Below are 53,405 nucleotides of genomic sequence, written 5' to 3'. Positions count from 1 at the left end.
CTATATAATATTGAATTGGCTGATGAACAGTCGCATCGCTATCATTACAATCGGTATTGTTGGTAGCATAACCTTCAGTGGCAACTGATGAACACAACATTGCTGTTGCAGTCGATCCAAATCCATCTTTGTCGGCATCTACATAATATTGAATTGGCTGATGAACAGTCGCATCGCTATCATTACAATCGGTATTGTTGGTAGCATAACCTTCAGTGGCAACTGATGAACACAACATTGCTGTTGTAGTCGATCCAAATCCATCTTTGTCGGCATCAACATAATATTGAATTGGCTGATGAACAGTCGCATCGCTATCATTACAATCAGTATTGTTGATAGCATAACCTTCAGGAGCAATATTTACTGAAAATAAAGCACTGGTAGTTGAACCAAAACCATCATGATCGGTATCTAAATAATACGTCTTATTAACGGTTAACGGTTTTGCAACTGAAGTTGCAGCATTGTAGCTGTCATTACCCGCTTGAGATGCTGTGATTATAGCAGTACCTGCGGCTATAATATGAATTTTGTTATCCACAATTGTTGCTACAGCCGTGTTTGAGCTGCTATAGGTTACAGCAAGCCCTGAAGAGGCAACAGCTCCAGCATCAAAATCAGCATCGCTAATCAATTTAGCTGTAATTGCAGCAAAATCAATAGTCTGTCCTTTTTTCACCACTGTCAAAACTTGTGTTAGCGTTTGTGCAGCATTGTAATCTGTATTTCCTGCCTGCGAAGCGGTAATAGTTGAGGTTCCAGGAGCAACAATATGCACTTTTCCATCTACTATAGTGGCTACAGCGTTATTTGAACTGGTATAACTAACAGCCAGTCCTGAAGTTGCTGTTGCAGGAGAAAAATCAGCATCACCCATTTCTTTTTGTAAAGTTGATGCAAGGGTAATGGACTGATTTGACTTAGCAGTTTCAGCAATTTCTGAAGCACTTAACGCTTTACTATAAATCTTAAAATCATCAATTGAACCTTTGTACATATTGTCATTAAACTGTGATTTACCCAAATAGTTTTGATTGGTACTACCTATTGTAGACGGTTTAATTGTTACACCAGTATTGGTAGCAACCAAAGTCCCATTAATGTACATACGACAGGTGCTTCCTGACTGGGTAATTGCAAAATGAGTCCAGGTGTTTAGCGGTAGCGTATAGGTAGCAGTTACTTGTTGTTCTGAACCACCGTTTCTAATAGCATAACGCATAAGGTTAGTCCCTGCCTGAATTGTCAAAAACATATACTTGACAGGTGATGTAGCGCTGACACCAAAATCAAATACACGCATCCAGGCTGCTTTAGCATCCATTCTTACCCATGTTGATATGGTAAAATCATTTAGTGTACTGACAATTCCAGTTGGCAACGTAGCATAAGCATTGGCTGTTCCATCCAGTTTAAGTGACTGACTGTATTTACCAGTATCTCGAGTCGCTGTGGCTGCCAATGTTCCATGGTTTGCTCCCCAGTTGTCAATAGCGCGTGTTCCACTTGCCTCATCAAATTTTAGGTAGCTAACTCGACCACTAGTAGGGGATGCTATTACTTCTGTACTATTTGCAGTTTCATTCTGTCCATTCATTGAAGATACTACATAGTAATAGGTATTTCCATTTGTAACATTAGTATCAGTGAACTTGGTAGTACTCACATTTCCGATAGTTGTATAAGGTCCTCCTGATACTGTCGAACGTTTAACATTGTAGGTGTAATCGGCAATAGGATCCCATTCTATAATGTTTTTACCGTCACCATCTGCTACTATAACATTACTTGGTACAATATTTTGTACATTTAAAATGATAGTTTGTGAACCTGTATTGCTACCGTTAGTAGCAGTTAAGGTTACTGAAAAAGTACCGAATTGTGTTGGAGTTCCAGATATTATTCCTGTAACACTGTCAACGCTTAAACCGGCAGGTAAACCAGTTGCAGTAAAATTGCTTAGTGCTTTGTTGCTAATGGTATAAGTAAATGGTTTACCAATTAAAGTATTAAGTTGCGTATCATTTGTAATAACAACCGTTAAAACTTTTGATTGTGATGCTGCCGGCCAGTATACGCTGTTTCCTGCTTGAGAAGCAGTAATAGTTGCAGTTCCGGTAGAAACAACATGGACTTTACCATTTACAATGGTTGCCACAGATTCGTTTGAGCTGCTGTAGGTTACCGGAAGACTTGAAGTAGCGGTTGCTGCTGGATCAAAATCGTCATCACCCATTACTTTTTGAGCAATTGAATTTAGCGTTATAGTTTGACTTACAGAACTTCCAGCAATTTCAGATGCAGTTAAGGCTCTGCTATAGATCTTAAATTCATCAATAGCACCTTTAAACATAGAGTCTCCTCCCCATTGAGATTTGCCCAAATAGTTCAAATTAGTGCTTCCTAAATCAGAAGGTTTAATAGTTACAGCAGTATTAGTTGCAACTAAAGCTCCGTTAATGTACATACTACAAGTACTTCCAGATTGGGTAATTGCAAAGTGAGTCCAGGTTTTAAGAGGAGTAGTGTAATTATACGTCATACCTTGTTCTGATCCACCATTTTTAATTGCAAAACGTACCTGACCCGATGCTCCAGCCTGAGAGGATAAAAACATATACTTAGATGTTCCAGTTCCAAAGTCAAAAACGCGCATCCAGTTAGCCAATTCATCCATATTTACCCATGCTGTTATCGAATAGTCAGATAATGTGCTCACAATTCCAGTAGGTAAGGTAGCATAAGAGCTAGCTGTTCCGTCTAGTTTAAGGGCTTGTCCGTTTCTACCCTCACTGCGACTTGCAGTAGTGTTTAATGTACCGTGATTAGCGCCCCAACTATCAATGCTACGTGTTCCAGTTAATTCGTCAAATTTCAGGTAAGTAACTTGCCCGATATTTGGAGTTGCTTTTACTTCTGCACTGTTAGGATTTTCTCCCGTACTGTCAATAGAAGACACTACGTAATAATAAGCAGTTCCGTTAGTGATATTTGTATCGGTAAATTTTGATCCCGTAACAGTCCCAATGGTAGTATAAGGTCCACCAGAAGTTGTCGAACGTTTTACATTATAGCTAAAATCTAGAATTGGATTCCATTCGATGATATTTTTAGCATCACCAGCCGCTACTATTAAACCATCAACTACAGTATTTAATACTTTTAATGATAAAATTTTAGTATTAGATGCGGTTTCATTTGAAGCAGTAAGTGTTACAGAGAAAATCCCTTGCACAGTTGGAGTTCCTGAAATTATACCGGAAGCAGTATCTATGGTTAAACCAGCAGGCAGTCCAGTAGCATTAAAGCTAGTTGGTGATTTGATGGCTGTAATAGTATAAGAGAAAGGTCTTCCAATAAGTGTAGTTTGCTCTAATACACTTGTAATTGCAACAGTTACAGTACGGTCATCTAATAGTACCACATCGTTACCCGTGCCTCCTATGTAAGTAATACGAAAATCATAACCACCTATGTTTACAAGAGACATTTCAGGTAAATTCTTAAAAGTACCATTAATAGCAAGTGTTCCTGTATTGTCTATTATTGTATAATTTGTTCCTGTATTCAATGTACCCGCAATGCTGATTGGAGCTAAAACAGGACTGTTAAGCAAGTTTACACTAGTGGCTTTAATTTGATCGCCAATAGCTGTACCCAGGTTAATTTCCGGAGTATAGGTAGCATCCGCTTTTAAAGTAAGAGCACCAACAGTTAAGGTACCAACTTTTAAAAATCCAGGTTCTAATATAGCACCTGCTCCGCTACCAGTTCCAAGAGTTGCCGATGACTGAGTTTGTCCGAAGCCGCCCAATGCTCCTTCTTCTATAGTGATAGGACTAACAAACACCCCGGTTGTTCCATTGTTGTTTATCAATAATTTTCCTTTTTTTACAGTAGTAGTTCCGGTGTAGGCCTGGTTTCCCCACATTTCTAAAATGCCTGTACCTACCTTTTCAACGCTTAGATTAGTGCCATTACCGTTAATGGTTCCGCCATAACTGGAATACGTATTAAGGGCACCAATACTGATAACTGGCGCACCGCCCCCATCGGCACGGATATAACCACGACCGTTAAGAGCACCAAAGTTTAGCGTTCCGGTTGCAAAACCGATGCCCTGACAATCAATCCCATTGGCATCTAATAACCAGGTTGCGTTTGCACTTCCTGACTGCGGAATTCCGAAACGTATCCTTTGTTTACCACTTCTCAGTTTAGAGATAAAAGTTCCTGTAAATTGACTATTATCGCCTAAGAGATTAAGTCCGGCATAATCATTTCCGTCATGTTCCAGTGTTCCACTACCTAATAGTTTTCCTCGAAGTGTTATAGAATAAATATCTTCATACATATAACTTCTATTTTGAGGAAGAACCTCTATATCATTATATAATTCAAGATTACCGCCGGCTGTAGCCTGTAATGCTCCTCCGTTCATGATTATCTTAGCTGAACCTAAAGGCCCGGCTGTAGGACTGCTAGGAGTCCCGGTTCCTATTCCCGATACTGATAGAATACCCAGATTAGCAGTTGTATTTCCAGAATAAGTATTGTTACTTCCTCTGACATATAAAATACCTGATCCGGATTTCATTAAGGAACCGCTACCACTAATCATACCCTCTAAAGCTGTATTACCAACTGTATTAACATTAAGTTGATCCGTTAATAGTAATGGAGTAGTTAAAGTTTGAGTACTTGATGAATTGTTTACAAGATCATTTTTTAGTGTTAATGAATTACCTGAAATAGTATAGGCATCAGCTCCAGATTCGAATTGAAGTCTTGAGACTATCAGGTCATTTATATCGTTGTTTACAATTGAATCAGTAGTTGCCTTGAAGGTTAATATGGCAGGGTTTACTGGAAGAGTATTTTCAACCCAGTTAGTTGCCAGATTAAATGAATTGCTAAGAGGCGTTGGACTCCATACCGAAGAATTTGCGCCCGGTACACCAAAGGCTTCTGCAGAATTGCCACTTTCCTGTGTAGCTCCTAAAGAAGAAACCACATAGTAATAGGGATTACCGCTGGTAACATTTGTGTCCACATAGCTGTTAGTGCTAACAGTTGCAATCGTTGTATAAGGACCACCACTTACGATACCACGTTTTACTTTGTATGAAGAAGCGCCTAAAGCAGTATCCCATGTAAGGTTAACACGGTCACTTTGATTAGTTGTTACAGGACGTCCCGGAATTGCAGGAGGAACCGACTCAAAAACTTCATTAGAAATTCCGCTTTCTTGATCTCCTGTAAGAGCCGTAATTACATAATAGTTATTCACTTCAGGTGTAGGACTTACATCTGTAAAAGAGGTTCCCGTAATACCTGTCTGGATAGTTGTATAGGGACCACCCAGTGTTAGCGAACGTTTCACGGAATAACTGATAGCATTAGCTGAAGCTGTCCAGTTAAGTTTAATTTGTGTAGTATTAACAATCGATGCTATTGCTGAAGTTGGAGCTGCAGGTGCTTCACTATTAATCACTTTAAGGATTAAAGTGGCTGCGCCTGTTCCATTGGCATTGGTAGCTGTTATGGTAACTTCGCTTTGTCCTAACTCCGTAGCTGTACCTGAAATAATTCCGGTAGCTGTATCAATACTAAGTCCTGCTGGCAATCCGCTGGCACTGTAAGATGATGGGTTAGCATCAGCAATTATGTTATAGTTAAAAGGCGTACCAATGGTAGCTGTAGTCGTGGTAGCACTGCTAATCTCTGGAGATCCGGTTGGTGCGGTTTGACTATAGGCTACATTGCTGAATGTAGCAGTATTTTGTGCCGATGTATTATTAGAAAGGGTATAAAATCCCGCATACAAATTAGTTGGGAAACCAGTAGGTGAATACCAGCAACCATCATTAGTCCAGTGAACACCATCCTGCGAATGATATACAAATATACGGGTGTTAACACGTTCAATTTTTAACCACCAAGGAGCTTTGGGTTGCCAATGTCTTCCGGCACCGCCGGTAGCGTTAAGAAAAAGATCCCAGTAAGGGGAACCTGGTGCAAGTGATTCGCGTAACATCACACCGCAGCCTCCTGTAGTGAGCGACATATTGTCCACTTTTACTACCAGACCGGCATCACCACTAACTTTTTTGAAATTGAAACTAAAGGCAGTACTGGTGGAAGTTCCGGCGGCTTTAAGCGTCCATATTCCATTATTGAATGAAGCACTGCTTGCTAATCCTGTATTACCGATATCTATATTAGTTAAATTGCTTACCGGCTGCACGTGATCGGCAGGATAATACACAGGAGGCAAACTAACTGCTGTAGAAGTATCCGAAGATTTCAAATATAAGAAATTACCACCGGCACCACCCACTGCAGCACGCATTCTGTCGGTATCCGGAGTTGGAATTCCTTTACGCACATTATAAGCACTATAAATAAGGTTTGTCATATCACCGGTTACTGCTCCGGGCTGAATTCCCCAGCTGGTCCAATAACTGGCATAACCTCCAAAAGGAACATAGGTCATAGAAGCTCCGTCAAAGGCATATTTATGATACAATTCACCGATAGCCAATACTCGATTGTCTAACTCGGAAAACATGTCTATATTTTGTTTATAGGCAACTTCTGCGCCCCAAGCTAAAGCTGCAGCCTGTACACGCCAGTGATCATCACGACCTGTATCTCCAACTTCTCCATTAGGGAGTGAGTTACGCATACCGCCGCCGGCATCCATTCTGTAAACTTCAATCGCCTGATTAAATTTGGTAGCATCATTACAGAAAATTGATGCTCCCAGAGCAATTTTAAGTTGAAGAGCTCCTTTGTTCTGGTCGCGTAAAGGATAAGGTACCCATGAAGTAGGAAATAATACTTCAGAAAAATACTTTTCTACGTGATCCGTATTGGCCTGCGTCCATCCTGGATAAGTATAACGAAGTATTTCGGCACCTACAGCCCAGTGCTGGGCATAGTCACCTATATCTAACATTGATTCGTTACCACCCCAGGAGGTATTAGTTACTGCCCAGCCATCAAGTATGCTGGTAGCTTTTTGGGCGTAAGCCACATCACCGGTAAACCACCACATAAATGCCAGATTGTGCACCGCAATCATATCATTGATCCATGTGGTGTTATTTAAGTTTGGGGCACGGCTTACTGTTGCCTGCGGTGATCCAACATAACTTAATTGTGAATGACTATCATTCTTAAAAGTATTGTAAGCTGAAAGCCAGGGTTCTTTTGTAATGTTAACCTTTAGCTGATCCAGATCTGCCTGATTAAAGGCAATACCCGGATGTACAAACGTTTGTTGTGCTGAAATCTGCTGGGTAAAACAGAGAATCAGAAACAAAATTCCATACATGAAAAGGGAGTAAAATTTTTTCATTGATTTGTTTTTAGATATAATTTTTTTGTGGTATTTAATACAACTTAACCTTGGAATCTTTTTTCTATATAAAGAAAAAAGATAGGAGGGCTGTATTTTAGGATCGTTTAGAGAAATACAAAATAGTAGTGTTGGATTCAATTGTATTCTTTTAAGTATGCTTGCTCTTGATGTGGTATTGATATAATGGCAAGTTTGTTTAGGTTTTGAATTCCTTATTCTGTCATAGGCAATTTTTTTTATGTTTTTATTTTTAAAAGACTATGTGTCAATCTTGTCTTTAGTAATCAAACAAAATTATTGCTTTAAAACCATTTAACTGTTCTGAACCATGCTGATGTAATTGTGTTTTTTGTTGTTTTTTAATAATAAAAAAATATTTAATGTAATTTTAGATGTAATTGATTGTTAATTTGAAAAATGTTATTGTGTTTGGAAATGGTTTTTAATATGTTTTTTGTAATAGAGAAGCTGTAGTTAAGAAAGAGGATAATTATTGGGATCAGAATTTTTCAAGAAGATATTTAAATTAAATAAATAAGCCGTTTCAAGAATATGATGCTCTTGAAACGGCTTTTGTTTAAGGTAATGCTGAGGTTTATTATTTTATAAAAACTTTAGCAGAATATTGATTATTTAAAATTAAGATATAAATACCATCAAGCAAAGTCTGATTTAAAACCACATCGATAGTACCAGTATTGTTTTTAATTGATTTTAAGTAAACAGTTCGTCCTGCAAAATCAACTAATTTTACTTGTACTTCTTTTCCAATTAACTCAGTATTGGTAGCGATAGTAAATCTATTATTCACTACAGGGTTAGGATAAATAACAGTATTTTTTATTATCACATCATTGTTTGTTGATAAGTCATATTTAAGAGTGTTATTATCATTTTTTTGAGTAAGCTGATTTTGTTCTGCAACTATTTCTTCAGCGCTCAAAGCTCTGCTAAATATCTTAAATTTATCAATGGAGCCTTTAAACATATTGTCATTAAACTGTGATTTACCCAGATAATTTAAGGTAGTGCTACCAATAGTTGATGGTTTAATAGTAACACCAGTATTAGAGGCAACAGCTGTTCCATTGATATACAAAGTACAGGTGTTTCCAGATTGGGTAATAGTAAAAAGTGTCCAAGTATTAAGCGGAAGAGTATAAGTAAAACTAACCTGCTGCTCCGATCCTCCATTCTTAATGGCATAACGCATAATATTAGCAGTTCCGGCCTGAATTGTTAAAAACATATATTTACTCGTTCCTGTACCAAAGTCAAATACCCTCATCCAGTTAGACTTAACATCCATTCTTACCCATGTGGATATGGTAAAATCATTTAATGTGCTTACAATACTGGTTGGCAAAGTAGCATAAGAGGTAGAAGTCCCGTCCAGCTTAAGCGCAGTGCCTAAAAGGCCGGCATCACGCGTTGCGGTTGCCTGCAAAGTTGCATGGGTCGCACCCCAGCTATCAATGCCACGCGTTCCACTTGCCTCATCAAATTTCAGGTAAGTAATTTGCCCGGTATTTGGTGTTGCTGTCACTTCGGCACTATTAGGATTTTCTCCAAGCGAATTAGTAACAGAAATTACATAGTAATACGTACTTCCATTACTCATATTGGCATCCGTAAATGTGGTACCGGAAGTGGTTCCTATGCTTGTATAAGACCCACCTGAAGTAGTTGAACGTTTAACGTTGTAACTTAAATTCTGGATAGCATCCCACTCGATGATATTTTTAGCATCACCTGATGCAACGATAACATTGTTTACAACGGTATATACTGTCACAGTAATACTTTGTGAACCTGAAATGCTGCCGTTGGAAGCGGTTAAAGCCACAGAAAAAGCACCATATTCAGTAGGAGTACCTGATATTACACCAGTACTGGTATTTAAACTTAAACCGGCAGGCAGACCAGTTGCCGTAAAACTGGTTAATGCTGCGTTATTGGTAATGGTATAGGTAAATGCTGTGCCCATTACAGCAGATGGTGTAGTATTATTGGTAATGACAACCGTTAAAACCTGTGTTTGTGATGGAGCTGCTGCATAAACATTATTCCCGGCCTGAGAAGCCGTAATTGTTGCAGTTCCGGTACCAAGAATATGAACTTTACCGTTAACTATACTGGCAACTGATGCATTCGAACTGCTGTAAGTTACTGCAAGACCTGAAGAAGCTGTAGCAGAAGGATCCAAATCGGCATCTCCAAGTAGTTTTGTTCCAATTGCGGCAAAACTGATTGTTTGGGCTTGTTTGATAACCGTTAAAACTTGCGTTTGCGATTGGGCTGCTGCGTAAATGTTATTTCCAGCCTGCGCAGCAGTAATAGTTGAAGTTCCGGCAGCAAGGATATGAACGTTACCATTAACGATGCTTGCAACGGATGTATCCGAACTGCTGTAAGTTACTGCAAGACCTGAAGAAGCAGTAGCAGAAGGATCAAAATCTGCGTCGCCCATTGTTTTCGTTCCAATCGCTGTAAAATTAATTGTTTGTGCTTGTTTAACAACCGTTAAAACTTGCGTTTGCGATGGGGCTGCTGCGTAAACATTATCTCCTGCCTGCGAAGCAGTAATCGTTGCAGTTCCGGCAGCAAGAATATGAATTTTACCATTAACGATGCTTGCAATGGATTCATCCGAACTGCTGTAAGTTACCGCAAGACCTGAAGAAGCGGTAGCAGAAGGATCAAAATCTAGGTCTCCAATTGTTTTCGTTCCAATTGCGGCAAAACTAATAGTCTGATCTTTCTTGACAATCGTTAAAGCTTGTGTTTGTGATGGGGCTTGCCAGTAAATTTCATTTCCATCCTGTATAGCAGTAATGGTTGCAGTTCCGGCAGCTAGAATATGAACCTTACCATTCACTATGCTTGCAACCGATTCATTCGAACTGGTATAAGTTACCGTAAGTCCTGAAGAAACGGTAGCTGGTTCAAAATCATCATCGCCCATTACTTTTTGTGCAGTAGCATTCAGTGTTATAGTTTGACTTAAATGACTAGCGGCAATCTCAGCTGCACTTAAAGCCCTGTTGAATATTTTAAACTCATCAATTGAACCTTTAAACAAAGGATCGCTAAACTGTGATTTACCCAGATAATTCAGGGTAGTACTCCCTATGGTAGAAGGCTTGATAGTTACACCGGTATTGGTGGCAACTAAAGCCCCATTAATATACATACTACAGGTACTTCCAGATTGGGTGATAGCAAAATGCGTCCAGGTATTCAACGGAAGGGTATAAGTAAAGTTTACTTGCTGCTCCGTACCACCATTTTTAATTGCATAACGCATAACATTAGCGCTTCCGGCCTGGATAGATAAAAATAGATACTTGCTTGTTCCAGTACCGAAGTCAAATATCCTCATCCATGTGGTTTTTACATCCATTTTCACCCAGGTAGATATGGTAAAGTCGGTTAGCGTACTTACAACACCAGTTGGCAAAGTAGCATAAGAGGTAGAAGTTCCGTCCAGCTTAAGCGCAGATCCTCCACGGCCAGTATCACGTATTGCAGTTGCCTGCAAAGTACCGTGATTAGTTCCCCAGGTATCCGTTGCCTGGGTTCCGCTTGCCTCATTAAATTTATAGTACGTTTGGCCTATGGCACGTGCGTCCATTAAAACTACATCGTTTCCATCGCCTCCTACGTATGTAATAATGAAACTATAACCGCCTACTGTAATTGAAGCCCATTCTGGTAAGCTGTTAAATGTCCCTGTTATTGCCCCCGTTCCTGTATTGTTAATTATGGTATAATAGGTTCCAAAAGCTAAGGTTCCGGCAATACTAATTGGAGTTAAAAGAGGACTGTTTGTTAGATTTACACTCGTAGCTTTAATTTGATCTCCAATAGCTGTGCCTAGGTTAATTTCAGGAGTGTAAGTAGCATCAGCTTTTAAAGTAAGAGCACCAACACTTAAAGTACCAACAGTTAAAAATCCAGGTTCCAAGATCGCACCTGCTCCGCTACCAGTTCCGAGTGTAGCCGAGGACTGACTTGCTCCGAAACCTCCCAAAGCGCCTTCTTCTATAATAATCGGACTAACAAAAACGCCTGTGGTGGCACTATTATTTATTAATAATTTCCCTTTTTTTACAGTAGTAGTTCCGCCGTAGGCTTGGTTTCCCCACATTTCTAAAGTACCTGTACCTACCTTTTCAACGGTCAGATTACTGCCATTAGCTCCAATGGTTCCACCATAACTGGAATAGGTATTCAGGGCACCAATACTGATAACAGGCGCACCACCCGCATCGGCACGGATATAACCGCGACCATTAAGGGCACCAAAGTTTAACGTTCCGCTTGCAAAACCGATACCATGGCAATCAACGGCATTCGCGTCTAATGTCCAGGTTGCATTTGCACTTCCTGATTGGGGAATTCCGAAACGTATTCTTTGTTTACCACTTCTCAGTTTTGAGATAAAGGTGCCCGTAAATTGGCTGTTGTCGCCCAAAAGATTAAGGCCGGCATAATCATTTCCATCATGCTGCACGGTACCAGAGCCTAATAGTTTTCCGTAAAGAGTTATGGAATAAACATCTTCATACATATAACTTCTGTTTCCGGGCAATACTTCGACGTCGTTATACAATTTGAGGTTAGCACCCGCTGTAGCCTGCAGCGCCCCTCCGTTCAGTTGAATCTTGCCTGTTCCCAAAGGCCCTGCTGTGGGATTGCTTGCAGTTCCAGTTCCATCGCCTGCTGCTGCCAGAATACCACTGACAATGGTTGTGTTTCCTGAATAAGTATTACTACTTCCTTTAACGTATAAAACAGCTGCCCCGGATTTCATTAAAGAACCGGTACCGCTTATGCCTCCATTCAAAACAACGTCGCCTGTGGTATTCACATTTAACTGATCCGTAAGCACTAATGGTGTACTTAAGGTTTGCGCACTGGATGAATTGTTCACCAGGTCATTTTTCAGCGTTAAGGAGTTGCCGGAGATGGTATAGGCATTTGCATCTGATGCAAATTGAATCCTTGAGGCTACCAGGCCAGTTATATCATTGGTTAAAAGCGTATCGCTAGCAGCGCCTAAAGTCAAAATTGCTGGATTCACAGGAAGGGCATTTTCAACCCAATTAGATGCCAGGTTCAGATTCGTAGTAACCGGTGTAGGCTTCCAGATGCGGGTACTTGCTCCCGGCACGCCGAATGCTTCGGCTGAATTAGCACTTTCCAGGGTATTACCCATAGAAGATACTACATAATAATAAGGACTTCCACTGCTAACGTTGGTATCTGTATAACTGGTAGTTGAAACAGTGGCTAAAGTAGTATACGGGCCTCCACTTACGGTACCTCTTTTTACTTTATAGGTAACTGCCCCAGAAGCTGTGTTCCAGCTCAAACCAATGGAGCTGCTGTTATTAAGAACTACAGGCATGGACGGCACCGCCGGTGGTACCGAGGCAGAAACTACATTGGAGTTTCCACTTTCCAAAGTTCCTGCTAAAGCCGTTACCACATAGTAATTGCTAACCTCCGGCTGCGGACTTGCATCAATAAACGATGTTCCGATGATGCCTGTTTGTATAGCAGTAAAAGGACCGCTGGATGAAAGGGATCTCTTCACAGTGTAGCTGCTGGCATTAGTTACCGCAGGCCATGAAACACTAATACGGGTAACATTATTTACAGCCGCAGTTGCTCCTGAAGGAGCAGCAGGAGCTACATTACTGTTTACATTTAGGATTAAAGTGGCTGTGCCTGTTCCGCTGGTATTAGCAGCTCCCAAAGTAACCACCGATTGTCCTATTGCCGTTGGTGTACCGGAAATAACACCAGTAGATGTGTTAATACTTAATCCTGCCGGCAATCCGCTGGCACTGTAAGAAGATGGACTGGCACTTGCAATGATGCTATAACTGAAAGACGCACCTAGGGTAGCTGTGGCTGTGGTAGCACTGCTTATCTCTGGTGATCCCGTTGGGGCAGTTTGACTATAGGCTACATTACTAAATGTTGCGGTATTCTGCGCCGATGTATTATTGGAGAGGGTATAAAATCCCGCATACAAATTAGTGGGGAAACCAGTAGCTGAATAGGTACAGCCATCGTTAGTCCAGTTAACACCATCCTGAGAATGGTACACAAATATGCGGGTGCCTACACGTTCAATTTTTAACCACCAGGGAGCTTTGGGTTGCCAATGTCTTCCGGCACCGCCGGTAGCGTTAAGATAAAGGTCCCAGAAAGCGGAACCGGGCGCTAATGACTCGCGTAACATCACGCCGCAGCCTCCTGTATTGAGGGATATATTATCTACTTTTACTACCAGGCCGGCATCACCACTCACTTTTTTGAAATTGAAGTTGAATGCGGTACTGGTAGACGTTCCGGCTCCTTTAAGGGTCCAGATACCGTTATTGTACGAGGCACTGCCTGCCAGTCCGGTATTACCTATATCTATATTGGTGAGGTTGTTAACCGCCTGCACATGATCGGCAGGGTAATACTTAGGAGTCAAACTAACTGCCGTAGAAGTATCGGATGATTTCAGGAATAAGAAATCGCCGCCAGCCGGAGAATAATTGGTGCTACCTGACTGCATTAATGCAGCTCGCATCCTGTCGGTTTGAGGGGTTGCTATTCCCTTGCGTACATTATAAGCGCTGTAAATTAGATTTGTCATATCGCCGGACCTTGATCCGGGCAGGATTCCCCAGCTAGTCCAATAGCTGGCATACCCACCAAAAGGGATATAAGTCATTGTAGCTCCGTCAAAGGCATATTTATGATACAATTCCCCAATAGCCAATATTCGATTGTCTAACTCGGAGAACATATCTACATTCTGTTTGTAGGCAACTTCTGCGCCCCAGGCCAGAGCTGCAGCCTGTACACGCCAGTGGTCGTCACGGCCTGTATCTCCAACTTCGCCATTGGGTAATGAGTTACGCATACCTCCGCCGGCGTCCATTCTGTAGACTTCTATCGCCTGATTGAATTTTGTGACATCATTACAAAAAACCGATGCGCCCAGGGCTATTTTCAGCTGAAGAGCACCTTTGTTTTGGTCGCGTAATGGATTAGGTACCCAGGAATTCGGATACAACACTTGAGAAAAATAATTTTCTACATGTTGGGTATTGGCTGCAGTCCAGCCAGGATAAGTATAGCGGAGTATTTCGGCACCAGTTGCCCAGTATTGGGCATAGTCTCCAATATCCAGCATAGATTCATTACCACCCCAGCTGGTGTTGGTTACTGCCCAGGCATCGAGCATATCAGTGGCTTTTTGGGCATAAGCCGCATCACCGGTAAACCACCACATAAATGCCAGATTGTGTATGGCAAGCATGTCGTTCTTCCATTGAACGTTATTCAAGTCTGGAGCACGGCTTACGGTTGCCTGAGGTGCACCAGGAGTGTAGCTTAGTTTGGAATGACTGTCATTCTTAAATGTGTTGTAAGCCGAAAGCCAGGGTTCCTGGGTAATATTGACTTTCAATTGATCTAAATCGGACTGGGTAAAAGGGATACCCGGATGTACGAATGTTTGTTGTGCTAAAATCCGCTGGGTAAATCCGAGAATCAGCAACAAAGTTCCAAAAATAAAAATGGAGTAGGTTTTTTTCATTTAAATATGGTTTTGAGGTTAAATACAATTTGTCGTTATAGTATGTCTTTTTTTAAAATTGGTTCTTTTTTTTATTTTAAGAAACTATATATCAATACTATATTGAATTCAAACAAAAATATTGCATTAAAATGACCTAACTGTTCTGAACCATACTGATGTAATTGTGTTTTTTATTGTTTTTTAATAATAAAAAAAACGCTTAATGTAATTTTAAGTGTAATTTATTGTTAATTTTTCAAGTGAACATAAAAATAAGAGCTATTGTTTTAATACTGATTTGGCCAAAGGAAAAGACAATCTTCAAAAAAAGTTACCTGATTTGAAGTCTTATTTTATGAAAATTAGAATCATTACAAAAAAAACAGGAAATCATCTCGATTTCCTGTTTTTTAACTAACGATTAGTTACTCCTTATTAGGTTGTTTATAAATTTTATTTAATAGTTTTAGTTGGTATGTTCCTGACGGATTATTTTTCCGTTTTTTGATTCTTTTACTGAAAACCTGTGCAGTTCGTTTTTTACATTCCAGATTTTGAATAACAATTCTCAATTTCACAAAGAGCTCACTAAACCTAAACCTAAAACTAAGAATCAGATTAAATTACATGTTTTTCTGGTTTATCTAATTGTGTAACTGTTTGTTAAATAGCGGATTGTGTGTTTTTGTCTATTTAAAGTGTGTTTTTAACAAACAGTTCAGAACAGTTGTGCTGAAATAAAATTATAATTTGCTAACAGTTTAAAAATCCTGTTAAATTTTAATCATAACAAGCAAATTGAAAATAATGTTTAAAACAACAATTTGAATTATTTCCTTTTAGCTTTTATTCAGATTTTATAACTAAAAATTGAAAAGTTAAACAACCCAATTAGTTTGTATTTCTAAATATTTAAAAAGCAAAAATGAAAAAAATCATGTCATTTAAAATTAGAAAAGTTTATTTGATCTTAAGTATTATATTGTTTTCTATTCAGGCTAAAGCACAAAAAACAGAAAAGTTCTATAATTATAAATGGAAAGAATGTAAAATTGCAGAAGCACATTATTACAGCATAACTCAAAAAATAGATTCAGGATATTTACATAAAGATTATTTTGTAAGAGGAGGAAAACTACTTAATTCATTAGTTTGTCAAGATTCCTTATGTAAAATAAAGAATGGAGAGGTAATTCGATTTTATCCTAACGGTAAATTAGAAACAACCGGAAAATATAAATTGGATAAAAAAGAAGGGATTTGGCTAAGTTATCATTACAATGGTATAAAGAAAGATTCAGCATTTTATAAAAATGGGTATCCTATTGGTAACAGTCTATCTTGGTATCCTAATGGTTTTCTTCAAGATTCTATTTGCAATTATCCTAATAAAGGAGGAGTTAGAGTAAGTTGGTTTGATAACGGGAATCCAGACTCTTTAGGAAGATTTGGCACGAATAATAAAAAATCAGGAAAATGGGAATATTTTCATAAAAATGGAAAAATAAGTGCTATAGAACTATACAGTGATTCAAAATTGATTGATTCGAAATTCTACGATGAAAATGGTATTGTAATGAGTAGCAGTACCAAAGATGTTGCTGCAGCGTTTCCAAAAGGAGATCAGGCTTGGATAAACTACTTAAACAATAATATCAATCGGTTTCTTCCAAATGGATTTGATGTTGTAAATGCAGAAAAGGTGACTATAGTCGCTAACTTTACTATTGATGAAAATGGCAAAATCGAGAATATTTACATTGTCACTCCTATTGATGATAAAATAGATTCACTGGTGATAAAAGCAATTCAAAGGTCACCCCAATGGATTCCTGCAACCAATCATAATCGAAAAATAAAACAGAATAATAGACAGTCATTAACTTTTGGTAATGAAAATTAAAGTAAAGAAGGGCTGAAAACTAAAAATATAAGAGATAAGTTTTATAAATATATAACAGCAAGTATAGTTCTTCAGATCCGAATTTTATTGACGGGAGAGTAGTAGTAGAATTTGTAGTTCAAACCGACGGTTCACTTCGTGTTGATAGAATAAATAATGATCTTGGTTTTGGAATATCAGAGCAGTTAAGAAAGATATTTGAAAATTGTAAAGGATGGACTCCAGGAATTAAAGATGGAAAAGCAGTAGAAGTAAAATATAGTATGCCTCTAAATATTCAAGGAAACCAGAATTAGGAATACGCTTCTTAAAAATATAAATCCATTACAAATTCAAAGCAGAGGTTTGAGATATAAATAGTAAAAAACATATTCTGAGACCTAGAATAAAAACAGCTACATCAGTAAAAATGTGTAGCTGTTTTTTCTGAAAAATGATTTAGGATTTATGCTATCTAATATAGGATGAACGAATTATAGGTTATTTGCCAATCTTTAATTGAACACTACTCAATATGAAAAAAATAAACAAATTACTATTTAAATTATTAATAGTCTTGCCAATGTTTGCTATTGGGCAATCATCACCTAATTCTAAAACAAGAAAATCCTATGATAAATTGGATAATATCAAAATAGACAAAGTAGTATACTATGAAAGTCCTTATACTATGATTGCGCATAAACCTGTAGAAACTGCCTACTTACCTTCTTGGTATTGGGGGTATTGTGCAAAAAATTATCCTTTAGCTTTCAAAAATTATGTTGCAGAAGCCAATTCATTTATGCTTCTTCCTAAATCTTTTTCGGAAACGAAATTAAAGGAGTATGAAACAAAATTTAAAAGTTTAAAACTGGAAGATTTCCCTATGCCTTACGTCTATTGTTATGGAGAGATTTATTTTACAGATAAAAAGACACAAAAACAGTATCTTGCGTTATTAGCCTATAAATTTGAAAAGCAAAGCCCTAATATGGAATTTAATAAAATTGATATACAAAAATTTAAAGTTCCAAAAGACTGGAGATATAAAAACAGTAAAGTTGAATCAGATACTTTTGTACAAGTATATGATGCCCCAACCGTTATCAACTACTTTGTTCTAGACAAGGATGGTTTTTACAAAGAAGGTGATAATGTAGAAATTGATGAAAATATTGTAAAAAATGGTAATAGTAATATCATTATTGGAGAAAATCGATTTGATCACTTCTTAGATATGTTAAAACGCTCACCAAATTATATTCGTAGTTATATTATAAATGGAGAACGTATTTTCGAAACCAATAAACAAACTCCAAAGGGAGTTATTTCCATAGGTAGCAAAAGAAAACAACCATAATAAAAAGTACAATTTACGAGAAACTTAAGTCGTAACTAAGCAAGAGCTTAAAAACAGAAAACTACATCAAATAAACGATGTAGTTTTTTGTTTTTAAAGAAAAAAATAGGAACCTTCCTATTGAAAGTGTTCTTTAAAAAAGGAGCATTCTTAAAAGTTAGGTGTTGCTGGTGATGTCTCCCGACTTCGCACAGCATCTTACTAATACTATTCTCATTTCTGAGAAGACTTCGAGGAGCGGGTTATTTACAAAAAAACAGGAAATCTTCTCGATTTCCTGTTTTTGAATTAAGGATTAACGAATCCTCATCGAGTTATTTTATAAAATTATTTCACACCTTCGTTTAGTGATTTGTAAACAAGTCCCTCTACATACAAACCTTCGTAGAATCGGGCAAAATCAGAGAGTTGCATATGTTTTTTATTGATGACTTTGTCTGAGATTTCAGTTCCGTTGATTTTCAAACCTTCGAATACAATGTTTTTAATACCGCGCTCCGGGGAATAGCCTTCAATAATTGAAAGATTGGCATTTTTACCGTTATAGCTCACATTTTTAAAAAACAAGTTTTCAATTCCACGACCGGGAGCTTTAGCATATTTTTTATTGTAAGTAACACGTAAGTTGATCAATTGTCCTTGTTCAAAATCTTCCACACGGATATTTTCAAAATAGATGTTTCGGGCTAAATTTTCATCCGATACATTAATAGACATACAACCTTGGTAATTGATTTGAGGTTCATCATGATTCAAAATATCGATATTGTTGAATTTTATATTTTCGATTACTTCGGATTGACCCGGCTCCGGATTTCCATGGGTTCCAATTAGAATAGGGTGGGCTACATCGGCCCAAAGCGTAGCATTTTGAACGGTTACGTTTTTACAGTCTCCGAAAAACTTCCAACGATGTCCATAAATAGCAATACAATCATCAGAATTACGCATAAAAACACCATCAATTAAGACGTTGGTATTGGAAAATAAATCAATTCCATCGCCCCAACCTTTGGAACTGAAAGAGCGAATATTTTTGATTGTTAGATTCGTAGATTGACCGCTGGATACGGTATAATGATCTGGATTTAGAAAAACTAGATCTTCAATTTGAACTTGGTCTGAAAAATTAACACCCACACCATCATCGGATTTATAAACAATTCCACGACCACAAATGCGTACATTTTTAACACTGTCACAACTGATAGAAGTATTTAAGACTGCTCCGCCTGCGAGATAAACTGTTTTGCCACTTGGAACATGCAATACATTGTCTTTAATTTTATGAAATCCCGGAGCAAAATAAATTACCGATTTATCTTTTGGATTTGGTTTATAAGTTTCAGGAGTATTGGTAAAAATTTGCAAATTATGGAAAATATCTCCATTGACTTCAACAGAAAGATTACAAGGTTTTGAAAGTGAAAAATAAAGTGTATTCCCTTCTATAGAAGGTTCAAAACCATACGACAAAGGACGAATTCGAGCGGAATGAACCGTTCCTCGATTGTAAGTTATGGAAAACTCCACCGTTCCTTTAAAATCGAAATATATCATAGAACTTTTGGTCACATTGTGCATATCGACTAAGGCTTCGTATTCGTATAAATCCTGCCATTGTCCTCCGGCAATTCTCACTTTTACAGTAAAATCATTATTATGGGGAATACTATCCGATACTGGAAAAGTAATGAGTTTTTGGGCGTTTAAACTAAAATTGATAGTAATTAAAAAAAAGAAAAAGATTATTTTTTTCATAAATAGAATAGTGTAAAGTAGGCTTATTGATAAATTATTTTTTTATTACAAATTTTGAAAGTTTGGTTTCCGAATTGTAATTAACATCTAGTTTTTTACCATTAACTATTACAGCATTTATATTTTTAGAAGCTAATGAAATTGTTGCTCCATCCTGGCCTTGAAATTGAAGACTAGGTGTTTTGGCATCAAAATCAACTATGGTAGAGAACTTAGAAAGCGCATGAATTAATGGTTTCCCTTCTTTACGCAAATAACTGCCATCTGATAGGAAAAGACGTTTTATGTTTTTTGGATTACTGCTATCAGCACCTTCAGGAAAGGTCAAAGCCATTAAATACGCATCCGTATCCCAACTGTTCATGACGTTAAGACTGTTGCGATGTTTGATTCGGCCGTCAGCTAAGAGGTTAAGATAAATTTCGGTTGTTTCGCCATTTTGTGTAATACGAACACCTAGAAAATCTTTTCCTTCAAATTTTTCAATTACAGGCAATTTGTCTTTATTGTCGTCATTTTTTAAAGTAATTGCCGAAATAAATTTGGTACGATTGGTTTCTTCAAAATGACTGATAGACCAATACGATTGTTTGACATCCGGTTCGTGATCTTTTAATCCTGTTTTTTCTTCTAGGCGCATTTTTTCAGGGAAATCATGAGGTAAGCCTCCATCAGGAAATGTTTCCGGATACAGCGGACGAACCAGAACTTCGGCATTGTCTTGTTTGATAGATAAATCCAATCCGTTGCGTTTTGAAATTCCGTTGTAATGCAATAACCACTCAAATTTTCCAGGAGTGTAAGATTCTAAATCGTCTAATACAAGAATGACATCACCCACCCATAAAAAATGACGGAAGTTACGTGAAAACCATTGTGAAGTTGGCCCAGTAGCATCAGAAAAAATGTATTTCATTTTGTCCGTTTCAAGCAAATTATAAAGCTGTCCTTCATTTTTTACTCCAAAATAAGGATCTTTTTTGCTTTGTGCTTTTCCATTGAAAAGTGCGACATTGTGCGCTTCACTTTGGCAATAATATTCAGTGTATTCTGGTCTTCCGTAGGACGAATTTCCAGAGTCGATGATTAAATATTTTCCTTTATGAAATAAGATAAACGAACCAGCATCGGCATGGGCATGGTTCCAGGTAAAACCACTTTTGATCCCTAACATAGAGGCATTGTCTTTCCATGAATTACGCAAAGTAGCCCAACCCAGATCGGAAAAAAGTTTTGATTCTGTTAAGTCTGGAGATTTGATGTCTGTATAATTAGTTAAATCAGGATTTAAAAGTAAACCTTGTGGGCTGTCAAGTTCCATTCCTTCTTTGTCAGAACCTTTCATGGTTTTTTGTAAATACCAAGCATATTTATTGTTTTGAAGTCCTAAATTCCAAAGTAATAGAACACAAGCATTTCCGTTTCGTTTTGTACTACCATCTCCAAAATTTACAGATAAAGGACCTTCGTTAGTATAATAAGTGGTATGAATGAAAAAATCGGCCATTTTTTCCAAAATCGATATTTCTGGTTGTTTCACTTCGGGTAAAACATTTTGAAAAGCATAACGGAAAAGTAAATATTGGGAAAAACCAAAATTAGCGTAGTTGATACTTTCATAAAAACCACCATCACGACCAAAAGTCATGGGTTTGTTTTCTAACACATTTCCAGAGTAATTAATCCATTCGGTTGCAGTTGCGGAAATTTCGTTTGCCCATTTTTTTGCTTCTGGTATTTCATCTATTATAGCCAATGACGCAAATCCTGCCATATCCACACAGGCACTCCACCAATTGTGCCCCATTGTATCAAAGGTATGAATGTTGCTCTCTGGATTAAGCCAGTCGTCCATAGCTGGTTTGATACCTAATTTGACAATGCCTTCGGCAATTTGCTTTCTTTCAGATGGACTTAAATAATTGTAGGCACAGTCAAAACCAATAGCCATGTAAAAACTGTTGTGAGCTGTTCCTAAACCACCTTTCCAAGCAGGAGTACGTTGGAGTAATTCTTTACCTTCCCAACTTTTTTGCTCTATGGCATTTAGTAATGTTTTTTTAATTCTTTCAGCAAAACGTTTGTCATTCGTCATTCGATAAGCTAATCCTAATTCTTGTAAATCGGGAGTTCCAGATTGCTCTTTTTTCAATAAGTCTTTCGCTTTTTGCAATTGATTTCCCCAAGCTTTTTGTACTTCTGGATTCTTTTTTATCTGTTCCTTCAATCGGGAAATATTGGCATCCGTATGTAATAAATAGTTGTGTTGTTGCGCAGCTATACTATTATAAAAGAAACATATAATGAATAGAGATAGTATTTTTTTCATGTTTGTATTTTGCATTTAGAATAATTATTTGGACAGATAGAAACTTTGAACAACGGGTTCAGCTGATTGTATTTTAGGCTCAATTGATCGACCATATTGCCAGGCAACTACAGTAATTTTCAAAGGTAATTTAGCTCTTTGAGGAATTTTTGTAAATACTAATTTACCATTTTTTATTTCAGCTGGGCCTTCTTGAATATAAAAATATACGGGTAATCCACTATTTGAATGGGCTTTAAGAGGAATTTCATTTACTCCCTTTTTTTGATTTGCTAAAGTTTCAAATGTGATTTTTTGTTGCATACCTTCCGTATTTTGTAAAGGGATACGCATATTGAATTGTTGAACGGTACTTTTATAGTTTTTGTCTCCAGGATGGCTGGCCATAAGCCAAATATCTCCCGTTCTTTTTTCGTTATTAAGTCCCATTCTGTAAAAACGAACGGTAAAAGTAGTATCGTTGACTTTTTCAACTGGTCCACAAATCCGGGTAATTGTCGGTTTTCCTTTGGCGTGATTATTTGTGATTTTTGTTCTTAAGGTATCTGTGAAAACCGATTTTAAATGAAAGCTGAGTCCGTCCGATTCTGGAGTAAATGAACCAACAATACGAGCATGTGATCTTGGATTGAAAGGAAGTAATTTTCCATTTTGAGTAAATCCTAAATAGTGTTCTTTTTTGCCTCGAGCATTCGCATAAAATTTTTCGGTAGCTTTTGCTATTTCTTTATCGAAATACCAAAAAGCCTCTTTTTTATCACCTTGATATTGATTATAAGATAATGCGGAATAGGTTGGTTTTACATCCTTTTTCCATCGTTCTTTTAACCAACCTTTTTTAGGATTAATAGGGGTTAATGTTACTGATTTGTCTAATAGTGTTTTTAAAGGAAGTCGATATTGCACGGCTTTTTTAATGAACAAATTAAGATACTCAATTAGTTCATCAGAAATATCAAAGTGACCATGTCCGGCATCGCACAAAAAGGAAATGGCAGCATTAGGGAAACGTTGTTTGAAATCAAGAGCGGGTTGTACGCGTGCTTCCCACCATTCGTATTCTCCTTCGACCATTAAACCGGGAATACCATCAATATTTTTAGTACTCCAATCGATATTTTTTCCTCCGTATCCTGTCAGCTTTGTTTGGGGAGCATCACCATGTATTGAAATAATAGCTAAAGTTCGTGCGGGATTAGCAGCTGCAAAATTCCAAGGATAAGTAGCATATGCTGAATGTCCGATGGGAATAATTGGAGCAAATTGAAGTTCGGTATAGCCTGAAACCGATGCCAAATCATTCATTATAGTTTCAAACACTTTGTTAGCTCCATTATTAAAGTCAAATTTCATATCAAAGCCAGGACTAATCCATACGATGGCTATGCCTAATTTTGCCATTTCTTTTCTGAATTTAGGATGGTCAAAAATGGTTTCCTCAGTCATATTGTGCTGACCCAAAACAACAGCCCGAACCTGATTACAATTTTCAGGAATCCATAAAAAAGCTTTGGGATACTCTTTGGTTTCGCTCGAAATAATTGAGGTTACAGGAACTGACCATTGGTATTGAGCATTAGCATAGCAACTCAATAGGAATACTGATAGAAAAGTAAAAAGAGATTTTGTATTTAAATTTATTTTCATCTTCATTTTCATTTTAAATTCGGGATATACTACTTTTCTAATGACTGTTTTTAGAATTTACTTTTTAGTGAATAGGATATTTTTAGTAAAATCCCCAATCTTAATTTCAGCATCTTTTGTGTTGAGCATGGTTTTTCCATTAACCTTTAGATTTTCAATTGTAATATTTTTCAAAATACGGTCTTTATCATAACCATAGATTAATGATGGATTTGCAGAATTACCATTGTATTGTATGTTTTTCAAGGAAATATTTTCAATACCACGTCCAGGAGCTCCACTATATTTTTCATTAAAATAGACTCTGAAATTGAAGAGTTGGCCTTCTTGAATATCTTCTATTCGGATATTCTCATAAGTAATGTTGCGAACTAAGTTGTTATCGCTGGCACTAATGGCAAGACACCCTTGATAATTAGAATCGTCTTCATCCTGTTCTAAAATATCTATATTACTGAAACTGATGTTTTCTATAAGATCTCCTCCAGCTTCAGCGTTTCCATGTAAACCGATGTTAGTAGGATGTGCAATATCTGCCCATAAGGAGGAATTTTTAATTTGGTAATTTCGTGCATTGCCATAAAAATTCCATCGATGACCGTAAATGGCAATACAATCATCAGAATTACGCATGAAAACATCATCTATAAGAACATCAGAACAGGCCATCAAATCGATACCATCGCTCCAACCTTTACAACTGAATGATTTTATATTTTGAAAGGTAAGTCCTGTTGATTCTCCTCCATAAATAGTATAATGACTTGGGTTAATGAAAATAGGACCGTCAATGGTTATGTTTTTAGAATGACGGATTTCAACACCTCTTTCAGGTTGAAAGACAATACCATGTCCAATGATTTTTACATCTTGAGCATGATCTATCATGAATTTTGCTTTGATTACCGCACCGCCATCGATGTAAACTGTTTTACCCGAAGGAATATGAAAAACATCACCCGGTAAATCTTTAGGTTGATGCACACCTGGTCCAAAATAAATTACATTGGGATCTTTTGGATCTGGTTTCTCTTTTAGGATTGGATTGGCAAAAAGATGTAAATTATGTAATTTATCACCATCTATTTCTAAAGATATTTTACGAGCTTGATCTAGTGTAAAGGTGATTACATTTCCATTGATTTCAGGAGAAATTTTATAGGATAATGGTCTGATTTGAGCCTTATTTATATTTCCATTATTTTTTCGCACTGAAACTTCTACTTTTCCAGAAAAGTCGAAGGAAACCATCGACGCATTTTGCACATTGTCTAAATCTACCTGAACATTATATTCAAACAAATCCATCCACTCGCCGCCAGGTTTTCGAACCTTTACAGTAAAATCATCGTTGTGTGCTGTATATTTTACGCCAGTCGGTGCCTCGTAAGTAATTAAACTTTGAGAGAATAGAGTAGGAGATGTTAAATAGAATAGTGTTATAAAGAAGTACTTCATATTAGTTTTTAATGTTTTGGTATTCATTATTAGACTTAGCCCAATGTATTTTTAAGTTTAATAGTTTTTCAAAATAGAGTTTATTACAAAGAAAACCGTTCTGTACTGTTTGTTAATAGGTGTAAACTTGTTGTAAAATGTTTTGTAATTATAAATGTAACAATGTTTTATTAAGAAATAAGTTTTACGTTTATTCTTTCCAAATGACTACTTCAGCAGGTTTAAGTAATTTTTGGCCAATTAGTATTTTTGCATTAGTTGGTACTGGTATTTCTTGATCATAGGAAGAATAATTAAAACCATACCAGAAACCGTTACTGTATTCTACCAGTACTCCTTCAGGTAGCGCTAATGTTGGGACGTTGGCTTTGTTGAATATTTTTCGCAGTACTTCTTTTTCCAGTTGTCCGTCATCAGTATCGGGACCTATATAGGTAACAGTACCTCTGCCTAATTTTCGGTGTAAAACAGCAGCTTTGCCTTTGTAAAACTGGTCATCATAGCTCGCCCAAACGGTTGAAACATCCTGTGGTTCTATGACATCTCCCCAGTTATTCCATCCGAAGGAAGTTTCATCCATTTTTACTTTAGCCATTAATTTTGTTGGCAGTAAATCAAAATAGATTTCTTTGGCTCCAATCAATTCTAATATCGGTTTTTGAAAGAGGGCTTCCCATAAGTGTGCTTCTCTATCTTTTTGTCCAGTACGGCAACTCAATACTAAGTTTCCACCATTTTCCACATAGGTTTTCCAACGAGATACTAATTGTTCGTCTAATAATTGATATGCAGGAGCTATAAGAAAAGGATATTTGGAAAAATCGTGGCTTTCGTCAATGACATCCACAGGAGCTCCCATAGATTTTAAAGCTTTGTAGTAACGATTTACATGCTCTACATAATCCCATTGGTTGGTTTGAGGTTGGTATTCCATTTCCCAGCGGTTATCAGGATTGTATAGAATAGCCGTTTTTCTTTTATTGAGAATATCAGGTATTGCTTCTGGTTTGTACCATTTGCGCAGTTCTTTTAATTCTTTGATTACTTTTACGTATTCATCTCCAGAGCGACTTACGTTAATACCGTCGGTTTTCATGATGCCGTAATGGTATTGTTCACCTCCAGATAGAGGTTGGCGAAAACGGTAATTACAGACAAATTTATTTCCACCAGCCATAACATGGTACATCCACATTCTAACTGCTCCAGGCATGGTTTGCGGATTAAATAATCCCCAGTTTACCTGCCCTGGTTGTAATTCCATTACGCCACTAACACCATTTATAGGTCTGAAAAAATCATTTGAAAATCCAATACTGTTAGCCGATCCCATACGAAATCCTTGTTCTCCTTGTCCCATATCATATCCTTCAGCAAGGTATTTGGTGTAGGTTTGGAAATCCAGTTCTTTCATTCGTAGCGGATCAACTGCTGAATACTGAGGCATTAAATTGGTAGTAACCCACTGAGAAGGTTTGATATATTTGCGTAATATATTTTTTTGAAGGATAACAAAATCGGCCGCCTGATCTGCAGTAAAGCGTTTGAAATCTAAAATAGCATGTGGATTAGCTTGTTGTACTAATTCTTTTGGATTGGGAATGCGTATTTGCTCAAAATTATTATAGGTTTGGCTCCAGAAAGTATTTCCCCAAACTTTATTTAAGTTATCTATACTTTTATATTTTTCAGCAAGCCAAATTCGATATGCTTTTTGTGCATTTTCACTGTAATCAAAAGAAGCACCATAATGTGAAGGTTCGTTGTCAATTTGCCATCCGCAAATGGTATTGTTGTTTCCGTATCGTTTGGCCAGTAAGGTTACTATTTTATCGACGTATTGGCGATAGCGAACACTAGACCAAGAGGCTTGCTGTCTTGCTCCATGTTGTATTGTACGTCCTTCGGCATTGACCATTAATATATCAGGATGTTTCTCTGTTAGCCAAACAGGAGGAGTAGGTGTAGGAGTGCATAATATTACCTTAAGATGATTTTTTTCGGCTAAAGCTACAGCTTTGTCTAGCCACTCAAAATTGTATTTTCCTTCCTCAGGTTCCATTGTAGACCAGGCAAATTCACCAAAATGGGTAAATTCGAAACCAAGTTCAGCCATTTTTTTTATGTCTCTTTCCCAATTGGATTCAGGCCATTGCTCAGGATAATAATAGCTTCCTACTAACATTAAGTCTTTTTTATTAAAAAACTTCTCAGCTTCTTGAGAAAATGAGGGTTGGATTCCGAATAATAATAGAATGCTTAAAACAATTTTATGTTTAATAGAAAAATTATAATAGGAAGGACGAAAGTTATTTTTCATATAATACAAGTTGGTAGTTTATTATAAGAGATTGAAATAAAGAAGTATTACAGCTCCAATTAATTAAAAAATATAAATAATATCCATAATAAAAAGAAAGATTTGGGGCAAAAGATTTCTTTTTATAGTATAGCTTTCAAAAGTATATTATAATTAGGTGAAAACTGTTCTGAACTGTTTGTTAAAATTTACTTTGGTGTCAATATGGATTAATAAAGAAAATATTGGTTGTACTGTGAATGATGAATTTAACAAACAGTTCGTAACAGTATTCTTTTGAATAAAATATACATTTGGAAAAAAAAGAGGTTTACTTTAGTTTCGAAAGAGACAAAGTGATTGATCTTTAGGATGATGTAGATTTTTGTAAAATAACTAATTTAAAATAAACTTTAAAAATAATTAATTATGTCAATAAACTTATTTGATTTAACGGGTAAAACGGCTTTAGTTACTGGAGGTGTTCATGGTTTAGGAATGGCAATGGCTAAAGGTCTTGGACATGCTGGAGCAAAAATTGTAGTAAATGATTTATCTTCTCAAGAAGCTGTGGATAATGCAGTTGCTGAATATAAATCGGAAGGAATTGAGGCCTATGGATATCTATTTGATGTTACTGATGAAGCTGCTGTAATTGCAAGTATTAAAAAAATAGAAGCAGAGGTTGGATCTATTGATATTTTAATCAACAATGCTGGAATTATCAAAAGAACACCTATGATCGAAATGGAAGTTAAAGATTTTGCTGCAGTAATAAATGTAGATTTAATCAGTCCATTTATCGTTTCAAAAAATGTTGCCAAAGGAATGATTGAGCGTGGTGGTGGAAAAATCATCAATATTTGTTCAATGATGAGCGAATTAGGAAGAGATTCAGTTAGTGCCTATGCTGCTGCAAAAGGAGGTTTGAAAATGTTAACTAAAAATATGGCTACCGAATGGGCGAAGTTTAATATTCAAACGAATGGGATAGGTCCTGGGTATTTTGCAACTAGTCAAACAGCACCAATTAGAGTTGATGGACACCCATTTAATGAATTTATTATAGGAAGAACTCCGGCTGGCCGTTGGGGAGATCCAAATGATTTACAAGGAGCTGCTATTTTCTTAAGTTCAAAGGCGAGTGATTTTGTAAACGGCCATATTGTTTACGTTGACGGTGGAATTTTAGCAACAATAGGAAAGCCTTCTAATGAGGATTAATTTTATTAGAAGAGGTGTGTAAAATGAAAAAGGATGATTTTTAATCATCTTTTTTTGTGTATCGTTATTTCAGGACGGGACAAAAATCCAAAAACAAACCCTTAAACAATTGATGTTTAAGGGTTTGTTTTTGTAGCGAAGACGGGAGTTGAACCCGTGACCTCAGGGTTATGAATCTGAAAACAGTTTTTAAATCCCTGTGTTTACTGGGGTTGGCAAAGCTGTTTTAGTATGAAAAAATACAAATCGTATGCGTTTTAGTATTCCTTAATATTGTTATGATCTTATTTATAATGAGTAATATAGATTTAACTCACTTACAAAAGAGTGTAAATAATTATCCTCAACGTTTGAGTTCCTAGTATTTCTTAAAGTTTTTAAATTCTCTTTTAAGTTTTCAAAGAAAGTTTCATCTAAGGCTTCAATTTCTATAGAATCGTAACTAACTAAAATAACCCACATAATATAGAAATCTTGAAAAGAACGTCTAAATATTGCAGACCCCTTAACATTAAATAATGAATTAAGTGATTCTTTATTCGGGTTACCTCCGAATAATTCTTTTAATTTATTTATTAATGTATTTGTATTTTCTATACATTCTAAAAAGATTTCTTTTTCATTAGCTTCATTGTCAAGCTTAATAAGAAAATCTGTTAGACCTGCTTTATTTTTAATTCTACATGTTATTCTGTCTTTTCTTGTGAAGAAACCTAGTATTTTTTCAAATTCTGAATTGATACTGTTGTATTTGATATATGAAAGAATTGTTAATAATTCTTCATTTTCCATTCTGTCATTTCTTTCTTCTTCAACGGAATTTGTTTCTTTACTATAAAACCAACTGGAATGTTCTTTTGTGATTTCCTTTATTCTTTTTATTAGGGACGTATCAACAGTAGAATTCCACATTTCAAAAGAATTAGGCTGTATAGGGTACGGCTTATTATTTAACCTTATAAATAGATCTGTAGCCTCAAAATTTGGATTGACATTCTGGTCAATAATAATCACATCAATTGTGAAATCAAGGATTTTTTCTCGAAGTTCTTCTGTAAGCTTGTTGTAATTGCTTCCATTATGTTCTTTAAGTATTTTTAAACCTTTTAATTTATAAGAATTATTTTTTGAATATTGAAGCTTCCCATCTTGATCCATATATTGTTCTCCGAGAAACCCCATAATAGATAAGAGTCTTTGTTGGCCATCAATTACTTCTTTAACTCCGTCAGTTTTTTTTAATACAAAAATGGGGGGTAAATTAATGCCTAATAAAATACTTTCGATTATTGATGATGCTTTTAATTCACTTACTTTCTCTTGTCTTTGGTATGATGGACGAATTGAATACCTGTGTGTTTTAATATCCGAACGAATTTCATCAATTGGTGTTGAAATGGGGGATGGTTTATTAATTCTTAAATGATCAAACTCATCAGTTTTTTGTACTGAATCCGGTTCTGATGAAAGAATATTTTTTACTGTTTCTTTAAAACCTAAATTTCTAATAAATATAGAAAAATTAAATTGAGTAATTAATTGGAAAACTTCGGCAGTATCAGAAAAACGATCAATTATACTACTATAGTAATGACTGTCATCACGAATATATTTTGCAATATTTTTTTTGTAATGAGTAACCAAAATAGTATAATTTTCATCAAGCTCAATTATTCTGTCTTCTGATTCCAATATTCTTATTGCCCAAAAGATACATTCAAAAATGAACCTGTTTTTAAGAGTTACTTCTTCTTCACTGATTTTTAAATAAAAATCATGAACTAATTTAATCTGTGATTTAAAATTTTCAAACTCAGTAATGTAATTTTCTATATGCTCCGTTGTAAAGTTGTAAAGTAAATCTACAATTTCTGCTCTTTCTTTTCCGCTGGCATATTTTGAAATTGGAAATTTCTCAATAATATATAACCTTCTTAAATAGTTTGCTTTCTCTTGAATTTTCTCATCAATTTCGCCATTAAAAAAGCAATTATTTACATATGTATAAAAATCTCCTTTAAGTGCTAGTTCTTTTTTAAATAAGTCAGATAAAGGATCTTTATTATATCTTGCATTATCAACCTCACTAGATGTTAGAGGTGTGATACCAGTATTATATCTTCTGAAAATTTCTCTTTTTATTTTGTCTTCAATTGAAATTTCAAGTGTTGGCTCATTAATTATTTCAAATTCGAAAATCCTAATATTTGATTCTAAAAAAACTTCTTTTAATTTTTCAGGATCTAGCTTATTGAAACTTTGCTTATCAATTCCCGTTAAAGACATGAGTCCTTTTCTGCTTAAAGTAATTTCATTGTCTTTAAATCTTTTCAGCGTTTCAAAGCGTTGCCTGCCATCAATAACTTCAATTTTTAAACCGGATTTAAAAAATATTAATGGTGGTATTTCTGTTCCAAGAATTACACTTTCTATGAAAAATGTTTGTTTAATTAAATCCCAAACATAATTTCTTTGATAATAAGGACTATAGTTTATTCGTTTTAAATTTCTTTCACTTAAAAGAGTTTTTACTGAAATAGTTCTAGCATCAATTTTGATGCTGTTTTTGAAAACTCGAAGAAAGTGTTCTTCGTTATTAGTATATGCCATTTTATAAGTTTTCTATTGTGTATTCAAATGTTATTGTGTCAGTCCTTTTGGTGATTAATTTTGTAATTTCATTAGGTTTGATTTTCCTAAATTTTTCATAAAAATAATAATCGTGAAGAACTAAATCTATAAAGTTTAAAAATTCATCTTCTCCAAATGGCAAATTACTGATTGTTTCTTTTTTGGCGATTATCTTTAATTCAAATTTTTCGTCTATATAAATTCCTACTATAACATTATATTCTTTATAAGCTTCTTCTGTTTTAGTTGGGTCAGTAGTCTCAATATTTTTTGCCTTATTTATATTGTTTTCCATCAATTCAATAAGCCATTCAGTAAATATTGTTATTCTATTCTTTTCGTTTTCTTCTTGAAAATTAAAATGTTTTACAAATTCTATTTTTGACAATCTTTGTATATGTTTGAGTAGCCTATATTTTAAAACTACTTGTTGAGCTTTGTTGCCATATATTGAATGGTAATTATAATATAAAAGTAATAATTCATTGTCTGAGATTTGTGAACGGACAATTTTGCTATAGAAAATTTTTTCTTCCTCTTTTAAATGATCACAATCTTCAATGAACTTTAATAATCTATAAATAGTTTTGAAGTATGATGAAAGACGACCTCTGTATTTAAAATATATATTAGTATAGTTTTCTATTATTTTTTGATTAGTTTCATTAAAATTATCAGCTGTAGAATCTGGAATTAATTGATTGAATTCATCATAAACTGAATTAAAAAAGTCGTGGTTTCCATTACTTTCATTGAGATTGTTTTTTGTTGATACATAAACGTTTAGCAAGGAATAAAAGTTAGAATCAAATTGTTGATTCTTCATTGTCTTTGTTTGTTGTTCGTATATTTTTCTTGTTGAAATTAATTCCTCTTTTTGTGCTTGAAATTCAACTGTCTGATGGTTCAAAGCAGTAATTTGTAAATTGAGAGCACCTTGGTTAATTCTTATGTCATTTCTTTGTTCTGTTAAAGCAACGTAGTATAAAATTATTCCAACAAATGCTACTAAAGTTCCTACGATGCCTCCAATGAAATCTCCAAATTGTGCAATTTTTGATTCATCTATAGCTACATTTTTTTGCCAGCTGCCATAATGTGCAAATATGTATATACCAATAAGTAATATGCCTAATGATATGAAGCTTAATATTACACCAGTTTTTTCTGTAAAAACTTTTTCATGAAAAGGTTTTTGTATGCTTTCATTTGTATTTGAATCTATCATGGTATTTATTGGCTGTTTTTTTAATTGGGTATTATATAGTCATTAATTGACTTCTAATAATTAGCTGTAACTATTCTCTTTTAGATCTAAAAATATGATTGTTGTTTTTATTCTCTTCGCTATAATCTGCTGGAAAAATCAATTTATAAAAGATTATATTCAAAGAGTATCTCGTAAAACGGAACCAGTAAGGTTTTTTCTTTTTCAAGATTTTAGATTTTATGTTGTAATTTTTAATCTTGATTCTCTTTTCCATACAACCCGCATATCACTATGCGGTTTGGCTTTTATCGGCGTTACCACCTAAGAGATTTTCGAGACGATTTATTTTTTCTTTATATAATGCAATTATTTCTTGAGATTGCTCTTTAGTCTCTCTCAATAACTCGTTTTGTTCTTCCAGCAACTGTATTTTTAATAATAAATCCGTCCCCTTTTCTACTTGCGTTTCAGTTCCTCGAAACATTTCGCCTTTGCCAAGCAGAAACCAGCGCAAATCCAAATCTTCAAACTTGTTTGCAATATCTTCTAATATTTCAAAAGATGGTTTTTTATTTTCATCCTTTAATCTATTTAGTTTAGAAGAAGAGTCATATTTCAAACCCTTTAAAGCAAAATCGTTTAGATTTTTAAATCCTTTTGCGTCAATTAGTTGAATTAATCTTTTGTAAAATGTTTGCATTTTATTGAAATATGTTTGTATAATTGAAATATGTTTGTAATTTTACAACATCAAAGCGTTACAATTGCAGTACTATTTGTAGAAAAGCACGTAAATACGAATGTAATAAAAAAACAGTTGCAAAGCCATTGATTTTTTGTAAGAAATATATCAATTAAGAAATGATGCAAAACGAGTGCCAAATATTACGAAAAGCTATGAGAACATCAAAACAAAATAGACGGTATCGATTGCATCAAAAATTAGCTAAAGCAGGCGTGAGATATAATCCTAATGTTAAAACTATTTATGTGCCTTGGGATTTTGTGACAGGAAATAAGGACTTGAAAGAATTACAAAAGGATTTTAATTATCAAATACAACTAGAGATATGATTTCTAAAAAAGAAAGAAAACTAATGCTTGAAACATTAGGCAAGAAATATACACCCAAAGTTATTCCTTATTTGCGAAAATTAGGACTCAAAAACGAAAGAGGTAAAGATTATTCAGTAGAAAGTATTCGATTGATTACAAATTGTTTTAGAGAAAATGAAGCTGTAGAAATGGCAATTATGCAATTGGTAAACAAAACCATAAAAGCTAAAAAAGCAATGGCCTTAAAACGTAAAAAACTATCTAAAAAATAAGCTTGATGAACCCAAAAGTTTTATCAATATTCAACAATGCAAAAATCTTTCTTTCCTCTGAGGAACTGAAAGAACTGGCTTTGTGTATTGATAAAGAATTTGGGAAACCAACACCCAAAAAGGCTAAAAAGAAAACAGCATTAGAAAACTGGACACTTGAAAGTGTTACTGAAAAACTGATGGCTACACAATTCAATAAAAATCGTAGAGCATAAAAATACCTCCAGCAAATGCTGAAAATTCCTAGACGCATTCGGGCGTATTGCGCCCGATGCCGAAAGGTTATTAGAAAAGAAGTTATTATGAGCAAACAAAATTTAGACAGTAGAGTTTTTTCGTTAGCATCCAATCTTTTTGGATTTGGTAACACTACTGAAAAAAAATCAATACAAGAAACTATTGCAACAGCCATTGCAACGACTTTGCAAACAGAAAATAGGATTATGGCTGTTTATCCTGCAATTGTTGTTGAAGCATTTGCAATAACAATGGATAAATACAGAAAGTATATTTCAGCTTATAACTTCAAGACAAATGCCGAGAATGAGCAAATTGAAAAGCATAATGCTGATGTAAGAAGTTTTTTAAGAGAAAACCAGCTAAATGAGGTTCAAAAAGAATTTGCAAAGGTTTTTTTTTATAAAAGTAAATCTCTTAAACCAAGAGAGTATAATGATAATGCGGATGCTTTTATGAAGGATTACGGTTTAATTCTCGAAAAAAAGAAAATCCAAACTGTAAAGTACGCCACGGAATTAGTATTTCAAAACCTATTACACTTATATAATTCGCAACTAATGAAACGCAACGAGCAATATATGAAATTGCGTGTTACTACAATTAGACCTATTGAAGAATTCAAAATCAATTCATTTTTAGTAACTGAACTAAAACGCAAGGGGATAAGTAGCTTAGACCTCTGCACAAAGACTGTGCGTAACCATAGACAACGTTTAGAAGAGTGCGGTGTATTTGTGGAGTATGTGTTTAAAGGTCAAAATAGACCTGTTGAAGTACATATAAATGCCGAAATTTTGACGGTTTTAGACCTCAAAACCTCGAAATTAATAACTACTGAAAATCAACAACTTACCTCTGAAAACGAGAAAGAGTTACCTGATAACAATGAGAATACTAGAACAGATTTAAATGAATGTCAAATGAATGAGAATGTTAAAAACATTTCTCATTTTGATAAGGAGTTCCCTTCGGTCACGCCTTCTTATTTGTTTTTTACAGGAACACCAGCCAGCAAACTGCAAAATTCAACCGAGGTGGCGGTGGCGAAAAGTGTTAAAGTTTCTGAAACTTTATCCGAAAAGTTGCAAAACCTTATCATTCACCCGCAGGAATTGGCTGTAAACCTTGCTAATAAGGAATATAATAACTACAAACCAATCGATACACGCTATTTATTCAAAGAAGCTTATTCCGGAACAATGTTAAAAGAAGATTTTAGAGAACTTGTTATACAAGACTTCTTTAAAAGTATTTCTAAAATTTATAAAAACACAACGCCGTTTGCGGGTTCTTGGAAAAAAGCTATTGCGCTTTATATGCAAAACAAATGGATTGCTTTTACAGGTGAGGCTTTTAATAAGGCTGCAATTGTAGATGATATTCAACAAATGCGTTGGCGTGCTGAATGGGCTAGAAAATGGTTTATAAAAAATGATTTTCCTCCTTTATTTCCTTATGAGTATTTTGATATGACACGTAAAACATCAAAAGAAGTAGGTTTTGAATATACAAAAGCCAAATGGGGTGAACATTTGCAAGGAAAGGCAAAATATGAAGCTTTGAAAAAGAAGCAAGAAGCCAATGCAGTACGCAGAAAAGAAGCAATAAATCACGCAAAAAAATGCGAAAATGAAGTAAACCGTTTCTTCAAAAACAAAATCACAATGCCACAATTGTTTGATTATGTAGAAAAGAATTTACCAGCCGAATATTTAGAAAAGTTGCCCCAAATGATTGAAAAAAAATCATTGAAAATTAATGAGAAAGTGAGTTATGTAGATAATGATTTTGCACAATATGATTTTAGCGAATTTTAATTAAACCTAATTTATAATTATGCCAGTATTTGCCCCTGAATCCTCGAAAATTAAAATGGTAATCCTTACTAAGAGTAAAGAAAGTAATGCAGTTTGGTGGTCGCCAATTAATCAAAACAAGCGTAACAGCCAATCAGTAGTTACAAGTATGCTACGACGTTTTGAAAAACATGCCTTAGCCAAAATTACAAACGTAATTCAGTTTTACGAAAATGGAATTTTAATTGCATCAAAAAGATTATGAAGACTATTATACTCAAAAAAAATAAACTTGAAGATTTCTTAATTCTGCAAAATGTAGTTGCACAATTCAGAACTAAAAAATGGGATATTTTACATACTAATATCTATAATGATGCCTATTTCAATAATATGTTAGCTGTTGACGTTGCAACAAATTTATTTTTTCGTTTGAGAATTAAGATTGAAAATCAAAATAAATCCTTTGCAAGTTTCAACTTAAAAATACACGAGGCTATTATTTTACTTCAATGTTGCAATGATTATAAAGCCCAACATGAAGATGTGGTTTTTATAGTTAGAAAATACTTTAACGAATTACATAAACAATTAATAAATCTTTAAAAAAGTAGATTTTTAAGCGAACCAGGAAAAACGGCAGCAGCTGATCTGTTCGTAAAAAATCTACAATTCAACAACATGATAAAGAAAAGTACTTACATAAGAAGTTTTACACCATCGCAACAAAAACAACTTGAAAAAGTTGCAAAGGAGCAAAACATTAAAACTGTTCCCGAAATTCTATTTTTCTCCCTTGATAATTATTTAGAACAAAAAAAAGAAATAGATAGGTTAAAAAGAATTATTCAGTTGAAACAAGATAAGATTGAAAAAATGGATTTTAAGCTAGACTTTTTTAAATCGGCATCAAATAGAATACATGAACTAAGTGATTTTTTAAAAACTAAATAGCTGACAATTAAGAACCCAAAAAGTATAAGTAATATGAACCTAAAAAAACTAAGTTACATCAGGAATAAAGCACAATTGCAATCATTGTTTATGAGTCAGTTTACAGCTGATTACATCCGAAACGAAATAAACGAAATAATCAAAGAAACGAGAAAAGGCATTACGGCTGGTGCAAATTTTTTTGCAAAAAACATATCCACATTTGAAGTTGTCATTTTTATTGACAGAAACGGTGTTCCTGATGGTTATATGTTATCGGACGAATTAAAAATGAAGCTTCAGGATTACAGAGAAAGTTCTACAAAGAAAAAAACATCGAAGCTGGTTAGCGAAAATTAAAGATATGACACACGATTTAAAAATTAAATACGAGTTTGCACAACTCCATTTTATTGGCAAGAAGAACTGGGAACTTAGGAAAAACGATAGAGATTTCAAAGCTGGTGATATCATCCGTTTTAAGATAATAGAGTTTGAAGACACTTCAAAATGGAGTTACACAAGAACAATAACGAATGTTTTTGAAGATACCAATTACGGACTGCAAGAGGGTTACGTAATATTATCCATTGAAAAACAGCTTTAGAACAAATGGCAAAACCATCAGACAACCCAACAAACGCATTAATAAATCGCAACTTTATTATCCGTGTACTGGAAAATCCTAAAGAAAATCCAATCAAAAACACAAAATTAACTAGCGCAAACAAGCTTTCGGGATTTATAAATGACGAACAACTTAAAATAAAGCTTTTTAACAAGATATTAAACGGAGGCAAGGACAAATACACCTTTCTAATAAGAAGGCGTCTTAAAATCGATTTTCAATCAAAATAATTTTTTAAATAGCCAAGTGGCAATGAATCTGTTAAAAAATTTAATCTAATTCAAGGAATGGAATCTTGCGAGGAATCCAATCGTTTTGCACTCGGCTCGTAAATCTCATTTAACAACTCCTTGCTTCAATAGGTTTGGGCTTAAAAAAGCCTTGTCTTTGGATTACCAAAACAACCCAAATACAAAACCATTTCCAAATTAAGTCAATTACCCAAATCTATTGTAGTAAGTTGTATGTATTGCTTGTTTTTACGTAAATTTCTCAATGAATATCTCATTTATTTTTTTTAAATATTCTTCGCCATTTTTGTTTTCTGTCACTTCAATTTTATAGTTTTTGTAAAGATTTAAAATACTTTCTTTTGTTTTTTCATCAATTAGTTCTAAATCTAACATTTTTCCTTTATTGATGTCGTTTGGTTCAAATTTTTGTAACCCATTACCATATTCTCTACTATTATCTTCAAAAATTTGTTTTGCAGTTTCGGTTAATAAATATGCAAACAAGAGGTCTATGTTTATTTGCGTAAATGAGTTTGTTTGCTTTGGGTATATACAATGAAATGTAGTTAAATTAGAAATATTTGCTTCATTGCGAATAAATCTTAATCCTTTTCTGTTGAATACAGAAACCCAAATTGGAGCTGGAGGTCGGTTTTCTAATGAATACCAAGGTGTTCTACTAGATGTTAAAAATTTTTTATTTATTTGCTCTTCTTCTCCTTTTTGCAAATAACTTATAACATTTTTATCGTTTGAATTTACTGCGTTTAATAAATAAACAATTTTATCATCGCTTTTTAAAGCTTCAAAATCTAATTCTGTGAAAAATGTACTTTTTGAATTTATTGCTCTACAAATACAAGGCAAAAGATATTTTTCGTTTATTGAAAATTCCTTTGCTTTAGATTGATTAAAAGTAAAATAATCATTTGAACCTGTAGCAATTCCTCGAACAACTTTTGCGTATTTTGAAAAGGGAACTAGGTTTTTAAAATTTATTGCATTTTGTTTTTGATAATATGCTTTCCATTTTATTTCTGGATTAAGTTCACTAAAATTATAAACTTGTTTTGTAGTTATTTTATTTGGATAACTATTTATAATTTCTTGTATTTGGTTTAAATCATTTATGGATTGAATATTACTAAATTGAACTTCACTAGTTTCGTTATCATTTGCGCAAAGTATAATAGATGCTGTTGTTAAAGCATCATCAAACACATTTTCTTCAAAGTCAATGACAAAAATATGTCTTAGGGTTTTACTTTTTATTAAATACGTTTTTACCAATTTACCATAATCTGAATTAAGAAATTCTGAAGGAATTATAAAGGCACAACGTCCATTTTTGCTTAATTGAAATATTGATTTCAATAGAAATAAAGTATATAAATTAGTAAATCCATTTAGTTTACAATTTAAGTTTGTTTCTATTTCTTTTAGTATATTTTTATTATCGTAATCGTGAAATTTAAAATATGGCGGATTACAGATTATACCATCATATTTATTTTTCCAATCATTGTACATGTAATCTTGCAAGTGAATTGATACGTTTTCAAATTCATCAAATATGTTTTTTGCATTGGCAAAAATAATTTCATCTATTTCAAATGCTTTAATGCTTAAGTTTTCATTATGAGATAAAATAGCTCTTGAAAAAACACCTAAACCGAATGCTGGTTCTAAAATAGTTTTTAAATCAGGATTTCCTAAAATCCATTTAGCCATTAAATCCGCGATTGGAAAAGGCGTAAAAAATTGAGCAAATTTTTTGCGATGACTTAATGAAATTGATTTTGAGTAATCTTTTTCAATTGAATTATTAGTGATATTTTCTTTTAGTTCGATCATTAAAATTCCTTATTTCCAATTCCTAAAATACTTCTCAAGTTATCAATATCTAAATAAGCAGTTCCTCCTTTAAAAGTTACATAAAATAACAACCTTCCTCTATCCATTTCTTTACGGACACTTTCGTGAATAGGTTCTTCGACTTTAGAAGCGATAGTAATACCAGTTTTAGATTTTATTTTGATAGTTGTTTTATTTTGATTTCCAGTATCTTTTTCTACTGAAAATATAACACTTTCATTATTGCTATCTGAAATTATTTCAAGAATTTGTTCAAAAGATATTCCATAAACTTTATCAAAGAAAACTTGGAAATAAAAATGAGGAACATTGAAAGTTTCAATCCACTTATATACAACTTTTATATCTTCAACTTTTGGAGTTATTGATAAGTAATCTCTTTTTTGAATTTCTTTTAAAGCAGTTTTTAAAATTCTAAATTGATTTTTGGCTAATACTAATCTTTCTGATGAAGTCCAGCTTGGAGTTACAAAATTTGTTACACTTAAAGAATTTAAAGTTAAGCCATTTAATAAATCAATATATTTCTTTCTTGATGGATGGTCTAAAACATCCATAAATTCGGAAAGTAAATAATCTTTAGTTTCTAATGCAATTTTAATGAATTTTTCACTTTTCACCTGCATAAATAATTCGTATTGGTCTATTAAAAAGGCACTTGACCTTACCTCAATACCAGCTATTGCTTTTTTTACATACTCCGTTATTTGATAATGTGGAATTTGGCTAATGTCTAATCCTAATTTTTCGTCAAAATCTTCTTTATTAAAAATCAATAAATCTGGTCTTTTGCCAATTGTATCTAATTCGTTTTGAAATTCTTGATAAAATTCGCCAAAGCCTTCTTCCCCTGCAACTAAATCATCTGATTTACCATACTTTATTGCAATGTAATTTTTTGAGGTTTCATTTATTGCTCTTGTAACTAGATTTTCTGCCCAATCTCCTTGCTCTTTATTTGTTATGAAATTTGACGACGCCTGCGTAGGTGTACTTGCTTTTTTTCTTGGCTGTTCAAAATCTACCAATAATGTTGGAACATTTCCTGTTAGTTTTGTAATTCTTTCGTGATATTCCATTTTGTTGATCATTTTTAATTTGAGACAAAGCTAAGTAATTTTTGTTGTTTTTATTTTAGGTATTTTTATACGTTTTCAGTTTTTTAGCATTACCTACAACTACATATTAATCAAGTTTACATTCTTTTTTGCACAATCAAAAAACTTCTTCCACAAGAAGCGGTTATTTTTTTTGCAAAAAAATTTGCAAAAGCTTTGCAATGTTACGCTATCGTAAGCAAACCTAGGTTAACCTAACCTATCGTCAAATCGTTGTTTCAATCCTTCTAATCTTTACACCGACATAGAATAAAAAAGCCTAATACTCTATTACAAGAACGAAACGAAAATGGACATTGATAACTTGTTAAGAAGAAATTTGTTAGGCGGTCAAGAGTACGAGCCGTTGTTTCCTGCGGTTAGCTGTGATAAGACTAGCCTAGGCAACGGCAATACTTTTGATACCGTGCGAATGATTAAGCAAATGGTCGTTAAGTACAACCATCAGACAAAGGAAGTTGCAAAACTTTTGCAACAAAGTTCATTGAAAGAAACCTGCGATAAAATATACGGTTTTTTGTATAATCATATCCAGTACAAAGCCGATGGAATGGAACAAATGCTGAGAAGTCCTGCGTGTGCGTTTAAGCAAAGAGTTGAGGGTGTAGATTGTAAAACCTATTCAATTTTTGCAAGTTGTTTGCTTGCTAATATGGGTATAAGGCATTTCATCCGACAAATTAAACAACCGAGTTTTAGACCTGATTTGTTTACCCATGTATATGTTATTGTGCCTTTAAATCAAGAGACGGGCAACATAAAAGACGGCTATTTAATTATAGACGGCACAACCAGTAATAACAGAGAACCAATATACACGATGGCACACGACACGGAAGTTAATTTACCACATTACGGGCTGAACGCTCCAAAAGGAAACCGAAAAACCGTTGCAAAGAAAACAGCAACCGTTGCAAAAGAAAAATCAAACAAACCTATTTACTTAGGTATAGCGGGATTTTTAGGGTTGTTATTTCTAGGAAAATCTAATTAAACAAGAGGTATGATATACATAAATGCAAGTGAAAGTGGGTCGGGCGTAGGATTAGGGAAATCCAAATTCTTAAAAAAAATCTCAATTAAGAAAATTGCCAAACAAGTAAGTATAAAGAATGCAGTTAAGGCGGTGAAATTCGCAGCTCCCATTGCAGCAGGATTTATACCTGTGGGCGGTGGGGTCGCTTCAAAATTGATGAATTCTAAAGTAGGGAAAGTTGCAAGTAAGATTTCAAAATCAAAGGTGGCTAAAAAAGTGGTAAAGCTTTCTAAAACCAAAGTCGGGGCGGCGGTTGTTAGTCATGCAAAGCCTAATATTAAAAAGAAACTTACTCTTGTAAAAAGCAAGAGTCCAAAAAAAGGAAAAAAAACCAAAAGACTTGCAAAAGGAAGCAAAGGGGCAGAAGTTAAAAAGCTACAAGAAAGTTTGGGAGTTGAGGCAGATGGCGATTTTGGACCAAAAACTGAAGCGGCTTTACAGCAAGCGACAGGTGCAAAATCAGTTACGATTGACGAATCTTATAGTACGCCTCCCCCACAACCAAGCCCGTCAAAAGCCACTCCATCGTATGCTCCTGAAGCTGAAACGGAAGCGGCTCCAACGACTGTAAAACCGTCAAACGCAACACCTGCTTATGCAGAAGAAACAGAACCAGTGGGAGAGTTAACCCCAGTTACGTCTTTGACATCAGATTTCATGCCTACACAAGGAGCAGCACCGGCAGGAGCAAGCCCAAAAGACAATACACTTTTATATGTGGGCGGCGCGGTTGCCTTGGCAGGGATAGTGGTTTTAGCGACAAAAAAGAGTAAGTAATTAAATAAATTTTAAAAAATGAATAAAGAAGTAGTAACCATTGGAGGAGGGATTATCGGCGGTATGGTGTCGAATGGCGTGAGTACGTTATTACCTCAATCAGAAAGTCCGTTGTTGAATATTGCAGTTGCTGGCGCGTCAATTTTTGGTGCAACAAAAGTAAGCGGAACAACAACCAAAGCTAATTTGCTTAAAGGTGCATTGGTAGGTAGTGCAATAGTACAGGCTTTAATAGCGGTCAAAAAACTTTCAACAAAAAGTTTGGGTGACAAAATTACTGGAACTGGTAAGGCAAGCCTTTTTGCAAAAGGTGCTGTTGGTCTAGCTTGTCCTTTTGACGAAGGCGGTTTGAACGGTCAATTCATGGGTGCTGATGGACATGTTTACGAATTGGATGAATCAGGTCTAAGCGGAACTTTCATGGATGAAAATGGAAATGTTTTTGAAGCAGCGGACGGATTGCACGGGGCGGAATCACACATTTACGGACAAGATGACGAATTAGGTCTTAACGGAGCGGAAGAAACTTTAGAAGCTGAACTGTACAGTTAGAAAATAAGTTCAATCATCAATCAAAAAATCAATCATCGGGAGTAATCCTAAAATCAATCAAAAAAATGAGCAGAAAAACCCAATTATTGTCAGCAGTAGCGACATTGAAAGCAAAAGAAAACAACGGAATCCCACACGTAGGAAGAGTAGCCTTGACAGACAAGACACTTTACTTAAACGTAAACGTGAAAGGTCAAGGAGGAACTATCCAGTTAATCGATGTGAATACCAAACGCGAGGTGGGTGTTACTAATCTTGACGGAAATAAATTGAATGCTGGACGTGATTATATCATTGATGGAATCAGAGTATTAAAAGGTTCAACAGCCGCTGCAAGTGTTAAATCTGAAGTCTATGTTGCAACAGGAACATTGCCAGAGGCTTTGCAAAATGCGGAAATCAGAATCAAACAAGCAGGAAACATCTTGGTTGACATGCCAATGAGCGACTTGTTTAATGGGAATTCAAACGAAATGTTCAGAAACGTTTCAACGTCTCCGTTAATCGTTTCTAATCAAGAATTTGAGTTCGAAATCGAATATCCAAAAGGGGTTGCGGTTTCAGGTGCTGCGGATTACAACATCCGTTTTGAATTCAGAGCGCACCAAGCGAAAGTATAGTAATTGATCTAAGCAAAATCAAAAAGCCGTGAGCGTTTGGCTTACGGCTTTTTTTATTAAAAAACAGAAAATGAAAACAAAAGAAAAAGTAATCAACCTGATTATACCAAATGGCGAAAAAGAAGCCGCTTTATTCACATCGCTAGAAGCTGGGTTTGTTTTGGGTGCGGAACTTCATACCAATCACGCCAACTTAGATAATATGGCAGAGTTTGGTTTTAATGATGATAGCGGAATCCCTATTGCAAAATCATCACACATCGATCACTGGAAAAAACGTGAAGGTGGCGGGTTTTCAGACAGCTACAAGCCGTTAAACTTTGATACGTTAACAAAATCGTTCAATTTCATCGTAAAAACAAAAGCAGCCGTAACCAAAGACACCTATTTCAATATCATTCTTATTTACAAACAATAACCAACCTCAAAAGTAAAATGAAAGTATCAACGGTCGTTACTGTAGTTATAAAAGAAAACACAAATGTTCCTGTCTATAGTGTAACCACTATGGAAGTTTTCAATGTAGGCGATGTTGTCGTTGTTTTCAATGGCGCAACCTTAAAAGCGGGAGAGAGAAAAACGATTGTAGTGGCAGACGGCACGGTGTCCGATGTAAATTTGGACGTTACTTTTTCAGAAGACTTTGCAGGAATGGCATATGTAAAAAGAATCGAAGTCATTTATAAAAAATTAGTGGAATGCGGGAATTAGACGAATTAATAGACAAACTCAATAACGACAAATATGCAGCGGTTTCCGTTTTAGATTTAGACACTAATTCGTTTCTGTTTCGCAACAAAACCCATGCTGAAATTATTGAGGAATACGGAACGGCAGAGGAATTCTTCGAAACCCTGTTTGCAAAAGGACATAAAAGGTTAAACCTGAATTTAAAGCGCAAAAACGGAAGCACTTACAAAACAGACGGGCAAGGCTTTACGGTTAACTTTTCTGCTGATACGCTAGAAAGTCAATCACAGCCACAAGCGCAACCGAAACAAGTACAAATTCCCGATATGTTTTCTAATTCCTTTGGTTTAGGAACTTTGGACGTGATGAACTTGATGGTAGCCAAAAATGATGCTTCCCGACTTTTTACAGAAAATGAAGTTTTGAAAGTCGAAAACAAGGAGCAAAAAAAACTGATTGAAGAGTTAAAAGAAGAGCGTTTAGCGGCTAAATACAGTACTGACAAGAGCAAAGGAACGCAAGAAATGTTGATGGGAGCTATACAGCACTTACCAACCTTGATAAGTTTTGCAAAAGGAACACCAATGCCTATGACTGGATTAGCGGCGGCAGTCGAAGACTATTCAAGCCCCGTAAAACAATCCTTTGCTGAAGCTTTGCAAAACATTGATGATACTGTTGTGACTGTTCTAGGCAGTATTAATAACGGTTTAAATTCTAACGTAGAATTTTCAAACGAATTAGCCACACTATTAAAAAAATACAAATTATGGCAAGCCTAAAAAACACTATTGAAATAGAGGTAACAACAAATACCCCTTTTGAATTAAAACCAAAAACAGAAGCTTTAATTCAATTGTCAAAACTGGACAATGATGTTTTGTTGAAACTGGCAGAACTGTCCAAAAGCCCAAAAGCAATAACACAACTAAAAACCAACTTCGGCATGATAAAAGGGTTTTTGGGTTAAAAAAAAAACCAAAAAAATGGAAAAAGGATTAAAAAACCCTGCATTTGTCGCTTACGCATCTAGTCCACAAGGGCAAAAAACAATCGAAAAGACAGCCGATCTAGGATTTACGATTTTTAAAATAGGGCTTATAGGAGGCGTTGCCCTTTTTGCTTATTTCAAGATTTTCAAAGGATTTAAAAAAATTCAAGAAGACAAGCGATACAAACCCAGTAATATAAACACAACGCAAGCCAAGGCACGTTCCGAGGCAATTTATACCGCATTATTAGGGGCTGGGGCGAACTATAATACTGTAGAAAATAATCTTACTGGACTCAATCATAATGGTTTTATCAGGTTGTTTAATGAATTTGGGGAGAGACGTAGTGCCACTTTAGTCAAAATGAATTTGGTAGAATGGTTACAAGATCAATTTAACGAGGCAGACATTGCCAAACTAAGATTTTTAATTAAAGGATTTTTCTAATGACAGGGACGAAAAAAGTAATAATAGTAAGCGTTTCAGTTGTTGTGCTTGGTTTAGGAGTTTATTTCCTCACCAAACCCGACAAAAATGGGAAATCAGTTTTAAGAAGAAAAGGCAAAAAATACATAGATGAAGGCGATGTTAATTTGATTCCCGTTTTTTCCGCTAAGCAAAAAGTCAGTTTACTGTACGAGGCTATGAACCGATACAATGGCACAGATGAAACCTTGATTTTTGAAGCCTTGACAGGTGTTTCTCAACAACAATTTGGTTTGATAAACAAAGCGTTTGGGCTTAGAAATTATAATCGGATTCTAGGTTACAATACCGTCGGCGGAAGCAAATTACCGTTAAAAACATGGTTAAGAGAAGAACTCAACGACAAGGATTACAATTTATTAAGGAAAAAATTTCCAATTTATCTATAAAAAAGAAAGTATGAAAGTGAGTAATGAAGATAAAGCACTAATTGGAGTTGGCGGGGCAGGTCTCTTGGTTTTGTATCTGCTTTGGAGAAAGAAACAAAACGAACAAAAAGACGATGAATTAGCCAATTACGTCCCTGAACTGGAAGAATCAACGCCAACATCAATAGGAAGCGGCTCCAAACCTACACAGGGCGCAACTTTAGACAGAAACAAACTGCTTAAGTTCGGAAGCAAGGGACTTGAAGTAAGAGAGCTGCAACGTCTTTTGAATGTTAAAATTGATGGCGATTTTGGAAAAATTACCCTTACGGCTCTACAAAATGCAAAAGGTGTGTCCGAAACCAGTTTGAATGCCTTTGCGACCATATTAAAAAAAAAATTACGAAATCACTACCAAAAGTAGGATTACCGAAAAAGGGGAAGCAATTGATGGCTGCAAAAGACAATACCGTGATTTTTATTTCCAAAAAAAGAGCTGACGGTCAGTATTATAACAGCGGTTCAAAATTCAGAACCCTTGAGTATGGCAAAGATGCAGGCATATTTGTGGCAGAAGGAAACAAGGGACAATATCTAATAAAATTCATGGGGATATTCTGTTTTGTAGATGGAAAAAACGTAACGCCTTATTAAAATGACACAAACGACAGACACAACATTAATGATTGGAGGCATGGCAATACTAGCATTAGTATTGTTATTGCCAAAATCAGAACCTAAAAAAGTGATTTTATAATGGCAAATTTTAAATTATTTCTGCCTGAATTACTGAAAGCCGAAGGAGGCTATCAAAATAAGGCTAGTGACAAAAAAGGTAATACAAATTCTTTGGGGCAAATGGTAGGCACGAAATATGGAATATCAGCACCCGTGTATGAAGCTTATATAAAAAGACCGCCAACAGTGTCGGACATGAAAAATTTGAAACTGGAAACCGCTGTATTTATTGCTAAAAAATACTATTGGGATGCTTGTGACGCTGACCTTATAGAAAATCAATCAGTAGCAAATATTGTTGTGGATCATTTTTTTAATTCAGGACGACGAATGTTTGTTAAGAGTGTTTTAAAAGAAAAATTTGGAGCAAAAATCAAGGTTGATAGCAACATCACAAAAGACACGATAAAGGTTATAAATTCCGTAAATCCTGAAGTTTTACATCGTGAATTAAAAAAGTCAAGGGAAACATTTTATCGTAACATAGGCGGTACAAATCTTAACGGTTGGCTTAACAGATTAGCCAAATTTGTTTACGAAAAAAAAAAGCCCAACTACTCCAAGTTAAGCGTGTTAGCTGGAGTTGGTTTAACAGTAATAACAACAATCTATTTTTTAATAAATGAAAAACACCATAATAGATAACATCAAATATTATCAGGACTATATTTTGTTCCTATTAGTCTTATTGGCAGGGATTTTTACCAAAACATACAATGCGGTAAAGAAAGGAAAAAAGCCAAATTTAAGTTGGTTTTTAGCCGAAGCGATAGTAAGCTTTTTCGTTGCATTCTCAGTATATGCAATTTGCGACCAGTACTTTAATTTAAACAAGATGTTTACTTATGTACTTTGTGCTTGGGGCGGCTCGCTTTCCACTCTTATACATAGCGAAGTAGAAAAATTAATCAGTAGCTTTTTCGACAGTTTGAAAAATCTAATAAAATCAAAACTAACTTAATTATGACCGCAAATAATTTACACGAAAACCCATTCAAGTTATTTTTAAAAGTCCTTGTGACGATTATAGCTTGTTTAGCCATAGCAATCGTTTTGTATGGTTGCGCCTCCAAGCCCATTGAGAATACGCACACCATTGAGCGCATCATCGAGCACAGAACCGACAGTATAAAAGAGACACAGGTTAATAAGGCAATTCTTGACAGCTTAGTGATTCAAATTGCAAAAGTAAAAACTGCTAAACCCGAATGTGACAGCATTACACAAGCCACACTAAACCAAGTTTTGAAGCAGCTAAATAGTCGTAAAAAATCAGGCGATAATGAGGCGGGAATTTATTATGATGAATTGAAAAATCAAATCATCACTTGGCAAAAATTAGCAGAAACGTACAGCGAGAAAACAGCTAAAAACAAAGAAAACACGATTATAAAAGTTGAAAAACAAATAGTAAAAATCCCAGTAAAATATGTCCCGTGGTGGGTTGAATATTTGGCTTATTTAGGTGCGGCAACACTTTTGTTTGTAGCTTATAGGATTTTGAGAATTTGGATTTAACATTAAAAAAAAACAAAATGAGCTTAAAAAAAATTGTCGTAGCAGGAGGAATATTTATGTTGGGGTATTTTTTATTGAAAGACAAGGCAAAAAAACTGACAGCACAATTCGGCTTGGTTAAGATTTTACCAGTAGGTTTTAAAAACCTAAACGGTAAGTGGAATAATGGCAAGCCTTCTGTTTCTTTCAATTTAGATTTGAATTTCATTAATCCAACCCCTCAAAACTTCAAAGCAGACGGTGTGGTGATTGTTCTAAAAAAAATATTGTTTTACGACAAGAATAACGTCTTTTTAGGACAATCAGACATTAACATGAGTTCGTTAAGCATTCCCGCAAATTCAAGCACGGTAGTACGTAATGTACCTGTTTTGCTGGACTTGCAAACCACACTTATAAATGCGATCACCATTATAAACAACGGTAGTTTTGTTCCTGCAAACATCAAAATCGAAGCGATTATAAGTGTTTTAGGAATCGAATATAAATTGAAGCAATAACATGACTTTAGCCCAAGAATTTAATAGCCTAAACGGTATTGTAGTTCACAGGAAAGATTTAGAAAACTTACTGATGAAAGCCGAAAAGGAACGCCATACCATAATATCTAAACGAATTATAAAAGTACTTCACGCTTTTACAGATGATACTTTTTTGATTGAAATTAAAAACCTAGTAGAGCCTTATGGGTTGAATGGTGTTGATGTTGACGGGTTTGATGGTTTGCTGGGGGGGATAGAGTTTATTTCGGAAAGTGAAGATATAGGGCTTGGTAAACCCGTTTCTCCAAATGAAATTTACGATATGGTTACTCAGCGAATGATTGACCTAATCAAAAATGCCGACAAGAGAGATTACAAAAGGGCTTGGAAAGAAGAGGGTTATTTGATTCCATATAATTTTGCCTCTAAAAAAGCCTACCGAGGTGCAAATGTATTAATGTTGACCCCGATTTTTGGACTATTGGATAATCCGTATTTTTTGACTTTTAACCAAATCCAAGAAAAAGGCGGGAAGCTAAAAAAAGGAAGCAAAGGGCACAAAGTAGTTTATTATTCAACATTCAGCAAAGAGTACAGCGATGCCGAAATAGAAAAACTAAACACCGTAATTGTAGATAATAAGCTTGAAAAAGGCGATGAAAAAACAATCTTTTTCTTGAAGTATTACAATGTTTTTAACGGTTCTGACATTGAAGGGATTGATTTTGATTTAGATAATTTTCCTTTAGAGGGGAAAGTTTCGGATGACAAAATTTTGTCAGGAAATAATAAAAAAATAGAAATGGCGGAGGCAATTATTAAGAATTACCCACAGCCACAGCCGGAAATAAGATTTACAGGAAGCAGGGCTTTTTATCGTCCAAGTGATGATATTATCAGTATGCCCGATATTTCAAAATTTGATAGTTCTATTGATTTTTACCGTACACAATTGCACGAGTTAAGTCATAGCACGGGACATGAAACCCGTCTAAAAAGGGCATTTGCAAACGAATTTGGCACGACTGAATATGCGTTTGAGGAATTGATCGCAGAGTTTGGGGCGGTGTTCTTGTCTGCACAAGCGGGAATCATGTTTTTTACTAATAAAAATCACGCTGGATATTTGAAAGGTTGGAATGAATCGCTATTGACTGTATTGGAAAATGACAATCGTTTTTTGATGAAAGCCAGTAGTCAAGCCCAAAAAGTCGCCGATTTTATACTTCAACCCGATGCAAAGGGAGATTTTTTGTTTATGAAAGATGTAAATATAAGAGCGACAACTGAAAAAGCACCAAAAAAAGCGGATAAAAAAAAATCTGTTTTGCCAGTAAAAAAAGAGCCGAAACCAAAACCAGTTTCAAAGCCAAAACCAGTTAAAAATATAAAAAAACCAATTCAAGCCAAACCCGAAGAAAAAAAGGAAGAGCCAAAAATAAAGGACGGTCAATACGCATTGTTTGGTGCTGCAAAAAAAGGTTTGAACGTTCCAAGAACTGAAAAAAAAACCATTGCAAAGGAAAAAACGCCCGTTTCACTAAAGCTTAGTCAAAATAAAAATTCATTAGCCTACAAAATAGCTAACAAGCCTATAAATGTTGACTTTTTTAAAATTGAAAATAAAGACATTGCGGACTTTTTGGGGCAAATAGAACGTAAGCAAAAAGAGAGTATTGTAATTTCTCTTACAGGCGGTCAGGGGTCAATGAAAACTAGAATGTGTTTCCAGTTTATGAATGCTTTGGCTCAAAATTATAAAGTAGGGCATGCCAGTATCGAAGAGCATCCCGAAAGTAGTTTGTATTATGATAAAGCAAATGAGTATTTGAATAATCAAGCCTTACTTAACATCGAAGCCCCTGAAATAAAAAGCGTTTCGGATTTAGAAAAATTAATCCAAAACAACGAAGTCATAGTAATTGACAGTTTCTCAAAAATGCAGGAAATGTACAAGGGTTTTGAAGTCGATAAGGATTTACGTAAAAAATACGACGGCAAATTGTTTATAGTGATTTTCCAGCAAACCACCGACGGCAAAATGAGGGGTGGAAGCAAAAGCCAGTTTGATGCGGATATCGTTTTGTTTACGGAGAAAATGGCGGACTATCGAGAGAACTATATCTACGCCGACAAAAACCGTTATCAAAATAAACCGCTTGATGGATTGAAATTTAATATTTTCAATAAAAAACTAATACAGAACGAACCCCAATCAACGACAGAACCCAAGCCAATTGAAAAAAAGAAATTATCATTTATAGTAAACTAAAATCATCAATCAAAAATCAATCAAAAAACATGAGTGCAAAAGGACTAAAAAAACCATCAGTAAAAGGATTAAAAAAAATATGTAGCGGTGTAGTAAAAGCCACAGGACTAAAAGCAGACGGAACGCTCAAAAAAGGATATAAATACGTGAAAGGCGGTAAAATTGTAAAAGTTGCTATTACTAATGTAAAAGCAAAACCAATGAAAAAGAAAACGGTAAAAAAAGTTGTAAAATCTAAAAAATAAAAAATGTCACTACCTACAAACCCTTATATGTATTTTGTGGTCAAAAATGACGGCAATGTGGCGTTACATTCTATCCACTATAGCAGTGAAATGTCTTTATTTTCATCAAAACAAGACCCTATAATAGGGTTAGACGGAGCATTTACGTTAGTACAAGTTTTGGATTGGGGAGGAAACACACGAGGCTATGACTATAATGATTTTGATTTTTCGGCTTGTGTACCTCCCATAGTGGCAACAAATCAAGATGAATTTTTTACGGAATTGTCTAAAAATTTCTTTTCGTCTTCCTTTACTCTGCCAGTAGACAAAAGAATAGTTAAGTTTATTAAGGAATCGAATGGTAATATTTTATTAAAAAAACTAGACGATACGCTAATAACGTCATTTACACCTGCGCAAAATATAGTTAAAGAAAATAATGATCCTTATAGATTTAGAATCGTATCTAGTCTAACCCTTGCCGAGGAAGGGTTTCTTTTGGATTATAGAGTGATAAATACGGGATTATGCGAACCTGTAATCTATGAGGAAAACATCGATGAATTTTTGATTGGATTATCTGAAAATTTTTTTAAAACGGGGTCTTCTTCTGCACAAGAAGTATCAGTTACTAATTTTCCTGCACAACAAAACAAATTTTATAAAGTTTATGATTCTCCGCAATATAGGGGTAATGTTTATGACTTAACAAATCAGTCTTTGGGTTCTTGGGGGAATACTATTTGGATGACTCAAAACGTTTTTAGATTGGATAAATATGGGGTATTTCAGTATTTTAATAACCAGCATTTTGATAATTTAAACGGAACGGGGGCTATGCCTACGGATTGGTCTGAACAAAGAGTGTTAGATCAAACGAAAACTTTGATGTTAAATGGAATGTATGTAAAATTTACATGTACAAAGCCATCTTTTGCAGTTGATTGGTATCACTTTAGAATATTTCAAGATGTAAGAACAAATGAGGTTTATATAACGTATCAGTTAGGAAATAATCAAGGGATTTATAATGTGCTGCCTATTTCGACTTTGGAATGTTTAGACGGTGGCTTTAGTATCTCGGATGTACCTTTAGGTCTTAAAATAGAGATTAGAAATAAATTTTTCTAAAACATAGTTAGTTAATTTTTGTTTTTAGGAAGGAAATCGTGTTGCAATAATGTAGCACGATTTTTTTATATTTGAAAATGCCGTTTACACCCGAACATATCGAGAAAATGCAAAATGTTTTTAAACACATGGAACCATCCATGATTATTAGTATTCAATTATTTAGGAAAGAGGAAGAATTTAGAAGTCATTGCACTTTTGGCATTCAAAACAAATGGAGCAAATGGATTTGCATTTTTCAATCAAATCTCATTTGCATGCCACTAAAATCAGAGAATTTATAATTTCACAAATTTAAATTTTGTTGATGATTTACTCTTAGTTCCAATAATAAAATCATCAGCATAAGAATCGGTATCAGCCCATTCCCCAAGCCCTCCAGCCGTTAATCTTATTGCATCACCTTTGAAATTATCTGCATCAGAAGCTATAAGTGTTGCATCTTTAAAACGACTATAAAACCCATATAAAGTATTTGAGTTATACACTTAATATCTGTTTTATGTTTTTTTGATAAATCGGTTTTGCATTCACCATTCTTTCTATGGATTTATGAAAAATACTTGTTTTAAATTGAGAACGGTTTATCCTAAAACAAAAT

At 34.9% G+C, this 53,405-nt stretch carries 46 protein-coding genes and 1 pseudogene; 33 read left to right on the top strand and 14 right to left on the bottom strand.

Annotated elements, in window-relative coordinates; genetic code table 11:
• A partial coding sequence (locus tag GTZ96_RS14800) for a LamG-like jellyroll fold domain-containing protein (protein WP_181033209.1) occupies nucleotides 1–7,366 on the bottom strand: 7,366 nt, incomplete at its 3' end.
• A 601-nt stretch (nucleotides 7,367–7,967) separates the two neighbouring features.
• Nucleotides 7,968–14,978, bottom strand: a complete 7,011-nt coding sequence (locus GTZ96_RS14795; RefSeq protein ID WP_161644684.1) for a LamG-like jellyroll fold domain-containing protein — start codon at nucleotides 14,976–14,978, stop codon at nucleotides 7,968–7,970.
• A gap of 919 nt (nucleotides 14,979–15,897) precedes the next feature.
• Between GTZ96_RS14795 and GTZ96_RS14790 the strand changes: the two genes are divergently transcribed.
• The 3 genes from GTZ96_RS14790 to GTZ96_RS14780 all read left to right on the top strand — a co-directional run bounded on the left by GTZ96_RS14790 (nucleotide 15,898) and on the right by GTZ96_RS14780 (nucleotide 18,205).
• Nucleotides 15,898–16,863: a toxin-antitoxin system YwqK family antitoxin gene (locus tag GTZ96_RS14790; RefSeq protein WP_181033208.1), complete on the top strand. Its 966-nt coding sequence runs from the start codon at nucleotides 15,898–15,900 to the stop codon at nucleotides 16,861–16,863.
• A gap of 47 nt (nucleotides 16,864–16,910) precedes the next feature.
• On the top strand, nucleotides 16,911–17,159 hold the full coding sequence (locus tag GTZ96_RS18485; protein ID WP_161644687.1) for an energy transducer TonB: 249 nt from the start codon (nucleotides 16,911–16,913) through the stop codon (nucleotides 17,157–17,159).
• 218 nt (nucleotides 17,160–17,377) lie between these two features.
• Nucleotides 17,378–18,205 (top strand): hypothetical protein, encoded by an 828-nt coding sequence (locus GTZ96_RS14780; protein WP_161644682.1) that lies wholly within the window; start codon nucleotides 17,378–17,380, stop codon nucleotides 18,203–18,205.
• A gap of 327 nt (nucleotides 18,206–18,532) precedes the next feature.
• On the opposite strand, the gene GTZ96_RS14775 is transcribed toward GTZ96_RS14780, so the two are convergent.
• The 5 genes from GTZ96_RS14775 to GTZ96_RS14755 form a co-directional block, all read right to left on the bottom strand.
• Nucleotides 18,533–19,966: a glycosyl hydrolase family 28 protein gene (locus GTZ96_RS14775; RefSeq protein ID WP_161644681.1), complete on the bottom strand. Its 1,434-nt coding sequence runs from the start codon at nucleotides 19,964–19,966 to the stop codon at nucleotides 18,533–18,535.
• Nucleotides 19,967–20,000: 34 nt separating this feature from the next.
• Entirely contained in the window at nucleotides 20,001–22,295 is a 2,295-nt protein-coding gene (locus GTZ96_RS14770; RefSeq protein ID WP_161644680.1) for a heparinase II/III domain-containing protein, read from the bottom strand.
• Between the two features lie 24 nt (nucleotides 22,296–22,319).
• A complete protein-coding gene (locus GTZ96_RS14765; protein WP_161644686.1) occupies nucleotides 22,320–23,942 on the bottom strand; it encodes a hypothetical protein in 1,623 nt (540 codons plus the stop codon).
• A 57-nt stretch (nucleotides 23,943–23,999) separates the two neighbouring features.
• The gene (locus GTZ96_RS14760) at nucleotides 24,000–25,400 is read right to left on the bottom strand and encodes a glycosyl hydrolase family 28 protein (RefSeq protein ID WP_161644685.1); all 1,401 of its coding nucleotides are present in this window, start codon (nucleotides 25,398–25,400) and stop codon (nucleotides 24,000–24,002) included.
• A gap of 190 nt (nucleotides 25,401–25,590) precedes the next feature.
• Nucleotides 25,591–27,720 (bottom strand): beta-galactosidase, encoded by a 2,130-nt coding sequence (locus tag GTZ96_RS14755; protein ID WP_161644679.1) that lies wholly within the window; start codon nucleotides 27,718–27,720, stop codon nucleotides 25,591–25,593.
• Between the two features lie 408 nt (nucleotides 27,721–28,128).
• Between GTZ96_RS14755 and GTZ96_RS14750 the strand changes: the two genes are divergently transcribed.
• Nucleotides 28,129–28,923: a gluconate 5-dehydrogenase gene (locus GTZ96_RS14750; RefSeq protein WP_161644678.1), complete on the top strand. Its 795-nt coding sequence runs from the start codon at nucleotides 28,129–28,131 to the stop codon at nucleotides 28,921–28,923.
• Nucleotides 28,924–29,211: 288 nt separating this feature from the next.
• Here GTZ96_RS14750 and GTZ96_RS14745 read toward each other — a convergent pair whose 3' ends face one another.
• From GTZ96_RS14745 to GTZ96_RS14735, 3 genes are all read right to left on the bottom strand, one after another.
• Nucleotides 29,212–31,533: a DUF262 domain-containing protein gene (locus tag GTZ96_RS14745; RefSeq protein ID WP_161644677.1), complete on the bottom strand. Its 2,322-nt coding sequence runs from the start codon at nucleotides 31,531–31,533 to the stop codon at nucleotides 29,212–29,214.
• 1 nt (nucleotide 31,534) lies between these two features.
• Entirely contained in the window at nucleotides 31,535–32,782 is a 1,248-nt protein-coding gene (locus GTZ96_RS14740; protein ID WP_161644676.1) for a putative phage abortive infection protein, read from the bottom strand.
• 271 nt (nucleotides 32,783–33,053) lie between these two features.
• Complete coding sequence (locus GTZ96_RS14735; RefSeq protein ID WP_161644675.1) at nucleotides 33,054–33,464, bottom strand: hypothetical protein; 411 nt, start codon at nucleotides 33,462–33,464, stop codon at nucleotides 33,054–33,056.
• 197 nt (nucleotides 33,465–33,661) lie between these two features.
• Here GTZ96_RS14735 and GTZ96_RS14730 point away from each other — a divergent pair, with 197 nt between their 5' ends.
• The 10 genes from GTZ96_RS14730 to GTZ96_RS14685 all read left to right on the top strand — a co-directional run bounded on the left by GTZ96_RS14730 (nucleotide 33,662) and on the right by GTZ96_RS14685 (nucleotide 37,919).
• Nucleotides 33,662–33,838 carry a hypothetical protein gene (locus GTZ96_RS14730; protein WP_181033207.1) on the top strand — a complete coding sequence of 59 codons (177 nt, stop codon included), beginning with the start codon at nucleotides 33,662–33,664 and terminating at the stop codon, nucleotides 33,836–33,838.
• Nucleotides 33,835–34,092 (top strand): hypothetical protein, encoded by a 258-nt coding sequence (locus GTZ96_RS14725; RefSeq protein ID WP_161644673.1) that lies wholly within the window; start codon nucleotides 33,835–33,837, stop codon nucleotides 34,090–34,092. Before GTZ96_RS14730 ends, GTZ96_RS14725 begins: the two co-directional genes overlap by 4 nt.
• A gap of 5 nt (nucleotides 34,093–34,097) precedes the next feature.
• The gene (locus GTZ96_RS14720) at nucleotides 34,098–34,307 is read left to right on the top strand and encodes a hypothetical protein (RefSeq protein ID WP_161644672.1); all 210 of its coding nucleotides are present in this window, start codon (nucleotides 34,098–34,100) and stop codon (nucleotides 34,305–34,307) included.
• Between the two features lie 87 nt (nucleotides 34,308–34,394).
• Nucleotides 34,395–36,149: a hypothetical protein gene (locus tag GTZ96_RS14715; RefSeq protein WP_161644671.1), complete on the top strand. Its 1,755-nt coding sequence runs from the start codon at nucleotides 34,395–34,397 to the stop codon at nucleotides 36,147–36,149.
• Nucleotides 36,150–36,168: 19 nt separating this feature from the next.
• Nucleotides 36,169–36,393, top strand: a complete 225-nt coding sequence (locus GTZ96_RS14710) for a hypothetical protein (RefSeq protein WP_161644670.1) — start codon at nucleotides 36,169–36,171, stop codon at nucleotides 36,391–36,393.
• A complete protein-coding gene (locus GTZ96_RS14705; RefSeq protein ID WP_161644669.1) occupies nucleotides 36,390–36,734 on the top strand; it encodes a hypothetical protein in 345 nt (114 codons plus the stop codon). Before GTZ96_RS14710 ends, GTZ96_RS14705 begins: the two co-directional genes overlap by 4 nt.
• Before the next feature lie 75 nt (nucleotides 36,735–36,809).
• Nucleotides 36,810–37,082, top strand: coding sequence for a hypothetical protein (locus GTZ96_RS14700; RefSeq protein ID WP_161644668.1), 273 nt, complete (start codon nucleotides 36,810–36,812; stop codon nucleotides 37,080–37,082).
• 33 nt (nucleotides 37,083–37,115) lie between these two features.
• The gene (locus GTZ96_RS14695; protein WP_161644667.1) at nucleotides 37,116–37,421 is read left to right on the top strand and encodes a hypothetical protein; all 306 of its coding nucleotides are present in this window, start codon (nucleotides 37,116–37,118) and stop codon (nucleotides 37,419–37,421) included.
• Nucleotides 37,422–37,425: 4 nt separating this feature from the next.
• Complete coding sequence (locus GTZ96_RS14690; protein ID WP_161644666.1) at nucleotides 37,426–37,668, top strand: DUF3850 domain-containing protein; 243 nt, start codon at nucleotides 37,426–37,428, stop codon at nucleotides 37,666–37,668.
• A 5-nt stretch (nucleotides 37,669–37,673) separates the two neighbouring features.
• The gene (locus GTZ96_RS14685) at nucleotides 37,674–37,919 is read left to right on the top strand and encodes a hypothetical protein (protein WP_161644665.1); all 246 of its coding nucleotides are present in this window, start codon (nucleotides 37,674–37,676) and stop codon (nucleotides 37,917–37,919) included.
• A 249-nt stretch (nucleotides 37,920–38,168) separates the two neighbouring features.
• Here GTZ96_RS14685 and GTZ96_RS14680 read toward each other — a convergent pair whose 3' ends face one another.
• Complete coding sequence (locus tag GTZ96_RS14680) at nucleotides 38,169–39,776, bottom strand: Eco57I restriction-modification methylase domain-containing protein (protein WP_161644664.1); 1,608 nt, start codon at nucleotides 39,774–39,776, stop codon at nucleotides 38,169–38,171.
• Complete coding sequence (locus GTZ96_RS14675; protein ID WP_161644663.1) at nucleotides 39,776–40,876, bottom strand: AccI family restriction endonuclease; 1,101 nt, start codon at nucleotides 40,874–40,876, stop codon at nucleotides 39,776–39,778. Before GTZ96_RS14675 ends, GTZ96_RS14680 begins: the two co-directional genes overlap by 1 nt.
• Before the next feature lie 328 nt (nucleotides 40,877–41,204).
• Between GTZ96_RS14675 and GTZ96_RS14670 the strand changes: the two genes are divergently transcribed.
• From GTZ96_RS14670 to GTZ96_RS14580, 19 genes are all read left to right on the top strand, one after another.
• Nucleotides 41,205–41,909 carry a hypothetical protein gene (locus GTZ96_RS14670; RefSeq protein WP_161644662.1) on the top strand — a complete coding sequence of 235 codons (705 nt, stop codon included), beginning with the start codon at nucleotides 41,205–41,207 and terminating at the stop codon, nucleotides 41,907–41,909.
• 9 nt (nucleotides 41,910–41,918) lie between these two features.
• Complete coding sequence (locus tag GTZ96_RS14665; protein ID WP_181033206.1) at nucleotides 41,919–42,728, top strand: peptidoglycan-binding domain-containing protein; 810 nt, start codon at nucleotides 41,919–41,921, stop codon at nucleotides 42,726–42,728.
• An 18-nt stretch (nucleotides 42,729–42,746) separates the two neighbouring features.
• Nucleotides 42,747–43,280, top strand: a complete 534-nt coding sequence (locus GTZ96_RS14660; protein WP_161644661.1) for a hypothetical protein — start codon at nucleotides 42,747–42,749, stop codon at nucleotides 43,278–43,280.
• Between the two features lie 65 nt (nucleotides 43,281–43,345).
• Nucleotides 43,346–43,900 (top strand): hypothetical protein, encoded by a 555-nt coding sequence (locus GTZ96_RS14655; protein ID WP_161644660.1) that lies wholly within the window; start codon nucleotides 43,346–43,348, stop codon nucleotides 43,898–43,900.
• A gap of 70 nt (nucleotides 43,901–43,970) precedes the next feature.
• On the top strand, nucleotides 43,971–44,318 hold the full coding sequence (locus GTZ96_RS14650) for a hypothetical protein (protein ID WP_161644659.1): 348 nt from the start codon (nucleotides 43,971–43,973) through the stop codon (nucleotides 44,316–44,318).
• 17 nt (nucleotides 44,319–44,335) lie between these two features.
• The gene (locus GTZ96_RS14645; protein ID WP_161644658.1) at nucleotides 44,336–44,611 is read left to right on the top strand and encodes a hypothetical protein; all 276 of its coding nucleotides are present in this window, start codon (nucleotides 44,336–44,338) and stop codon (nucleotides 44,609–44,611) included.
• The gene (locus GTZ96_RS14640; RefSeq protein WP_161644657.1) at nucleotides 44,599–45,372 is read left to right on the top strand and encodes a hypothetical protein; all 774 of its coding nucleotides are present in this window, start codon (nucleotides 44,599–44,601) and stop codon (nucleotides 45,370–45,372) included. Before GTZ96_RS14645 ends, GTZ96_RS14640 begins: the two co-directional genes overlap by 13 nt.
• On the top strand, nucleotides 45,360–45,560 hold the full coding sequence (locus tag GTZ96_RS14635) for a hypothetical protein (protein WP_161644656.1): 201 nt from the start codon (nucleotides 45,360–45,362) through the stop codon (nucleotides 45,558–45,560). The genes GTZ96_RS14640 and GTZ96_RS14635 overlap by 13 nt, the downstream gene beginning before the upstream one ends.
• A 16-nt stretch (nucleotides 45,561–45,576) precedes the next feature.
• Nucleotides 45,577–46,029: a hypothetical protein gene (locus GTZ96_RS14630; RefSeq protein WP_161644655.1), complete on the top strand. Its 453-nt coding sequence runs from the start codon at nucleotides 45,577–45,579 to the stop codon at nucleotides 46,027–46,029.
• A complete protein-coding gene (locus GTZ96_RS14625; protein ID WP_161644654.1) occupies nucleotides 46,029–46,457 on the top strand; it encodes a hypothetical protein in 429 nt (142 codons plus the stop codon). The genes GTZ96_RS14630 and GTZ96_RS14625 overlap by 1 nt, the downstream gene beginning before the upstream one ends.
• Nucleotides 46,458–46,467: 10 nt before the next feature.
• The gene (locus tag GTZ96_RS14620; RefSeq protein ID WP_161644653.1) at nucleotides 46,468–46,860 is read left to right on the top strand and encodes a peptidoglycan-binding domain-containing protein; all 393 of its coding nucleotides are present in this window, start codon (nucleotides 46,468–46,470) and stop codon (nucleotides 46,858–46,860) included.
• Between the two features lie 26 nt (nucleotides 46,861–46,886).
• Entirely contained in the window at nucleotides 46,887–47,090 is a 204-nt protein-coding gene (locus GTZ96_RS14615) for a hypothetical protein (protein ID WP_161644652.1), read from the top strand.
• Nucleotides 47,091–47,192: 102 nt separating this feature from the next.
• Nucleotides 47,193–47,819, top strand: coding sequence for a glycosyl hydrolase 108 family protein (locus GTZ96_RS14610; RefSeq protein ID WP_161644651.1), 627 nt, complete (start codon nucleotides 47,193–47,195; stop codon nucleotides 47,817–47,819).
• Entirely contained in the window at nucleotides 47,797–48,135 is a 339-nt protein-coding gene (locus GTZ96_RS14605) for a hypothetical protein (protein WP_161644650.1), read from the top strand. The genes GTZ96_RS14610 and GTZ96_RS14605 overlap by 23 nt, the downstream gene beginning before the upstream one ends.
• Nucleotides 48,136–48,137: 2 nt before the next feature.
• Entirely contained in the window at nucleotides 48,138–48,692 is a 555-nt protein-coding gene (locus GTZ96_RS14600) for a hypothetical protein (protein WP_161644649.1), read from the top strand.
• A 17-nt stretch (nucleotides 48,693–48,709) separates the two neighbouring features.
• The gene (locus GTZ96_RS14595; RefSeq protein ID WP_161644648.1) at nucleotides 48,710–49,192 is read left to right on the top strand and encodes a hypothetical protein; all 483 of its coding nucleotides are present in this window, start codon (nucleotides 48,710–48,712) and stop codon (nucleotides 49,190–49,192) included.
• Between the two features lies 1 nt (nucleotide 49,193).
• A complete protein-coding gene (locus GTZ96_RS14590; protein ID WP_161644647.1) occupies nucleotides 49,194–51,446 on the top strand; it encodes a zincin-like metallopeptidase domain-containing protein in 2,253 nt (750 codons plus the stop codon).
• 29 nt (nucleotides 51,447–51,475) lie between these two features.
• Nucleotides 51,476–51,691 (top strand): hypothetical protein, encoded by a 216-nt coding sequence (locus GTZ96_RS14585; RefSeq protein WP_161644646.1) that lies wholly within the window; start codon nucleotides 51,476–51,478, stop codon nucleotides 51,689–51,691.
• 3 nt (nucleotides 51,692–51,694) lie between these two features.
• A complete protein-coding gene (locus tag GTZ96_RS14580) occupies nucleotides 51,695–52,804 on the top strand; it encodes a hypothetical protein (protein WP_161644645.1) in 1,110 nt (369 codons plus the stop codon).
• Nucleotides 52,805–53,082: 278 nt separating this feature from the next.
• Here the strand turns inward: GTZ96_RS14580 and GTZ96_RS14575 are convergent, their stop codons facing one another.
• Entirely contained in the window at nucleotides 53,083–53,292 is a 210-nt protein-coding gene (locus GTZ96_RS14575) for a hypothetical protein (protein ID WP_161644644.1), read from the bottom strand.
• A pseudogene (locus tag GTZ96_RS14570) lies at nucleotides 53,285–53,405 on the bottom strand (IS1595 family transposase); the annotation flags it as partial. The pseudogene GTZ96_RS14570 and the gene GTZ96_RS14575, both read right to left, overlap by 8 nt.

This window comes from Flavobacterium undicola, from assembly GCF_009909155.2.
In the GTDB taxonomy this organism is placed as follows: Bacteria; Bacteroidota; Bacteroidia; order Flavobacteriales; family Flavobacteriaceae; genus Flavobacterium; species Flavobacterium undicola.
This window is presented reverse-complemented; position numbering and strand designations above follow the sequence as displayed.

Excerpts from the sequence above, each read along its gene's own strand:
- GTZ96_RS14670 (WP_161644662.1), top strand. The coding sequence starts at position 41,205 with ATGGACATTGATAACTTGTTAAGAAGAAATTTGTTAGGCGGTCAAGAG.
- GTZ96_RS14695 (WP_161644667.1), top strand. The coding sequence starts at position 37,116 with ATGAACCTAAAAAAACTAAGTTACATCAGGAATAAAGCACAATTGCAA.
- GTZ96_RS14640 (WP_161644657.1), top strand. The coding sequence starts at position 44,599 with ATGCGGGAATTAGACGAATTAATAGACAAACTCAATAACGACAAATAT.
- GTZ96_RS14605 (WP_161644650.1), top strand. The coding sequence starts at position 47,797 with ATGAAAAACACCATAATAGATAACATCAAATATTATCAGGACTATATT.
- GTZ96_RS14645 (WP_161644658.1), top strand. The coding sequence starts at position 44,336 with ATGAAAGTATCAACGGTCGTTACTGTAGTTATAAAAGAAAACACAAAT.
- GTZ96_RS14595 (WP_161644648.1), top strand. The coding sequence starts at position 48,710 with ATGAGCTTAAAAAAAATTGTCGTAGCAGGAGGAATATTTATGTTGGGG.
- GTZ96_RS14715 (WP_161644671.1), top strand. The coding sequence starts at position 34,395 with ATGAGCAAACAAAATTTAGACAGTAGAGTTTTTTCGTTAGCATCCAAT.
- GTZ96_RS14770 (WP_161644680.1), bottom strand. The coding sequence starts at position 22,295 with ATGAAAAAAATACTATCTCTATTCATTATATGTTTCTTTTATAATAGT.
- GTZ96_RS14630 (WP_161644655.1), top strand. The coding sequence starts at position 45,577 with ATGGAAAAAGGATTAAAAAACCCTGCATTTGTCGCTTACGCATCTAGT.
- GTZ96_RS14680 (WP_161644664.1), bottom strand. The coding sequence starts at position 39,776 with ATGATCGAACTAAAAGAAAATATCACTAATAATTCAATTGAAAAAGAT.
- GTZ96_RS14760 (WP_161644685.1), bottom strand. The coding sequence starts at position 25,400 with ATGAAGTACTTCTTTATAACACTATTCTATTTAACATCTCCTACTCTA.
- GTZ96_RS14590 (WP_161644647.1), top strand. The coding sequence starts at position 49,194 with ATGACTTTAGCCCAAGAATTTAATAGCCTAAACGGTATTGTAGTTCAC.
- GTZ96_RS14775 (WP_161644681.1), bottom strand. The coding sequence starts at position 19,966 with ATGAAAAAAATAATCTTTTTCTTTTTTTTAATTACTATCAATTTTAGT.
- GTZ96_RS14625 (WP_161644654.1), top strand. The coding sequence starts at position 46,029 with ATGACAGGGACGAAAAAAGTAATAATAGTAAGCGTTTCAGTTGTTGTG.
- GTZ96_RS14710 (WP_161644670.1), top strand. The coding sequence starts at position 36,169 with ATGCCAGTATTTGCCCCTGAATCCTCGAAAATTAAAATGGTAATCCTT.
- GTZ96_RS14795 (WP_161644684.1), bottom strand. The coding sequence starts at position 14,978 with ATGAAAAAAACCTACTCCATTTTTATTTTTGGAACTTTGTTGCTGATT.
- GTZ96_RS14650 (WP_161644659.1), top strand. The coding sequence starts at position 43,971 with ATGAAAACAAAAGAAAAAGTAATCAACCTGATTATACCAAATGGCGAA.
- GTZ96_RS14765 (WP_161644686.1), bottom strand. The coding sequence starts at position 23,942 with ATGAAAATAAATTTAAATACAAAATCTCTTTTTACTTTTCTATCAGTA.
- GTZ96_RS14660 (WP_161644661.1), top strand. The coding sequence starts at position 42,747 with ATGAATAAAGAAGTAGTAACCATTGGAGGAGGGATTATCGGCGGTATG.
- GTZ96_RS14720 (WP_161644672.1), top strand. The coding sequence starts at position 34,098 with ATGAACCCAAAAGTTTTATCAATATTCAACAATGCAAAAATCTTTCTT.
- GTZ96_RS14620 (WP_161644653.1), top strand. The coding sequence starts at position 46,468 with ATGAAAGTGAGTAATGAAGATAAAGCACTAATTGGAGTTGGCGGGGCA.
- GTZ96_RS14755 (WP_161644679.1), bottom strand. The coding sequence starts at position 27,720 with ATGAAAAATAACTTTCGTCCTTCCTATTATAATTTTTCTATTAAACAT.
- GTZ96_RS14655 (WP_161644660.1), top strand. The coding sequence starts at position 43,346 with ATGAGCAGAAAAACCCAATTATTGTCAGCAGTAGCGACATTGAAAGCA.
- GTZ96_RS14750 (WP_161644678.1), top strand. The coding sequence starts at position 28,129 with ATGTCAATAAACTTATTTGATTTAACGGGTAAAACGGCTTTAGTTACT.
- GTZ96_RS14790 (WP_181033208.1), top strand. The coding sequence starts at position 15,898 with ATGTCATTTAAAATTAGAAAAGTTTATTTGATCTTAAGTATTATATTG.
- GTZ96_RS14730 (WP_181033207.1), top strand. The coding sequence starts at position 33,662 with ATGAGAACATCAAAACAAAATAGACGGTATCGATTGCATCAAAAATTA.
- GTZ96_RS14725 (WP_161644673.1), top strand. The coding sequence starts at position 33,835 with ATGATTTCTAAAAAAGAAAGAAAACTAATGCTTGAAACATTAGGCAAG.
- GTZ96_RS14780 (WP_161644682.1), top strand. The coding sequence starts at position 17,378 with ATGAAAAAAATAAACAAATTACTATTTAAATTATTAATAGTCTTGCCA.
- GTZ96_RS14675 (WP_161644663.1), bottom strand. The coding sequence starts at position 40,876 with ATGGAATATCACGAAAGAATTACAAAACTAACAGGAAATGTTCCAACA.
- GTZ96_RS14690 (WP_161644666.1), top strand. The coding sequence starts at position 37,426 with ATGACACACGATTTAAAAATTAAATACGAGTTTGCACAACTCCATTTT.
- GTZ96_RS14745 (WP_161644677.1), bottom strand. The coding sequence starts at position 31,533 with ATGGCATATACTAATAACGAAGAACACTTTCTTCGAGTTTTCAAAAAC.
- GTZ96_RS14600 (WP_161644649.1), top strand. The coding sequence starts at position 48,138 with ATGACCGCAAATAATTTACACGAAAACCCATTCAAGTTATTTTTAAAA.
- GTZ96_RS14610 (WP_161644651.1), top strand. The coding sequence starts at position 47,193 with ATGGCAAATTTTAAATTATTTCTGCCTGAATTACTGAAAGCCGAAGGA.
- GTZ96_RS14635 (WP_161644656.1), top strand. The coding sequence starts at position 45,360 with ATGGCAAGCCTAAAAAACACTATTGAAATAGAGGTAACAACAAATACC.
- GTZ96_RS14700 (WP_161644668.1), top strand. The coding sequence starts at position 36,810 with ATGATAAAGAAAAGTACTTACATAAGAAGTTTTACACCATCGCAACAA.
- GTZ96_RS14580 (WP_161644645.1), top strand. The coding sequence starts at position 51,695 with ATGTCACTACCTACAAACCCTTATATGTATTTTGTGGTCAAAAATGAC.
- GTZ96_RS14735 (WP_161644675.1), bottom strand. The coding sequence starts at position 33,464 with ATGCAAACATTTTACAAAAGATTAATTCAACTAATTGACGCAAAAGGA.
- GTZ96_RS14705 (WP_161644669.1), top strand. The coding sequence starts at position 36,390 with ATGAAGACTATTATACTCAAAAAAAATAAACTTGAAGATTTCTTAATT.
- GTZ96_RS14685 (WP_161644665.1), top strand. The coding sequence starts at position 37,674 with ATGGCAAAACCATCAGACAACCCAACAAACGCATTAATAAATCGCAAC.
- GTZ96_RS14740 (WP_161644676.1), bottom strand. The coding sequence starts at position 32,782 with ATGATAGATTCAAATACAAATGAAAGCATACAAAAACCTTTTCATGAA.
- GTZ96_RS14585 (WP_161644646.1), top strand. The coding sequence starts at position 51,476 with ATGAGTGCAAAAGGACTAAAAAAACCATCAGTAAAAGGATTAAAAAAA.
- GTZ96_RS14615 (WP_161644652.1), top strand. The coding sequence starts at position 46,887 with ATGGCTGCAAAAGACAATACCGTGATTTTTATTTCCAAAAAAAGAGCT.
- GTZ96_RS14665 (WP_181033206.1), top strand. The coding sequence starts at position 41,919 with ATGATATACATAAATGCAAGTGAAAGTGGGTCGGGCGTAGGATTAGGG.